This window comes from Fontibacter flavus (genome assembly GCF_042432905.1).
In the GTDB taxonomy this organism is placed as follows: domain Bacteria; phylum Bacteroidota; class Bacteroidia; order Cytophagales; family Cyclobacteriaceae; genus Fontibacter; species Fontibacter flavus.
Window position 1 is genome coordinate 1 of sequence record NZ_JBHLWI010000042.1, and the last position, 48,737, is coordinate 48,737.

The window sequence follows — 48,737 nt, forward strand, 5'->3', positions numbered from 1 at the left end:
CATTAGTCGACCAGTATTATACGTGTCAAGGAAAAAATCTAATCAAAAATCCCCAATCATGACTTTAGATTTTCAAAATCAAAAAATTGCAGCATAAAAAAGGCTGCCCTTTTCGGACAGCCCCCTGGATACCATGGATTTAAAATCCATTTTATCGCTTCTCGAAATTGAAAATTTCGAGAAGCGATAAAAAAAACATCAATTTCATCTTAACCTGTTCATGTCCCCCGGATGAAGGAAAGGATTAAGTTTAACCTTACAGACAAAGATTTCTCCCTTCAGTCGATATGACAAGGTTAAGCCTTTACCCATAGCAATCCGCTTGAGTGAGGATAACTTTATTTGAAACAATTAAAAGATGAAGCTGTCCATCAGAAAAAGGATAGATACTAATTACAGCTTTGCCTTGTCACTGCTATTAGATTTTTCTCAACTATTGCGGTTCCAAAGACAAATAAGTTTAATATATCATCTAATTCCGAAATCCACCTTTCGAAATTCCAACTTCTAATAAATACTTTTTTCCTTACCTACGAGCAAATTAAACCGCCACTTCCGCCTTGATATGCGGATGCGGATCGTAATTCAACAATTCAAAGTCTTCGTATTTGAATTCAAAAATATCCTTCACATTAGGATTGATTTTCATGGTCGGTAGAGGTCTCAAGTCCCGGCTTAATTGTAATCTTGCTTGCTCTAAGTGATTACTGTAAAGATGAGCATCACCAAAGGTGTGTACAAAATCACCCAATCCCAAACCACAAACCTGAGCTACCATCATAGTGAATAAAGCATAGGATGCAATGTTGAAGGGTACCCCTAGGAATACATCGGCACTTCTTTGATAGAGTTGACAGGAAAGTTTTCCGTCAGCCACATAAAACTGAAACAAGGTATGGCATGGAGGAAGGGCCATATTGTCCACATCCGCTACATTCCAGGCACTGACGATATGCCTTCTACTATCCGGCTTGGTTTTGATCTGGTGGATCAGGTTTTTGATCTGATCGATTTCTCCGCCCTTTCCGTCAGGCCAATGTCTCCACTGATATCCATAAACAGGTCCAAGATCTCCGTTTTCATCAGCCCATTCATTCCAAATACTGACTTTGTTTTCGTTGAGGTATTTGATGTTGCTATCCCCTTTCAAAAACCATAACAGTTCAATAATGATAGAGCGAAGATGCAATTTCTTGGTGGTGACCACTGGGAATCCCTCTTCCAGATTAAACCTCATCTGATAACCAAACACGCTGATGGTTCCAGTACCTGTTCTGTCTTCTTTCTTTACACCATTGTCCAGGATGTGCTGCATCAAATCGTGATATTGCTTCATGTTTTTAGGGGATTTTATTGATGGCAATTTAGAAATATATGTAAAATAAGGAAAGAGGTTTTATCAAATGCTCAAACATTTTGCAGTCTTTGCTGTATATTTTCATGTGCAAATGTTTGATAAAAGGAAGTCTTTGATAAATCTTGTGTTGGCTTTGTTGCTAACGCTTGCCATTATTGTTTTTCCACCTCCCATAATTTTTGATTATGATTTTGAGAGCTTCTTTCCTCAGGAAGATGAAGAATTGGCGTTTTATCAAAGTTTCAGGGAAGAATTCGGGAATGATAATGACTACTTGTTGATCGCTTTGGGGAATAATGGGAAAACAGTTTTTGAACGGGATTTTCTTCAAAAGGCTAATGGATTGCAGTCAGATCTTGAAAAGTTGGAAGGAGTTGAAAAGATCGCCTCATTGCTTGAGTTGGAATCGCCCATTATCAGCCCATTCGGTGTCAGATACAGGAGATTATTGGATTGGTCCGATGAAGAGATTTTAAGCAGATCCAAAGAGAATATCCTTGAAAGTCAAAAATTCAAAGCTAATCTCATAAGTGAAGATGGGGCATTTATCCTTTTGATCCTGCAACATCAGCAAAGAATCAGCAAAGTAGATGGAGACAGGCTTTTTGCACAAATTGAAACGCTTCTTTCTGCATCAGGTCTTCCTGTGGTTTATACTGCGGGTAAAATAAAAGCACAAGGGGAATTTGTACAGTTGATGCAAAATGAGTTTTCTTTTTTCCTGGGCATTTCTCTGATACTGATCGTGCTGTTATTGCTGGTTATCTTCAGAAATGTTTGGGGGGTAATCATTCCGGTTGTGGTGATTGGGATAGGAGTGATTTGGAGCATTGCGCTTTCACTCTATGTCGGCAAACCATTGGATGTGATGTCTGTGATGCAGCCGACAGTCTTATCAGTGGTTGGATTGGCTGGAATGGTTCATTTTTTCAACCATTATTTGAAGCATCTTAGAGAGGGATTCGATAAAACCGAGGCCATAAAAAAATCTTTTTCCGAACTCTTTATTGCTGTTCTGCTTACCTGCATGACAACTGCAATAGGGTTTATTTCGCTGTATTTGACATCGGTACCTAGCCTTAAGTATTTTGGTTTGTATACTGGTTTTGGCGTATTGTTGATGTTTTTATCGATAATCCTGATTACTCCGGGCCTATTGTATTTAGTGCCGGGATTTGAAAGTGATAAAATTGGGCGATTCACGGCATTTTGGCAGATATGGATGAGGAAGTTCTTGATTTTTGTTTTGAACAATAAAAAGAGGATTGTAATAGGGTTTGCGGTAGTTACAGTTTTGTCTGGGATATCGTTGGGAGGGTTAAAAGTAAACGGCTATATCCTGGATAATTTGCCCATAGATCATGAATTGAGCAAATCCTTCAGTTTTTTTGATCAAAATTTCGGAGGTTCAAAACCTCTGGAGATTGCCTTGGGAAATGGAAAAGCTGCGGAAGACCTTTTGCAGAGAGAAGTATTGTTGGAAATAGATAAATTGGAAAAGTTTGTTCAGGAAACTTTCTCGTCTGCGGCTATCATATCTCCTTTGACCATCGTCAAAGAAATGAATCAGGCCCAAAATTCAGGTAATGAAAAGGCATATAGGGTTCCTTCCCAAGGACAGTTCCCAAGGATGCGTCCTTCCTTGAACATGATCATGGATAAAATGCCATTGAAAGTAATTTCTGATGATCTTCAGTCGGGAAGACTTTCCACAAGGACGGAAGATATGGGGAGTTTGCTTGGGAAGGACTTAAAAATGAAGCTGGAAGATTTTGTGGGAAATCAGATACAGCAAGATTTATTGGAAGTGAGGATTACAGGAACATCCCATTTGATTGATATCAGTCATGAAAGCGTTACCCAACAGATGGTAAAAGGCCTGGGTTTGGCTTTTGCAATTGTGGCCGTCATTGCCGGATTTCTTTTTCGATCGTGGAGGATTTCATTTTTTGTGCTTTTACCCAATATCATACCTTTATTGTGGATGTGTGGGGTGATGTGGTTATTGGGGATTGAATTGAAACTGACCACAGCCATCCTTTTTACAGTTGCTTTTGGTATCGCAGTAGATGACAGCATTCACTTTATGTCCAAGTTTAGGCTAGAATTGGGGAAAGGGAAACCATGGCTATATGCCTTAAAGAGAACATTTCTTGAAACAGGAAAGGCTATTATCCTGAGTACGGTGATATTGGTTTCAGGATTTTCTATACTGATGCTTAGCGAATTCGGAGTAACCTATTATTCAGGTCTATTGATCAGCCTGGCACTCATCTTTGCACTAATGGCTGATTTGATGCTCTTACCTATTTTGTTGTTGTTTTTAGGGAATGTTTGGAAAAAGAAAAAAGCTAATCAATAGTCTCTTCAGGATTGATCTTTTGAAGTGGTTTTTCCCAACTGAAGGAGGCTGAGATAGGGTAGTGGTCTGAATAATCTACTTCCTTGTGGGTTTTGAATTGTAGGGCATTCAAGGGGTTTTCATAAAAAATATTGTCAATCCTCAGGAAGAAAAGTACTTTGTTGTACGTGAAACCAAAGCCTCTTCCGGCCTTTTCAAAAGCATTATTCATATACTTTTTCAAAGTGAAATAGGTATAACTGTAAGGCACATCATTGAAATCGCCAACCAAAATATTGACATATGGGCTGTTTTTCATATGCTCTTCCAGAATGCCCAATTGAGAGGCTCTGACTACTTGACCATTTTTCAGCTTTTTAAGCGTTTGTCTGTAATTTTCCTTAATACCGTCAAGGTTATTGAGGTTTTCTGATTCAATGCTCATGGATTCCAAATGCGCATTATAAATCCTTAGGGTATCTTTATCCACTTTGATGTCCGCAAAAATTACCCCATTATTTCTGCGGGTATCGAATACTTTTCCTTCATTGATGATGGGGTATTTGGAAAAAATGGCCAAGCCATAGGATTTCGCTCGGGGCTTTCCTTCTATAATTTGGTAAGAATATTCATATCCCTGGTCAGTCCCTAAAAGCTTAATGGCATTTCTGGAAGGCGTGGTTGGATCTTGGTAAAATTCCTGAAAACACTTGATATCTGAAGGATTGTCCTGCAGCCATTTGATAATGTTTTTATTGGTTTCCTTGCTGTCTCCGTTGTTTCGAGAATAGGAAAAAAGCGCAACATTATAACTTAAAATGGATAAACCATTTTCATCACTTTGTTCTTTGGGCATTTGAAAAGTAATTCCGACAAATTTCCATCCAGCCAATAGGACAATCAAGGGAAGAATGGCCAATTTTCTTTTCGCCAATACCAAGAGGAAAAAGACAAGAGCATTAATGATCAAGAGAACAGGAATGGTCAAGGTGATCAATCCCACGTAGGGAAAAAATTCAGGTGAAATATAGACACTGTAGAACAGCGCCAATGAAACCAAAAATATAAGGCTGGTAATGAATCTGACCATGTAATAGATTTTACAACACGAAATTAGAAGTTAAACGTCCCCTATGCAAATGAAGATATGGTCATGGGTAAAAATAGAATAAAAAATGAGAATTTATGATTGCTAAACCCAATGATTTGCCTTCGGCCATGATGACTTTTGGATAGTAACTACAAATGGAGAGGATTTTCATGAAAAATCCGAAGCTTTAGATCATTGCCTTTCTAAAGCTTCGGATATAAGACTTTTATTTGATCAGGATCAATTCTTCCTGTGGTTTGATCAGGTATCGAGCCCCATCTTTGGTGACAACAGCTGTTTCTTCCACGGACATGGTTTTGGTGCCGCCATTAGGAAGCTTCCAGGCATGGAATCCATCGAATGCGAAAAGCATACCCTCTTTCAGTGGCTTTACAGCAGTAGGCCTTACACTTGGATCAGGTAACAACCCACCTCCGAGGCTAGGTCCAATATCATGGGCTACATAGCCCACCGGGTGACCTGTACTCCACATGACGGGTTCTGAACCCCTTTCAGCCATCCAATCTCTTTGGGCTTTGTCGACTTGATAGCCTAGTACACCCGGCTTCATGGCAGCAAGGGCAATACGGTTTCCTCCAATTGAAGATTCGAAATAATATTGTACAGAATCAGGTGCTTGTGTTTCTCCTTCTCTCAATACATAAGCGAATCTTTGGATATCAGAAACCCACATATCCCATACCCTGATCCCGAAATCCGTTTGGATAACGTCACCTGGCATGATAACCTTTTCGGTAGCATGAGAGTGGCCTCTATCGGGACCTGAATTGATGTTTGGGTTTTGGTCAGGATGCCATGCATCTGTTACACCGTATTGTTCCATTTTCTTTTTCAGGAATTTGGCCACATCTGCATCTGTGCTTTTTCCAGGGACTACCTGGGCATATGCTTCCACTTGCCATTGGGCAGTCAGTTCTGCAGCTTTGGTCATGATGTCGACTTCAGCAGGAAGTTTGACAGAAAGCCATTCATAAATCAATTCATCAGCTGAGACCAATTTATTGGCCTGTGAACCAAGTGCTTTTTCCAAACTGATTTTCTGGGTAGAACTCAATCCATCTGCCAGTGCATTTTCCTCTGAGTAATTGACAGCTATTTTGGCGAAATTCTTAGATTGGATAAAAGCTGATGCATCTGCTATGGCCGAACTGCCCCTGTCAACAGGGATCACTTCATCATGGATCTTAAGGTCTGCCAGTGCAGTGGCCTCCCCAATCGGTGAGTAAACCACTGATTTTACCGCATTTTGCTCTAAATAGAATAAAAACAAAGCAGTGCCACCAGCATTTTCACCTCCAATGTGATGGGCGATTGGGTCATTGTTGTTTTCTCGGCATACGATAATCCATGCATCCACACCGGCAGCCCTCATGGCTTCAGGAAGCAGTTTTTGGATACGTTCTTTTCTGATTTCAGGCCATGGACTTGGGCCCTCAAAAGGATTTTCAAATGTTTTTTCCACTGCTGCTTGCTCCTGGCAGGAAAAAATTAAGGTTAAAGAAAGCAGGAAAACTAAGCCCGCCATAAAATTGAATTGTTTTCTTTTCATAGAATGTTGGAAATGGTATGTTATTTCAGATATGAAATGTAATGATTTCTGATTGAGAATTAAAAGGCTTTTTGATTCTTGAGAGTTGTTGGCAGGTCATTGTAACAAAATCTTATCTGAAGAAAGTATGCTGATTTGGAATGGCTTTTGTTTGAACAGACAATAAAATTTTATCGATATTGGGAAAATTCATATCTTCGAAATCCTAAAAACAACAACTCTATGAAAAAACCAAACTTGTTGATGTTAGCTGTTTTAACAGCTGGTACAATGTTTTTCTTTGGATGTGGCGGTGAAAAAGCTGCCGAAACCACGGAATCAGTGGAAGAAGTGGCGGAAGAAGTCCAAGCACAAGACCAAAGAACAAGTCCTTTGAGGTCTCTTGAAGGAAATATTGGAGAAACCAAACTGAGAGTTCAATATGGTGCTCCTTCAGTGAAAGGAAGAGTTATCTGGGGTGACCTGGTTCCATATAACGAAGTATGGAGGACGGGCGCTAATGAATCTACGTATGTGGATTTCAGTGCGGATGTGACTGTAGAAGGCCAACCATTGAAAGCAGGCAGATACTCTCTTTTTACCATCCCGAAAGCTTCCGGTAAGTGGACGGTGATTTTCAATTCAGAGTGGGATCTGGAGCATGGACATTTCCAGTATAAGCAGGAAAATGATGTGCTAAGAGTGGAATCTACCCCAGAGTGGGTTTCTGAAAGTCAGGAACAGTTAAGTATTGCCATTGAATCACCTGGAATTGTGGTGAGATGGGAAAAGCTAGTTTTGCCTATAGCAATACAATAATCAGGATTAAGATAAAATCAAGAGAGGCTGCTTTTTAAGGCAGCCTCTTTTTTTTGATTTAAAAAAATTAACCTCTCCATTCAATATTTTTTGATTTTGAGCCTAAAATATTTCAGGTTCAGTTACTGCAGGGAAAAATAGATCGTTTATGGATATCAAAATTACCTTGTGGAATCTTTGTTGAGAAATTCTAATCGGATAAGTGAAAAAATATAGAGAGGTGTTAAAAAAAAGCTGTTTTTATTAATGTTTTTTGAAAGATTTAAGGTGTGTATTGAAGAAATAAGAAAGGCTTGCTTTCTTAAATCCTTTTTTTCAAGCTAATTCCATAATTTGAAATTGGAGCAGAAACCTGGCAGGTTTATAATAATTTCGTGCAAAAAAAGCGATATTAGAGTTAAAACCTGCCAGGTTTTAGAGTGAATATACTTGAAAATTGAACAATTATAATAAGGCTTAAGTCAACTAATTTAGAGAAAAAAATCCTGTCTTTTAAAAATTCAAGTTGTCATCATGTATTTATTAACCAATTCCAAGTAAATTGTTGGTTCCTTAATTCACTCTGAAAAAACATGAGATACATTGCTTTTCTGATATCCTTGGTTATTAGTCTTGCCTTGGGGGTGGTCCTTTCACTCCAAATTGGATCAGTACCTCCTTTAGGCCATCTTCTTGATCCCAATCATGGTTTTTGGCAAAATGCCTATAGCGAAGATGCCCTTTCAAAAGACTATGTAGGATTAAAAAATCTCAGTGCACCTGTACAAGTTGTTTACGACGAACACTTGATACCACATATTTTTGCAGAAAATGACCTCGATCTGTATAGGTTACAGGGATATGTGACTGCGCAGCACAGATTATGGCAAATGGAATTTCAGACGATGGCTGCAGCAGGTAGGATTTCGGAGATTGTAGGTCCCGTGGCCATTGAGTTAGATAGAATGACAAGGAGAAAAGGTCTGGCTTTCAGTGCCGAACAATCGCTTCAGTATCTTCAGGAAAATGACCCCGAAACCATACAATTACTGGAAGCCTATGCAGATGGTGTCAACCAGTATATAGAGGGCCTGTCTAGGGCAAGGTTACCGTTGGAATATAAGATATTGGATTATAGGCCAGAAAAATGGAGTGCCTACAAGTCCTTATTATTACTCAAATACATGGCAGATATGCTGGTAGGGGATAAGGATCTGGAATTTACCAATATGAGGAAAATAATCGGTCAGACACTTTTGGATAAATTGTATCCGCTTTTTCCGGAAGAAAATGATCCTGTAATAGAGGAAGAAAAAGTTTGGGATTTCACCCCGATTACTGTTAACAAACCTGAGGGTTTGGCCTATCCAGATGATGACATCATAGTAGACAATCTTCCACAACCAGAACCCGGAGTAGGATCCAACAATTGGGCAGTTGCGCCTGAAAAGACCAAGAATGGCGCAGCAATTCTGGCAAATGACCCACACCTAAGTTTGAACCTCCCATCCCTTTGGTATGCCATGCAGCTCAGTACTCCTGAGCACAAAACCAAAGGAGCGACATTACCGGGAGCCTTAGGGATTATTTCAGGTTTTAATGAAAACATCGCTTGGGGTGTCACCAATGCGACCAGAGATACTAGAGATTGGTATGCCATTCAGTTCAAAAACGAGGACAGAAAAGAATACTTGTACAATGACCAGTGGATACAAAGCTCTTTTAGGATAGAGGAAATCAAAGTGAAGGGTGAGCCCACTTTCATAGATACAGTAGTTTACACTCATCATGGACCGGTTGTATTTGACCCAACATTTAGGGCTAACCGACAGGATGTGAACTTTGCTTTGAAGTGGACAGCACATTTACCATCTAATGAGCAGAAAACTTTTCTCTTACTCAACAAAGGTAAAAGCCACCAAGATTACCTGCAGGCTTTGAACCACTACACTTCACCTGCCCAAAATTTTGTGTTTGCTTCTAAAACCGGGGACATTGCCATGAAAGTTCAGGGACGTTTCCCTTTGAAATGGGAAGGGCAGGGCATGTTTTTGATGGATGGCAACAATCCTGCATTTGAGTGGCAGGGTTTTATTCCTTTTGAACAGAATCCTGCAACGCTGAATCCTTCAAGGGGATTTGTGTCTTCAGCCAATCAGCATTCTACAGGCCCATCATACCCTTATTTTATGTTTGACAATAGTTTTGAACATTATCGAAACAGAAGGCTTAACCGCCTATTGGGTGAAATGGAAAATATTACGGTCGACGATATGAAGCGTCTGCAATTTGATCAATTCCACCTTCATGCGGCGGAGGCTTTACCCATTATGTTGTCGCTTTTAGAAGAAGGTGAGGGATTTCCAAAAGACGGACAAGAAGAAAAGTATCTAGGTCAATTAAGGGCTTGGAATTACAATACATTCCCCAATCAGGAAGAGCCTGCACTTTTTCAGACCTGGTGGAAACACTTGTATAAATCAATTTGGGTAAAATGGGAAGAGGAAGGAAGGCCTGTAGTTTTACCCAACAAATATCAAACAGTCTTGCTCCTTAGAGATGAACCGGCAAGTGAATTGTTTGACTTTCCTGAAACTGAAAATGTAGAAACAGCTAAAGACTTGGTAAGGGCAGGATTCACGCAGATGGTTGCAGATATCCAAAAATGGGAGGAAGACCATGGCTCATATGAATGGTCTGAATACAAGGGTACCAGCATTATGCACCTAGTTCCCAACTTCAGATCTTTTAGTAGGGAAAAGATATATACTGGCGGCTATTCAGGGATCTTGAATGCCACATCGGAAAGACATGGCGCAAGCTGGAGGATGGTAGTGGAAATGGGAGACCAAATCAATGCCTTTGGAATTTATCCTGGAGGACAATCCGGCAATCCTGGCAGTAAGTTTTACGACAACTTCATCAAATCATGGGCAAACGGAGAGTATGTTGACTTTGGTTTGCGCACGCTTTCTGATCGCGAAAATGTCTTATTCACCACAATATTCAATCAAAAATAAATGGCCAGATTTCTTGTAATGTTATTTATCACTGCCTTGATGGTGTATTTGGTAGGTCAGTTTGTGCCATTTTGGGCATTGATGATTTTGACAGGTTTAATCTCTTTTATTTTGGGATTAAATCCGGGAATGGCTTTTTTTTCAGCAGGTATTGGTTTTGGTTTAACCTGGTTTTTGAAGTCCTTGATGATTGCCATACAGACAGGTTCCGACCTTCCTGTTCAGATGGCGGAATTGATGGGCATTAAGAATGACAACCTGTTGATGTTTGCTACTTTCTTTCTTGGTTTTTTTATCGGTGGCTTTTCAGCTTTGACAGGTTCTCTTTTCAAACGTTTATTTGAAAAGAAGTATGAAGGTGTTTACAGAAAGGGATAGAAGAATTCACTGAAAATTTTATCTTTTTCTTTTTGGTATTATCAAAGAGGTGAGTACTTTTGTTGCTCATTGTGGCATCGCCCTTTTTATGCTGGATTATTTAATTACATCTAAGACCAGGCTCAAGCTTTTGATCAAGTTTTTTAGCAATCCTAAAAACCAGGGACACCTGCGTGGATTGGCGGAGGAATTTGGTGAGTCTACTAATGCTATACGCAAGGAATTGAATCATCTTTCAGAGGCTGGTTTGTTACTAAAATCTGCAGAAAGCAACAAAATTGATTATAAAGCCAACACCGAGCATCCATTATTCACCAATTTGCATGACCTGATCCGAAAATATCTCGGTTTGGATAAACTTTTGGCAGCAGTTTTGGAGAGAATGGGAGATGTTAACCAGGTTGCCCTGGTTGGTGATTACGCCAAAGGCCTTAATTCCGGTAAATTAAACGTGCAGATAACCGGTGAGGACCTCAATGAAGAATATCTGGAAAGACTTTCCGTAAGGATCAAGGAGTTGATTGAAAAGGAGGTTAATTTTCAAATTCAGGAACAGATTTCTGATCCTGAGGCATTGATTTTATATCAAAAATCCAACTGATCCCTGAGGACCAAGTCGGATTCATCTCAATGGATTTTATGCCCGCTAAGCACATAGGAATGTGACTGAGAGGGCGAAGCTGTAACCACGAATTGTTAAAAAAACCGCTAATTACGAGAATTACACAAAATTAATTGAAAAAAGAACAAGAGCTCTTTAAGGAGTTTTTATATGATTTTTAAGAAAGAGACTTATGAAATTGTGGGGGTGGCAATGAATGTGCATAAAGAAATTGGAGGAGGTTTCTTCGAAAGCGTATACCAGGAAGCTTTTGGAATTGAATTGCTTGAGAATAATATACCTTTTGAAAAGGAAGTTAGGTTACAGATTCAGTATAAAGGAAATTTGCTTTCAAAATACTTTATAGCTGACTTTGTTTGTTATCGAAATATATTGGTTGAGTTAAAGTCGTCCACTGCAATAACGGATGAGTACTATGCTAAAGTCATTAATTACTTAAAAGCAACCAGAAAACCTCTAGGGCTACTACTAAACTTCGGTCCAAAGTCACTTGAATTTAAAAGAATAATTCTAGATACTAAAAGTGACGGTTGACACTTTGTGTAATTGCGAGCTCTGCGAGTTCAAATTTTATAATAATTAGCGTAATTAGCGGTTTTTTTCTAAGACGCTAGATACAAGAAATAAGATTCAAGACTTGATTGGTAATGAACTTATTTACTTGTCTTTCAGAGTAAGATAAACTTATTTGACAAAAATTAAATTAGGTGTTAAATCCATTCGCGTCAATCGCAAGCTTTGCGAGGTATAATTCAAAAAAATTAGTGTAATTCGTGTAATTCGCGGTTAAAACAACCTTTTAGAATTTCGCGGTTAAAAATTTCATCCACTCCATGAAAAAACTCCTAGTAGTATTAATTCTTTTTACCTCACATTTGGTGGTTCAAGCTCAATCGCTCTCAGACATTCAAAATATCAAAGTCGATAATTTATCCGACGCACAGATAGAGCAGTTGATCAAAAGGGCAGAGGCGCAAGGACTGAATGAGCAACAGATGCTCAGCATGGCAGCCGAAAGAGGAATGCCTGCAGGAGAAGTGGCCAAACTGCGACAAAGAATCGCGTCATTAAAAAGTGGTGGAGGTTCAGCTCAAAGGCAGCAAGCCACATCAGGAGCAAATCAATTAAGGCAAATTCAGGGTATGCGGTCACAGGATGATATTTTTGATTCCCTGAGAAAATCTGATCCTTATTATGACCTGACACCTAAACAAAAGAAAATTTTCGGTTATACCTTATTCCATAACAGAAACCTGAATTTCAATCCAAGTCTGAATGTTCCTACTCCTCAAGGGTACACTATTGGGGCAGGAGATCAGTTATTGATTGATGTTTATGGTGCATCTCAACAAACTTATGATGTTACCGTAAATCCCGATGGAAAAATTTTTATACCCAATGTGGGGCCGATTCAGGTAGGAGGTTCTACCATTGCAGCAGCTACCGGAAGGATACGGTCGGCCTTGACAAGGATTTATTCCGGAATCGGAGGTAGCAACCCTAATACCTTTATGGATATCCGATTGGGGAATATCAGAACAGTATCCATTTCCATGGTAGGGGAATTGAATAGACCGGGGACTTACACCTTACCTTCCTTTGCTTCCCCTTTCAATGCCTTATTTGCTGCAGGAGGACCAAACGAAAACGGTTCCTTCAGACATATCCAAGTCTACAGGGATAGCAAATTATTGACAGAAATAGATGTTTATGAATTTTTGGTCAAAGGAGAATTTACTTCCCCCATCAACCTAAGGGATAATGATGTGATCATTGTACCGCCTCTTCGCTCAAGAGTGGAAGTTCAGGGGCCTGTGAGAAGAGAAGGGCTTTTTGAAGTAAAAGCAGGAGAGACGGTAGAGCAGCTGATCCATTTTGCAGGAGGATTCAGCAGTCAGGCTTACAGAGAGCGGTTGACCGTAACCCGAAAGACAGGAGCAGAGATGCGGGTGGAAGATGTGGATGCCGGTAATTTTCAGGCCTTTTATCCGCAAGATGGAGATATATATAGAGTAGGGGAAATTCTGAACAGATTTGAAAATAGGGTTCAGGTTACCGGAGCCTTGATGAGGCCGGGGGTATTTGCGCTTACACCAGGTATGGGAATCAGAGATTTGGTGGCAAAAGCAGATGGCTTGAGAGAAGATGCTTTCCTAAACAGGGCCACTTTATATAGGACTAAAGGAGATTTTTCACTAGAAATTGTCCCTGTTGATATCAAGGCTGTCATTAATGGAGAAGCTGAAGACATTGCGCTGAGAAGGGAAGATGTGCTGAATGTCCCTAGTATCTATGACCTAAGAGAAGAATATTATGTGAAGATTTCAGGCGAAGTGAACAAGCCAGGGGCTTTTGCTTTTGGTGAAAACATGACGGTAGCGGATTTGGTGTTGAAAGCAGGTGGTTTTAAAGAATCTGCAACTGCCTCGAAAATTGAAATTGCCAGAAGGGTGAAAAATGACCTTTCAGGTAAATTGGCGGAGATCATCATTTTGGATGTTGATAGGGATTTGAAGGTCAGTGGCACCAGGGCTTTGGAGCCCTTGCAACCATTTGATCATGTAATGATCAGGAGAAGCCCTGGTTTTCAGCGGGAACAATTGGTGAGGGTAGAAGGAGAGGCACTTTATCCGGGCGAGTTTGCCATTGCCCATGCCAATGAGCGAATTTCTGATCTGATCAAAAGGGCTGGCGGTCTCAATCCTTATGCTTATCCTAAAGGGGCGACTTTGATCCGAAGAAATGAATTTTATAAAGTGCCATCAGAAGATGAAATTAAGGCGGAAAACTTGATCAAAGTCAAATCTAATATTAGCAGAGACAGTTTGGATAGGACCGAGTCTGATAAGATATTATTTGAGAGGATTGACCAAAAAATCCTAGAAAGCAGAGAAGAAGACAGAAAGAAAAAACAAAGTTTAGGTGCAGAAGATTTCAGACAGCAGTCTCTTGTGGAATTGGGAGAATCAACAGATGGAATTGGTAAAATAGAAATTAAGGATACTGAGTTGATCGGTATCAATTTGGAATCTATTCTGAGTAATCCTTATGGACCTTCAGATTTGATTTTAAGAGAAGGGGATGTCTTGAGTATTCCAAGGGAATTGCAGACTGTAAGGATGAGAGGAGAGGTATTGTATCCCACTTCGGCGAGGTATAGACCTAATTCCGGTTTCAAACAATATATCTCCAGAGCAGGAGGATTTACTGAAAAATCCAGAAGAGGAAGGTCTTATGTGATTTACGCAAATGGAGATGTGAAGCGAACAAGAAAAATTTTATTTGCAAATATTTACCCAAGTATTGAACCTGGCGCGGAGATAATTGTACCAACCAAACCTGAAAGAGAACCGATGAGTGTTCAGGGATGGGTGGGGTTGGCCTCTTCCTTGGCTACTTTAGCAATTCTAATTGACAGACTGTCTAATTAATTTCCTCAACACCTAATTTTTGATATCAATGACTGAATCAAAACCTTCAAATAATACTGCAGAAGACGAAATAGACTTATTGGCCCTAGCCAAAACAGTTTGGGAAAAGCGAAAGCTTCTTGTTTCCGTCACTGTTTCGTTTATGATTTTGGGATTGGCAGTAGCTATACTTTCGCCTAAAGAGTTCACAGCATCCTCTACATTTATACCCCAAACTTCTGAAGGAAGTAAAGGAGGAGGAAGTTTAGGTGGCTTGGCTTCCTTGGCAGGAATTAATTTGGGGAGTATGGGAGGAAGTTCAGAAATTCCGCCTTCTTTGTATCCAAAAATCGTCTCTTCTGCTTCTTTCAGAAAAGCCTTATTGGAATCCAAAATCAATGTTGAAGGATTAGAAGGAGCGGTCTCATATAAGGAGTATTTTGAAGAAATCTATTCTCCTGGTGTTTTGGGACTCTTAAAACAGTATACCATAGGATTACCTGGAGTAATTATCAAATTGATAAAAGGGGAAGGGACAGAATCTTCAATTGAGACTGAAAATGGGTTTATCAATGTTTCACAAGAAGAATTTGAACATTTCAAAAGGCTTGAACAACAATTAACTGTAACGCCTAATGATAAGGAAGGGTTTGTGTCTATCTCATTTGTTTTGCCAGAACCTTTGATGGCTGCGCAGATGACAAGAATAGCCCAGGAATTATTGCAAAAAGAACTGATTGCCTATAAGATTGGTAATGCTAGAGAGCAGTTAAAATTCACAGAAGAACGCTTTGAAGAGAAAAAAGCTGAATTTGAGCAGATTCAAGCAAGACTTTCAGGCTTTCGTGACCGAAACCAAAATATTGTATCGGCTTCAGCACAAAACCAATTGCAACGCTTAGAGGCAGAATATAATTTTTCATTTAATATCTATACAGAACTAGCCAAACAATTGGAGCAGGCCAAATTGCAGGTAGCCAAGGATACACCTATTTTTTCCATTATCCAACCGGTAACGGTACCCACTGAAAAATCAGCTCCAAAGCGGCCTTTGATCTTGGTGATCTTTACCATTTTAGGATTTATCATTGGCTTGGGCTATGTCTTTGGGTCTGAGTTCCTGAAGGGCGTAAAGGAGCAATGGAATCGGGTTTAGTGAAGATTTCACAAAGACACTCTAAGAAACACAAAACACACAAAGAAGACCTTCATTGCTCTTAGTGATTGCTTTGTGACTCAATTTTCACCAAGATGCTCAAAGAAGCACAAAATTCACAAAGAGATTGTTTTTTTGTTCTTCGTGCTTTCTTCCCCAATGGGAGGTCTTCTTGGTGCCTTTATGTGACAATAATTTTCACTAAGATGCTCAAAGTACCACAAAACTCACAAAGAAGACCTTTAGCGCTCTTAGTGATTCTTAGTGACCCAATTTTCACCAAGCTGCTCAAAGAAGCACAAAATTCACAAAGAGATTGTTTTTTTTGTTCTTCGTGCTTGCCTCCCTTTAGGGAGGATCGCTTTGTGCCTCTTTGTGAAATAATACTCTTGATCTAATAATGGATATTGAAGAAGTAGCTCATATAGTCATCGGTTGTGCCATTGAAGTTCACCGACATCTTGGTCCTGGACTACTTGAGTCCGCGTACCAGAAATGTTTGGCTTATGAAATCAATAAAGCAGGACTTTATGTGCAGGAAGAAATTCTACTCCCATTACGATACAAAGAAATAGATTTAGACAGGGCCTACAGAATAGATTTGATCATTGAAGGAAAATTGATTGTTGAAAACAAAACAGTCGAAACATTGACTGATGTACATATTGCCCAGCTGCTGACTTATTTAAAATTAACGGATAATAAACTTGGGTTACTGATCAACTGGAAGTCCAAAATCCTTAAAGGAAATATCAAAAGAGTAATACTTTGAAGGCTTCACAAAGCTGCTCTAAGGGCCACAAAGCTCACCAAGGATGCACAAAACTCACAAAGAACCTCAAAGCTCACAAAAAATAAAATTTAGTGATCTTCGTGATTCATAGTGCTCTTTGTGACCTAATTCCAAAACCCGCTCAATGACTCACAAAAATACTCAAAAACGATCTTAGTGTACCTTAGTGATTTCTTTGTGATTCTTAGTGACATTAAAAACATTGTAAACACAATAAAATGAAGATTACAGTAGTAGGAACCGGCTATGTCGGTTTAGTTTCCGGTGCCTGTTTTGCTGATGTGGGAATAGAAGTAGTCTGCGTGGATGTAGACCAACAAAAAATCGAAGGTTTGAAAAAAGGGATTATGCCCATATATGAACCTGGACTAGAAGAAATTGTCAAAAGAAATTATGCATCTGGAAGATTGAAATTCTCTACGGACTTAGGAGAAGCTATTCAGGGTTCGCAAGTCGCTTTTATTGCCGTAGGAACTCCTCCTGGAGAAGACGGGTCTGCAGATTTAAAATATGTATTGGCAGTGGCAGATGAGATCGGTCGAAAAATGACTGATTACATGGTGGTAGCTACCAAGAGTACTGTTCCGGTAACCACCGGAGAGAAGGTGAGGGCCAGTATTAAAGCAGCTTTAGATCAAAGGGGGGCGGATATTCCTTTTGCGGTTGCTTCCAATCCGGAATTTTTAAAAGAAGGAGCCGCAGTAGAAGATTTTATGAAGCCGGATAGGATTGTGATTGGAGTGGATGATGAAAGGGCAGAGGAAATTATGAAGCGTCTGTACAAACCTTTTCAGCTGAATGGAGATCGGATCATCTTTATGGACATCCCTTCTGCCGAAATGACCAAATACGCTGCTAATGCCATGTTGGCAACGAAGATTTCCTTTATGAACGACATTGCCAACCTCTGCGAGAAAGTTGGAGCGAATGTCAATATGGTACGTAAAGGTATCGGTTCAGACCCAAGGATTGGGACTAAGTTTATTTATCCAGGAGTAGGTTATGGCGGTTCTTGCTTTCCCAAGGATGTCAAAGCAATTATCAAAACGGGCAAGCAGTATGGCTATGATTTAAAGGTGCTTCAGGCTGTAGAAGATGTCAACGAAGCGCAAAAGCATGTGTTGGTTGAAAAAGTAAAGCAACATTTCGGAGAAGATCTTTCCGGTAAAACTTTTGCGCTATGGGGACTCAGTTTTAAACCCAATACAGACGATATGCGTGAAGCTCCTGCGATTGTGATTATCGATGAACTGATTGCTGCTGGAGCAAAGGTTAAGGGTTATGACCCAATCGCTATGAAAGAAGCCCAGCACATCTATATAGGGGACAAGATTACCTATGCCAAAGATGCTTATGATGCATGTGTGGATGCCGACGCCTTATTGTTGGTCACTGAATGGTCAGAGTTTAGGATTCCTTCTTGGGAAGCGATCGGAAAGCTTTTAAAGAATAAGGTGGTTTTCGATGGTAGGAATATCTATGACAAGAAATACCTCGTAGAACTAGGGTTTGAGCATTATGGTATAGGGATTTAATTACAGTTTTCGTGAAATATAATGCTTATAAAGATTAATTAAATTCAAATAACTATAAAATGTTGAAAAACAAAACGCTTTTAATTACAGGAGGAACTGGATCTCTTGGTAAGGCTTTAACAAGTCATATTTTGCAGTGTCATCCAGAAGTTAAAAAAGTAATAATTTTTTCTAGGGATGAACAGAAACAATTCCAAATGGCTCAGGAATATCCTTCAGATAAATATCCTCAGATTAGATTTTTCATAGGGGATGTAAGAGATAAGGAACGTCTATTGAGAGCTTTTAAAGAAGTGGATTACGTTATTCATGCTGCTGCAATGAAGCATGTGCATATAGCGGAATACAATCCTGAAGAATGTGTTAAAACAAACGTAGATGGTGCTAGAAATGTAATTGATGCCTGTCTTCAGACAAATGTAGAACGAGTGGTTGCACTTTCAACAGATAAGGCATGTGCACCAATAAATTTATATGGTGCTACAAAATTGGCCTCTGATAAACTCTTTGTAGCGGCAAATAATATCAAGGGGTGGAATCCGATAAGATTTAGTGTGGTCCGTTACGGGAATGTAATGGGGTCGAATGGTTCCGTAATCCCCTTTTTTATAAATAAGAAAAAGGAAGGTATCATACCGATCACAGACCCCAATATGACTCGATTCAATATTTCACTGGAAGGAGGAGTAGAAATGGTCATGCATGCCTTATTCCATGCTTGGGGAGGTGAAATTTTTGTCCCAAAGATTCCATCCTATAGAATTACCGATGTGGCAGAGGCTATTGCCCCAGGTTGTGAACAGAAAGTAGTAGGAATCAGGCCTGGGGAGAAAATCCATGAAGAAATGATTACTCCATCTGATTCATTTTATACTTATGACCTAGGTAAATATTATACTATTCTCCCAGCTGTTCCCAATTGGAATCTGGATAAATTTATACAAGAGTTTGATGCAGTTAAAGTTAAAGAAGGCTTTGCTTATAACTCTGGTGATAACACAGAATGGGAAAGTGTAGATTCACTAAGAGAACTTATCAAGCAACATGTTGATCCAAATTTTGAAGTTTAAAAAATGAAACCGATACCCTACGGAAGACAACATATTACAGACGAAGATATTCATGCTGTAGTGGAGACCTTGAAATCAGATTACCTGACACAAGGCCCTAAAATCAAGGAATTCGAAGATGCCTTTGCATCCTATGTCGGTTCCAAATATGCTGTGGCAGTAGCCAATGGTACAGCCGCTCTTCATTTGAATGCCCTAGCACTGGGAGTAAATCCAGGGGATAAAGTGATCACGACTCCGATAACTTTTGCCGCATCTGCCAATTGTGTCCGCTATTGTGGGGGAGAGGTTATATTTGCTGATATTGATCCAGAAACATATCTCTTAGATATTAAATCAGTTAGAAAACTATTGGAAGCTTCACCAAAAGGTACTTATCAAGGCATTATTCCAGTTGATTTTGCAGGTAGAGCGGTGGATTTGGAGGCATTTAGAATACTGGCTGATGAGTATGGCTTGTGGATTATCCAGGATTCATGTCATTCCCCAGGGGGATATTTTATAGATAGTAAGGGGCAAAAACAGCATTGCGGGAATGGTAAGTTTGCTGAATTGGCAATTTTTTCATTTCATCCTGTCAAACACATCGCTTCAGGCGAGGGAGGCATGATTACTACCAACGATGAGAACCTTTACAAAAAACTTTTGATGCTCCGAACCCACGGTATCACTAGAGATGAATCTTTATTTGAAAATTCAATTGAATTCGCTAGCGGAACCAACCATTCTTCATTCTCCATTCCACATTCCACATTCCCTTCCTGGTATATGGAAATGCAGGAATTGGGCTATAACTACCGATTGACTGATTTTCAGGCGGCTTTAGGTTTAAGCCAATTAAATAGAGCAGACGAAGGTTTGGAACGAAGAAGGGAAATAGCACAAAAATATCATGAGGCTTTTCAAGGTCAATCTTTTATCAAAGGTCAGTCAGGAGTGGTCGACGGCCATGTCTACCATCTGTATGTAATTGAGGTAGAAAACCGATTAGGTCTTTACCAACACCTTAGAGAACAAAATATTTTCGCCCAGATCCATTATATTCCTGTTCATCTAATGCCTTATTACAGACAGTTTGGATGGGAGGAAGGAGATATGCCCAATGCAGAGCAGTATTATAAAAACTGTATCAGTCTGCCTATGTATCCAACTTTAACCAACGAAGAACAGGAATTTGTCATAAATACCATACTTTCTTTTTTCAATGGCTGACATCTGTATCATACCGGCAAGGGGAGGGAGCAAGCGGATTCCAAGAAAGAATATCAAAGACTTTGCCGGTAAACCCATTATAGCTTACAGTATAGAGGCAGCATTATCTTCAGGACTTTTTGATGAGGTAATGGTGTCTACAGATGATGCTGAAATAGCCAGGATAGCTGAAAAGTTTGGGGCTAAGGTGCCTTTTTTTCGTTCGGAAAAAAATGCAGATGACCATTCCACTACTTCGGATGTTATTGAAGAGGTCTTAATGGAATACAGTAAACAAGGAAGGAAATTTATAAGTGCCTGCTGCATTTATCCGACAGCTCCTTTTGTTACTATAGATTCATTAGTACATGGTAAAAATTTACTGCGGGAGTCAGTTGCTGATGCTGTATTCCCAACTGTAAAGTTTGGATATCCTGTCTGGAGAGGCCTAAGAAAAGACAGAGAAGGTACTGTAGAAATGATTTGGAAAGAACACCTGAACAGCAGATCCCAGGATTTGGAAGAAGTGTTCCATGATGCCGGTCAATGGTATTGGTTTGATGTGGAAAGGTTTCTGTTGAACAAAAAACTTTTTACTGACAATACAAAGACTATCGAGCTTTCTCCCCTTGAAGTTCAGGATATTGATAATTTACATGATTGGCATTTGGCCGAACTGAAATATGGCTACTTACAAAGTCTTAAATAAGCAGGTCTTTTCCACTGGTAGTTATTCTATTGTGCCTATCAGAATGGAGGATAAATACGCCATTATGAAATGGCGAAATGAACAGATTTACCATTTGCGCCAGAATAGACCCTTGACAGAAGCAGATCAGGATGCTTATTTTGGGAGTGTGGTTGCTAAACTTTTTGAACAAGAATACCCCAATCAGATTTTGTTTTCCTATCTGGAGGATGGAAAATGCATCGGTTATGGAGGACTGGTCCATATCAACTGGATAGATAAAAATGCGGAGATTTCCTTTATCATGAATACTGCTTTGGAAAAGGATTTCTTTTCTTTTCACTGGCAGACCTATTTGGGCTTGATTGAAAAAGTAGCGTTTGAAGGTCTTAAGCTACATAAAATATTTGTATACGCATTTGATTTAAGGCCTCATTTATATGAAACGCTTGAAAAATACGGATTTTTTAAAGATGCTATTATAAATGAACATTGCCTTTATGATGGTAAGTTTATTGATGTAGTAATTCACTCCAAAATAAATAATACTTTATGAGGATTGGTTTGTTAGCTAGTGGACAATTGGGGCAAAATGTTGTAAAATATTTTCTTGCCAAATCGGGATTGACTTTTGTGATGACGGATAGAAAGTCTACTGATATTATACAATTAGCAAAAGAAAAAAAAGTACCTTATTTTATAGGTAACCCTAGAGATGGAAGAAGTCAAGACTTTATAAAAGACAAACAAATAGATGTTTTGATCTCGGTTAATTACCTTTTTATTATTGAGAAAGATTTGATCAGATTACCTTCAAAAATTGCGTTTAATATACATGGATCATTACTTCCAAAATATAGGGGGAGAACACCACATGTTTGGGCAATTATCAATAACGAAGTTGAAACAGGTATTACAGCCCATCTTATTGATAATGGCTGTGATACAGGTGATATTATTGAGCAGATAAAAATACCTATTGGATATTATGAAACAGGGGCCGAAATCCTTAGAAAATATAGTGAAAATTATATTCCATTAATCGAGCGGGTAATTTCAAAAATCGAAAGTAGCAAATTGATTTTATTACCACAAGACAACTTAAAAGCTACATATTTTGGAAAAAGAACACCAGAGGATGGAAGAATTGATTGGAACTGGCAAAAGGAAAGGATTAGAAATTGGGTTAGGGCCCAGGCATATCCATATCCAGGAGCATTCTCCTCCTTGGGTTCAAAGAAAATAGTAATTGATGAAGTAGTCTTTGATGAAAGAGGTTATGAGGATGATATACCAAATGGTTTAATCCTTTCTACTGAACCTTTTTTGGTCAAATCACCAAATGGAGTAATAAAAATAAAAAGGTATAGAGACATAGATTTTCAAATTCAATCCGGAAAAATACTTGAATAATAGACAATGAAAATAGATAATTTCGAAATTAATAAAGGTTCAAAAGTTTTTATAATTGCTGAATTATCAGCAAATCATAATGGAAGCCTGGAAACTGCCATTGAAACAATTAAAGCTGCGAAAAGAGCTGGAGCAGATGCTATAAAACTTCAGACGTATACAGCGGACACTTTGACAATTGACTGTGATAAAGAGGATTTTATTATTAAGTCAGGCTCAATTTGGGACGGGCAGACATATTATAAACTTTATCAATCTGCCTATACCCCTTGGGAATGGCATGAAACGCTTTTCGATGCAGCTAAAGAAGAGGGGCTCGTTTGTTTCAGTTCTCCTTTTGATAAAACAGCAGTGGACTTTCTTGAAAACTTAGATGCACCTGCCTACAAAATTGCTTCTTTTGAAATCACGGATATTCCATTGATAGAATATGTAGCCGCCAAAGGAAAGCCTGTTATTATTTCCACAGGAATAGCTACCCAAGATGATATTGAACTGGCCTTGGATGCCTGTTACCGTATGGGAAACAGAGAGGTTGCTTTGTTGAAATGTACTTCGAGTTATCCAGCTCCAATTGAGGAAGCCAATATGGTGATGGTAAAAGATATGGCAGAAAGGTATGGGGTAATAACTGGACTTTCAGACCATACCATGGGAAGTACTGTTCCTGTAGTTGCAACTTGTTTTGGGGCAAAAATCATTGAAAAGCATTTTATTCTTGACCGTTCCGTTGGAGGTCCTGACGCATCATTTTCCATGAATGAACAAGAATTTGGTGAGATGGTGAAAGCAGTGAGAGAAGCTGAAAAAGCTATTGGAGTAGTTGATTATAGCCTGACCGAAAAACAGGAAAAAGGAAGAGATTTCTGTAGGTCTCTTTATGTGGTTAAGGATATTAAAGCAGGAGAGATAATAACAGAGGAAAATGTGAAAAGCATTAGACCTGGTTTTGGGATGCATCCGAAATATTTAAAAAATATTTTGGGCATGCAGATAAATAAAGATTTAGAAAAAGGTGAATCTTTCAATGAAAAATATTTGTTAAAATAATTTTAATAAAAGCACAAAATTGAAGTTTAACTTAGATAAAATTAAGTGTTTTTTAAAAGGTAATAAAGTATATGTTACTAATTTTAAATACCTATCGTTATTAGAAATTTTCATTTTAGTAATGCCACTATTGACCTATCCTTATTTAGTAAGGGTATTAGGTAAAGAGTTATATGGTTGGGTTTTGATCTCTCAAATTGTTGCAAGTTACATTTCTATTTTCATAAGTTTTGGATTTAATGAGGTAACCACAAGATTTATTTCAATTCATAGGCATGATAGAAATAAACTAGCCGAAGTTGTCAATTCGGTATTAGTTGTTCGTATGGGTGTTTTTTTTATTTCCGGAGTAATTTTTTATACTCTACTTTATAAATTTAACATTTACTCTGATCACACCATTCTCTTTAGCTTTGCTTTTTTTCTAGTCGCTGATGAACTCTTATTTCCAAAGTATTATTTTCTTGGTTTGGAAAGAATGAAGTGGATAACCTTAATAAATGTAGTCACGAGAATATTTTCAGTAATATTAATATTTATTTTAGTTAATAAGCCAGACGACTACTACATAATTCCTATACTTACATCTACTGGTTTTATTATTGGAGGACTCTTTGCTCTATATATAGTTTATGTAAAGGATAGGATAGGTTTTTATTTGCCAAAATCAGAAATAATTTGGCTATATGTCAAGGATGCATTCCCTTTGTTCTCTACTAATTTATTTGCATCTATAAAAGATAAAGTAAGCTATTTGTTATTAGGTAACTTTGTGAGTGTTTCAGATGTTGTTTTATACGATTTAGGGATAAAGCTAATGAATCTAGTAGTAAAACCTGTGACAACTTTTAGTGTTGTTTTGTTTCCTAGAATTGCTATAGAGAGGAATTTAGGATTAATAAAAAAAATTATTTTTAAGGTATTTTATTTTCTTGTTTTACTCACTTTTGGCGTGAATGTTTTGTTACCTTTAATAGCAGATCTAATGCTTGGAACGGAAATTGACCTAATGGGGTTGAGAATTTTTCTATTCGCACCTATTTTCCTAGGTCTTAGTAGTTTTGTAGGATCAAACGTTCTTATAGCATTTGGTAAGAATAAATACATGTTTTATAGCATTATTTTTACTACAGTAGTTTATCTTTCTTTGACCGGATTTGCATATTTATTTAATATGTTAGATTCCTTAATGGTATTTATTCTTATAACAGTTACTACCTATTTTGCTGAATTGATTTATCGGTTGTACGTTTACTTTAATTTAACTAGGAGGTGATTTAATGATTAAAAAGTTGAATATTTTCATCATTGCAGAGGCCTATAATCGTAAAAATGGTGCAAATGGATCTTTAATAGACTTGCATGAGGTATTATTAAATTTGGGTATAAAATCAGTATTTCTAACTTCCAAAAGAAACCGTATTATTGGGTTGATTGAAGCAATTATAAATGAGCTTAAATTTAACTTAGCAATAAAATTGATAAGACCTTTAAGTTTTCTTTTTCAGGATGAAATTCAAAATCCAATTATCTTTTCAACAAATTTGGATTTGGCTTTATTCAAAAATATACGAGAATATCATCCTAACTCAACAATAATACTTTTTCAAACAGGTAATCTTCCTACCAATGAAAATCAACGAAATTTCTTCATTCAAAGATTGATGTTTGCAAATTTTTTAATTTTTGAGTCTCCGAAACATTTTCAGGATTTTAATAAAGAATATTTATATTTAAATGTAAAGCCGTATTTGTCTTATGCTACTACATCATTAGAGAAAAAATCATTTAAAATAACAGACAAAAAAACAAATAATCAAACCTTATTGTATTGTGCCGGATCTATACAACCACGAAAAAATCAGATTCTCCTAATTAAGGCATTTAATGAAGCTGTAACCTCTTGTGAGATTACTAATTGTAAACTTGTATTTTCCGGCCCTTTATTGAAAAATATATACCCTGATTATTGTAGTGATTTTCTCGCTTTGGTTGATTCAAATTCTCAAATTGATTTTCTTGGAAATAAAAGAGATTATCATAAAATCATGGATCAGGCGGATATAGTTATTTCAGTATCTAAAGAGGAAGGCCTTTCAACGATTATTAGAGAAGCAATGTTTATGAAAAAGTGTATTATTGCCTCCAATATTGATGGAAATATAGGGGTACTTCAGCATGAAATTAATTCGTTATTATTTGATGAATTGATTGATCCCAAAGAGCTTTCTCATTTAATTACTTCCGCTGTTAAATCTTTTGATTTAAGGAGAAAATTAGGAGAAAATGCCTACATTTTTTATTTAGAAAATCTATCAAATAAGGCGTATCAAGAAAAAATTAAGTTATTTCTAAATGATTTAGCTTGATTCTATTCGATTCTTTTACTTTTTGACCAGAGGTAAAATAATGTTTTATTAGTTAAATAACGGTTTTTAAACAAAGATGAAAGATTATTTTAAACAGATAATAATTAAAAACAGAGTAGTTAATGAATTATTTGTTAATTTGTTGAGATACAAAAATAAAGCTTCGATTTTTGAAATTTATCGAAGGAGTAAATTACCTCTTCTTGATTTTAAAGAAATTTCAAAGCCATTAAAAATTTATCCGATAGAAAGAATTATTGACAATAATTATTATGGATTATCCTTTTGGTTGAAAAAATATATAAATCGTGAAGAGAATATTGATTTTTATATAGAACATGGGTTGTTTTTGGGATCATTGGTTAAAAGAGATGAAATTATCTGGGATTCTAAAGGGATTATTACTTTTTCTAAGAATAGGGAGTTGTACATAAAAGAAAAGTGCAATAAAGAAGTAATAAAAATTGGCCCATATATTCATTATGCTGATGATTTTCTTACAGTTGATGAATTTAATGAAATCAAGGATAAACTCGGGAAAATACTTCTAGTTATTCCTTCTCATTCCATTAAAGGAGTTAATGTCTCTTTTGACTTAAACAATTTTAAAAGCAAAATAGATGAAATAAAAAGTGACTTTGATACAGTCGTAGTTTGTTTATATTGGATGGATGCGTTGAACATAGAATATGTTAAGTATTATAGCGATTTGGGATATAGAATAGTATCTGCCGGAAATATTAACGATTTTTATTTTTTATCTAGATTAAAATCAATAATAAAAATATCAGATTTTGTTATTTCAAATAATGTTGGAACTCAAATTGGATATGTAACTTATCTAGGAAAGCCTCAAATGATTTTTAATCAGGAAGTCAATTTTCAAGTGTTTGATGAAAGAGAGTTTAAACAAAGAGATTATAGAGATTATAAATCAATGGTAAAAGAAAAGAACGAAATATACAGGTGTTTTAATTGTTTTTCAATGGAAATAACTGAAATCCAAAAAGATTGTATTAATTTTTATTTTGGCCTAGATCAAATTAAAACAGGTGATCAATTAAAGAGTTTATTGATTTGAATATTTTGTATAATATTAGATGAAAAAATATTTTATTTTATTGTATATAATCCTTCCTCCAATTTTTTATATTATTCCATATTTTTTTGCTAATGAAAATAATGAAGTGACCTTACATTTTTTCAAAACATTTATTGTAAGTAAATACCTTTTTCTACAATTTTCTATTACCTATCTAGCTCTTGGTTTTTTTTTAATATGGTTTTTAAATGGGACAAATTTTAATCTTGAAAAAAGAAAACCAACATCGCTTCTTTTAGAAGTAATTTTAAGCATTTGTTTTTTTATTTATTTTTTTGTTTCAATTAGCTATTTAGCAATAATATTTTATGCCATAACCTACATAATAATTGGCTCATATAAACCGGGCAAATTAGTTTTTATTGCACTTTTTTTTATTTCATTTTACCAACTACTTTTTAATAATAGTAGATTTCCTATTATTTATACAGGATTAATTTATAGTTTGGGGTATATTCAGCTAATTAATTACAAAAGGCTATTTATCTACGGTTTGGCTTCATTGTTTTTTTTAATATACATACTTCAACCTCTGAGGAGCGGAATTCTTCCATTTTCTTCACAATCGGAAATTTCATCTTTTATTTATTTTTATCAACACATTAACCCGATCTACATAGGAGCTTATCTTTCCTATGATTTAAACTTTGGATTTACGGTACTTGTATCTGAAATTATTCCTTTTGCTAAAAGTGTATTAAATTATGAAAGTGTAATAGATCGGTTAGCAGAAGTTGGTTTACCTAAAGATATTATTGACCTAGGCATTAGGCATGGTTCGAATTCATCAATGTATTTCCACGTAACAGGAATTATAATTATTTCATTATCTTTTTTTTTAATTAAGAAACTTTTAATTTTTTTTAGATATAATTTAATCAATAATGCGCTATTATTTTATTTTATTGTACAAGCTCCATTTTTTATACGCAGAGCAATAGCTTCTTATTTATTAGACGTTATTGTTATAATTTTTATTTCGTTAATTTTTGTTTTTATAAAACAAAACAATAAAAAATATTTGAAAAATATGGTTCAAGTAAATGTAAAATCATAACTAATTTATTTCAGTGTACCCTTTTTCTGTTTTAATTTCAGTATATAGTAAAGAAAACCCCCAATTCTTTATTGAATCACTTAATAGTATTCTTTTACAAACTTTATCTCCAGAAGAGGTTGTTATAGTGAAAGATGGAAAGCTTACCCCGGAATTAGAGGCAGTAATATCTTTTTTTCAAACTAAACTCCCTATTAAGATCTTACCTAAAGATAAAAATGAAGGGTTAGGAAAAGCTTTAAGAGATGGATTATTATTTTGTAGTCATGAAATAGTAGCAAGAATGGATAGTGATGATATCTCTTTTGAGACAAGATTTGAAAAACAAATCAATTTTTTAATTAATAATCCTGAATATGATTTAGTTGGTTCTAATATCGAAGAGTTTAATGGTTTTCCTGGTGACTTAGGAATAATTAAAAGAGTTCCAGAAAAACATGAAGAAATTTTAAAATATTCAAAAAAAAGATCTCCTTTTAACCATCCTTCCGTTACTTTTAGAAAATCTGCTATTCTTAAGGCTGGATCCTATAAGTCTATGATTTTGTTTGAAGATTATTATTTATGGCTTAGACTAATAAAAAGTGGCAATAAATTTTATAATTTTCAGGAACCCTTACTTTATTTTAGAGTTGGCAATAATATGTTTAATCGAAGACGTGGTTATAAATATGCAAAACTAGAATATAGATTTTTAAAGGTTGCGTATAAAGAAAATTTAATTTCACGATTTGATTTTTTCCGATCAGTAATAATTAGGTTTCCATTAAGACTTCTGCCCCTTTCTTTATTAAAACCTTTATATTTTAAAATTCTTCGTAAATAATCCGTAAATGAACATATTAAAACTTAATTGTATTGCATTTTTAACTCTTGTGATATTTTTCACTCTACCTAATTATCTTTATAGCCAAAAAATTTCTACAAACAACTTAATTGTTCTTGAGCAAAATAGAAGAATGCAAATAACGAGCGATTCATCTTCTTTATTTTTTCAAAACAATGCCTACCAGTTACTTACTGAAAATATTGAAAAGATTATAATAAATAAAGGAAGCATTTTTAATTCAAAGTTACCATATAATTATGGAATACTCCCTTTAAACCTTCAAAGTCGATATTCTTCTCGAACAATTTACCCTGAGGTATCTACGCTGATCAATAATGTTGGTTTTCAATACTACGTGTCATCTGGTTTTTTTGCAAGTGTTGGACCCTTATCGGTTCAGATACAGCCTGAATATATTTATGCTCAAAATAGGGATTTTGAAATAGGTCCAATGAAATCTAATAATACCGAATATTTAGAAAGGTTTGGTGATGGTCATTTTTCAAAAATACTTCCAGGCCAAAGTAGTGTTCGGTTAAATTTTGGTGCCTTTTCGGTTGGCGCTTCCACAGAAAATATTTGGTGGGGGCCAGGTCAATTCAATTCACTCATTTTTTCAAATAATGCTTTTGGTTTCAGACACTTGACATTGAATACACGAAGACCAGCTAAAACTTTTTTAGGAAACTTTGAGGGGCAAGTTATTTTAGGCAGACTCGAGGGATCTGGTTTTGACTCTCCCATAAATCAGCTTTTAAAGGATGATTGGAGATATTTGAATGGAATATCTTTTATCTATCAGCCCAAATGGATTTCTGGATTTTTTGTAGGAGTTTCAAGGACTTTTCAGCAATACAATTCTATGAGAACAAAAAGTTTTGGAGATTTATTTCCAATTTTTGAGGGTTTTCAAAAAGAAAGGTTGGTTGAAGACCCATCTAATTCTCTAGAATTTGATCGAAGAGGGCAAGATCAACAGCTTTCAGGCTTTGCAAGATTCGTCAATCCAAAAGCTAAGTTTGAAGTTTATTTTGAATATGGTAGGAGAGACCATGCGCTAAATTGGAGAGAGGCAATATTAAATCCAGAACATGCTAGAGCTTATCTTTTTGGATTTAAAAAGTTAATCCCAATACTAAATGAAGCATTCATACAAGTAAGAGGAGAAGTTGTGCAGCAACAGGAGTCAATCAATATAATAATCAGATATCCAGGGACTGGCGGTGCACAGAACTGGGGAGGGCATATTCCAGTTCATCATGGTTTCACGAATCAAGGTCAAATGCTAGGTCCAGGAGTTGGACCAAGCAGCAATGTCCAAACTTTGGAAGCTTCTTGGGTGAAAGGATTCAAAAAATTAGGATTGAGATTAGAACGCTTGAATAGACATCAGGACATCTATCAAAAAAGATTTCCCGATCCTTCTGAACAAGGAAGGTGGGTAGATCTTTCGGCTAGGTTATTGGCTGATTGGCAATGGGATAATCTGATCATCAGTTCCAATATCAATTTTGTGAATTCCTTGAACTACCAATGGCAACTCTCCCCAAATAGTACACCAGACTTTCCTCAAGGTCAAAACTTGTTTTCTGTGCATAGCCAAGTTAGTTTGATCTATTTGTTCCAAAAACAGAAGGGTTTGAGTAAGCCTGTTAATTAATATTTACCAAATTCATTTAGTTAATTCAATAAGATTTAACCAAAGTTTATAAAAAAAATAACAGCTTAGATTTTCTTTCAATAAAAATAATTTATTGCGTTTTCAGCCTTTAATACCTTAAAAAATGTATGTTGAGCCTACGTTTTTACTTTATAGAATTTTATTGATTAAAATTTATATTTATTTCAGCCTAATTGGTATTTGTTTTGTTCATTGATTTAAAAATGAATTTAAAGTCGTAATTTGGTTTTTACTGAAAAACTGACTTCATTTGCCTAAATCTCTTTTTTATGGTTATTTTATTGACAATCTTAACGGCCTTTTTCATCGGTTTTTTATCCATGCCTGTGCTCATTGGTGCATTCAAGAAAATGCAGGTAGTGGACAAGCCTGGAGGAAGGAAAATCCACAAGAATGATACCCCTTCCATGGGTGGAATAGTAATCGTCCTCACTGTTTTGATCACCTCCTTTATTTGGTTAAACCTTCACGAACTGGTACAGATCCGTTATGTGGTAGCGGCCTTGGCCCTGATGTTTTTTGTAGGCTTAAGGGATGATTTGGTGGAGCTTTCCCCCATGCAGAAATTGGCAGGACAATTCGTCGCTACCTTCATGGTGGTATTTATGTCCGATATTAGAATATCCAGTTTTTATGGATTTCTGGGTATTTATGAAATCCCCATAGTAATAAGCTATCTATTGACATTTGTGGCCATTATCGGCCTGACCAATTCATTTAATTTAATCGATGGTTTGGATGGTCTTGCCGGTACCATTAGTATTCTGACTTTTGGATTTCTCGGTTGGTGGTTTATGGCAGTGGGCATGGAAAGCTACGGTACCTTCAGTATGATTTTGGTTGGTGCTGTATTGGCTTTTCTGGTATTTAATTGGCACCCCGCCAAAATATTTATGGGGGATACGGGTTCGCTCAGTTTGGGTTTTGTGCTATCTGTTCTCACGGTACTTTTCATCGATACCAATGGAACTTTGTATGCCAATCATCCCTGGAAATTCAATGCGCCCATTGCTTCAGGAATAGCCTTGATGATCGTTCCAGTTTATGATACTACCCGTATTTTTGCCAGAAGGATCAGAAGAGGTCGCTCTCCCTTTGCACCTGACAAAAACCATGTACACCATTTCTTGATGCGGATGGGTCTGACTCATGACAAGGTGGCCATAACACTTGGTGTAATCAAATTGTTTTTTATTGGCTTGATCTTTATAGGGGCGTCATATTCCGATTATTTGATGTTGCCGCTGATTATTTTTACAGCAGTAGTATTTGGTGCTAGGTTGGATGCACTTACGCTGAAGCGTGTGAAGACTATTGCGAAAAACTCACCTCCTGTTTTGAAAGGTAAATTCAAAAAAGCCCAACATAAATCCACTATTCACCATAGTGTAGCGGAACATATGCATATATCCGATAATTAATTATTATGAAAGGAATTGTCTTGGCCGGAGGGTCAGGAACTAGACTGTATCCCATTACCAAAGGAACATCCAAACAGCTGTTATCCATCTACGATAAACCCATGATTTATTATCCGCTGTCAGTTTTGATGCTGGCCGGGATAAAGGAGATTTTGGTAATCTCTACTCCTGAGGATCTGCCGAATTTTCAGAAACTCTTGGGTACAGGAGAGGAATTGGGTGTAGCTTTTTCCTATGCAGAACAACCTAGTCCTGATGGATTGGCGCAGGCTTTTATCATTGGAGAGGAATTTATAGGAGATGATGATGTTTGCCTGGTCTTGGGAGATAATATCTTCTATGGCCATGGATTGACCGAATTGCTGCGTAATTCCAGAGTGAATGTTGAAAAGCATCGGCAGGCTACCATTTTTGGTTATTATGTCAATGACCCGGACCGTTATGGCGTAGTTGAATTCAATGGTAACAATAGGGTTTTGAGTATTGAGGAAAAACCAAAAGAACCTAAGAGTAACTTTGCCGTGGTGGGTTTGTATTTTTATCCTAATTCTGTAGTGGAGATAGCTAAAAATGTAAAACCAAGCGCAAGAGGGGAGTTGGAAATTACTTCTGTAAATCAGGAATACCTCAGAAGAGAAGAGTTGAAAGTTGAATTGATGGGCAGGGGTTACGCGTGGCTGGATACAGGGACACATGAATCCATGTTGGAAGCTTCCAATTTTATCCATACCATAGAAAAAAGACAAGGTCTAAAGGTGGCCTGTCTAGAAGAGATTGCCTTCGACTTGGGATATATTGATGCCAATCAGTTATTGACCTTAGGGGAAGCCCTTCAGAAAAATGAGTATGGTCAGTATTTGATCAAGAGGGCGAAGGCTAAGAAGAAATAAGGGATTTTATCCAAAATGGATATTTGTTAATTAACCACTTACTGCATACTTCCATCTAACTTAAACTTAATTGGAATCTAAATATATAGTACAATTCAGCCTTGCCGAGTAGATTTTTTTCATTTTCTTTTTGTCACTTTTTTCCTTGATGAAAAAAGTAACCAAAAAAATCAAGCGCAATGATCCTTCCACACACAAGGCCTTCGCCGGCCCGGCATTGCGCTTCCTACCCACCCTACTTAGAGGATTTCGTTTTCAGTTAAATAAGATTTTTTCGTTTACAAATTTTATAACTTATCTCGAATTAGCTACTTAACGGTACTTTTTAAAAATGTCTTAGAATTAGTGGTTTTTAAAGATATTTCTTGATATGAGATCCCTCAGGGCGGACAGTTATTAACTATATATTTTATTAAAATAATCCTTAATTCCCTCTGAATTTTCTTATTGGTAAGATTACAGATAATTATAATATTCAAAATTATAGAAAGTCCGATGGCAAAAGCTGTCGGACTTTTTTTATGATTGAAATGCAGTTTGCAAAATCAAGTATAAAATCTTTTTATTTCCGTACCTTTGCGGCAAAGTAGGAATACAGTGAAAGCGAGAACATTAAAAAAAGACAAAGTCAATATCATCACCATGGGTTGTTCTAAAAACCTGGTGGATTCAGAAGTTTTACTGACCCAGCTAAAGGGAAATGGCATTGACGCCAACCATGAGTCCAATAGTCAGGATAACAACATCATCATCATCAATACCTGTGGTTTTATAGACAATGCAAAACAGGAGTCTATCGATACCATCCTTCAATATGTGGATGCCAAAGAAAGAGGTTTGGTGGATAAGGTGTATGTGACAGGTTGTCTTTCTCAGCGGTACAAAGATGATCTGGAGAAAGAAATCCCTCAGGTGGATGCCTATTTTGGAACCAGGGATTTGCCTGCTATTTTGAAAAAATTCAAAGCAGATTATAAGCATGAATTGGTGGGGGAACGATTGTTGACCCACAATGCGCATTATGCTTACATGAAAATATCGGAAGGATGTGACCGTCCTTGTTCATTCTGTGCCATTCCTTTGATGCGTGGAGGACATATTTCCAGGCCTATCGAAGAATTGGTGAAAGAAGCCCAACATAAGGCAGCTAATGGTACAAAAGAGTTATTGCTGATTGCTCAGGATTCGACTTACTATGGTTTGGATCTATACAAAAAGAGAAGGTTGGCAGACCTGATGCGGGCTTTATCTGATGTGGAAGGTATCGATTGGATCAGGTTGCATTATGCCTATCCGACCGGTTTCCCTATGGATGTGATCGAAGTGATGAAGGAAAGGCCGAATATCTGTAATTATTTGGATATTCCTTTGCAGCATGGTTCGACCTCAGTGTTGAAAACCATGAGGAGAGGGACAACCAGAGAAAAACAGGAGGAGTTGATCCACTCTATCCGTGATATGATTCCAGAAATTGCTATTAGGACTACGTTGATCACCGGACATCCGGGTGAAGGTGAGGCGGAATTCCATGAAATGGTAGATTTTGTGGAGAGGATGAAATTTGAGAGACTTGGTGTCTTTACCTATTCCCATGAGGAAAATACCCATGCTTTTTCCATGGAAGATAATATCCCAGAGGAGGTCAAACAAGAACGTGCCAATTACTTGATGGAAGTTCAGGAGCAGATTTCTTTTGACCTGAATCAGAAAAAGATCGGCAAGGAATTTAAAGTGTTGATTGATAAGAAAGAGAATGGATACTTTGTAGGACGTACAGAGTATGATTCCGTGGAAGTGGATAATGAAGTTTTGATTGATGCCAGTAAGCATTATTGCCGAATTGGCGATTTTGTTCAGGCAAAAATTACCGATGCTACTGAATTTGACCTTTACGGGGAAGTGGTGGGGGATTAAGAATCTTATTTGAACTGTTCAGCTGCTTCTCCAGAAGCAGCTTTATTATCATTTCATATAAGTAAGTCCTGCTTCGGGAGTAGCAGGACAGCAGAAGGAAAGCGGAGAACAAGGGGATTATTTCACAAAAGTTTAACGGAGGGATTTCCTTTTTTTTAATTCAGTTCTCTTAATTTAGTGAAAAATCTATCCCATGAAGCGAGTTTTTCTGATCATCTTTTTCTCCTACCTGAGCATGAACGTACAAGCGCAATTTTCCTATGACCTTCAAGGACACCGGGGGTCCAGGGGGATTATGCCTGAAAATACCATCCCTTCAATGATCAAAGCCTTGGATCTTGGGGCCACGACATTGGAACTGGACCTTGCCATAACCAAGGATGGAGAAGTGATTGTGTCCCATGAACCTTGGATGAATCCTGTAATTTGCCTTGATCCTCAAGGGAATGAAATTCCAGATCAAGATAAATCCCATAATATCTTTCAAATGTCTTTTGAGGAGGTCATCCAGTATGACTGTGGATCCAAATTTCATTCAGGTTTTCCCCAGCAAGTTAAATTCCATGTAACGAAACCCCGATTGTCCGATTTGATCGATGCGGTCGAAAAGTATGTAGAAGACTTTAACCTCCCTCGACCTAATTATAATATTGAGATCAAAAGTATGGCTGATGGTGATGGTATTTTTCATCCAAATCCAAAAGATTTTTCAGACAAAGTGCTGGCCTTATTGCTCAGCAAAATCAGTCCTGAAAGATTCAATGTACAATCTTTTGATTTCAGGGTGTTGCAATATATCCATGATGCTTATCCGGGAATAACATTGGCCATGTTGGTAGACAATGCTTCGAAATATGAAGAACAGTTGCAGGAACTTGGTTTCAAGCCTAGAATCTACTCCCCTTATTTCGTGGCACTGACCAAAGAAATTGTGGCAGCGTTGCATGAAAATGGCATGAAAGTGATTCCTTGGACGGTCAATACCTCCGAGCAAATGGGAAAGTTGCTCGATATGAAGGTGGATGGCATCATCACAGATTACCCAAACCTGGCCCCACGGCGCTGATCAATTGTTCAGCAGTTTATTTTTGCCGTATATATAAGGTAAGTTTTGCCTGAGATTTATTCCTTGGTAAGCAAGTCTAATCTCCCTATTTTTGGGCCTTCATAAATAGCATAGGCATGACTATATTGGAAGTTACGACTTCAGTACATGAAAAAGAATTTTTGGATATGGCCGTAAGGCTGTATAAAAATGAAAAAAACTGGATCAGACCTTTGGACAAGGATATTGAAGGTTTGTTTCATCCAGAGACCAATAAGCTTTTCAAGTTGGGGGGGTCAGCAAAAAGGTGGTTGCTACAGGATGAAAAGGGAAAGACCATAGGTAGGATAGCGGCATTTATCCACCCTAAATGGAAGGAAAAGCAACCTACGGGAGGCATTGGTTTTTTTGAATGTATCCATGATCAGGAGGCTGCATTTTTGCTATTTGATACCGCTAAAAGATGGCTGGAACAAGAAGGTATGGAAGCCATGGATGGGCCGGTGAATTTTGGAGAGCGCGACAAATGGTGGGGGCTATTGGTGGAAGGATTTTCTCCTCCTAATTATAACATGCCCTGGAATTTTGCTTACTATAAAGAATTCTTTGAAGCCTATGGATTTCAGATTTACTTCAAACAATACACTTATGCCCGTTCAGTTCAAGGTGTGAATTTTGATCCTAAATTGGTGGAAAGAGGAAAAAGGCTTTTAAAAAACCCTGATTTTCAATTTAGACATATTCAAGGAAAAGAACTGAAGGAAAAGGCGCCTCAATATTTTATGGTGGTGTATAACAAAGCTTGGGCGAGGCATTTGGGGAAAAGCCTTACTTTACGCGAGACCCAGGTTATCTTTTCAAAAATGAAACCCATCATGGATCCAAGATTGATTTATTTTGGGTTTTATAAAAACGAACCGGTTTCATTCTTTATCAACATTCCTGAAATCAATCAGATCTTCAAATATGTCAATGGGAAATTGGACCTGATAGGCAAATTGAAATTCCTTTGGCACAAAACATTCAATCCCCCTAACAAAATGTTGGGTTTGGTGTTTGGTGTAGTACCGGAGTTTCAGGGTAAAGGCGTGGACAGTGCTATGGTCATGTGCTATAATGAAACCTTTGCCAAGCATGACTCATTTCCTTACAAAACCATTGAGATGAACTGGATTGGGGATTTTAATCCTAAAATGATGCGTGTTTGTGAACAATTAAATGCTGAAATCTTCAAAACCCATCATACCTATCGCTATTTATTTGATAGGACGAAACCGTTTGAAAGGCATCCGATTTTTGATTGATAGTGCATTGTACCAAGTACAAAGTAACAGTGTCAGGTGCCATGTACCAAGAGTTAAGTATATGTGAGAAGGCGATGTGATTGAAAATCGATTTTGAACAAAAGTTTTTCTAAACAAATACAACAAATACAACAAATACAACAATTACAACTCCCCTATAAAGGGAAGAAACAGTAAACCAACTTGTAATAAAACATAGGATAAAATGAAAAAATACGATGTGACAGGCATAGGAAATGCCTTAGTAGATATAGAGTTTAAAGTGACAGATCAGTTTTTCTGGGATAATAAAGTAGAAAAGGGTTTGATGACCTTAGTAGATGAAGAGCGTCAAAACTCCCTGATGCAGGTAATCAATACAGAAGAGGCTAAAAAACAATGTGGTGGTTCTGCAGCGAATACCGTTATTGCAGTGAGTCAGTTTGGAGGCAACTCTTATTATTGCTGTAAAGTAGCCAATGATGAATTGGGGCACTTTTACCTTGAGGACCTTAAAAATTCGGGAGTGGACAACAGCTTGGAAGGGAAAGTCCCTGAAGATGGGATTACAGGGAAATGTTTGGTCATGGTGACTGAGGATTCAGAGAGAACCATGAATACTTTCCTGGGTATCACCCAAAATTTTTCTGTAAAAGACATCAATGAATGGGCTATAAAGGATTCCAAATACTTATTTATTGAAGGCTATCTGGTAACTTCTCCAAATGGAAAAGAGGCCATGATGCATGCTAAAAAAATTGCAGAAGAGGCAGGTACAAAAGTAGCTTTGACTTTTTCTGACCCTGCTATGGTCAAGTATTTCAAGGCTGGTTTTGATGATGTGATCGGGCCAAGTGTGGATTTGTTGTTTGCCAATGAGGAAGAAGCTATGCTGTTTACCGGAAAAGACAACCTGGCCGAAGCAAGGGAAGAAATGAAAAAGGCAGCCAAGCATTTTGTCATTACTCAAGGTAAAAACGGGGCAATGATCTATGATGGCGATACCTTTATAGATATTGAACCTTACAAGACAGTGGCGATAGATAGTAATGGGGCAGGGGATATGTTTGCCGGGGCATTTATGTATGGCATTACCAATGGACATAGCTATGCATCAAGTGGAAAGTTGGCATCTATGGCCAGTTCCAAAATTGTAAGTCAGTTCGGACCTAGACTGAAGTGGCATGAAGCAAAAGAAATCCTGGCAAGGCTAAATCCTTGATTGATTTATTAAAAAGTATAAATCCCCGTCTCTAGTGACGGGGATTTTTGTTTCTGTTTTTTCCAAATTCAAATCTAAAGGGTAACCATTGTTCAAAATTTCTTTGAATATGAATTTATCCGTTTAAGTTGAGGTCAAAATTTGACTTTTTGAGTCTATTGATATTAGATTGCTCACAGTTTTAGTTTTAACAATTTTATAAATAGTTAATCTATGAAATTTTTAAAAAACATGATTTTGATTGTTCTAACGGTTGGTGTTTTGGTAGTTGCTGTATCGCTGGCACTCAATTGGTCTGATTTTATGGAAGGGTGGAACAGTGTGGAGTGTGATTAATACTCATTACACAAATTTGAATTCATTTAATGGTTTGATTGGTATTAAATGTGCAACGTTTTATTGAAATATTATTGGATAATTGGATTTAAAAAGACTGAGTTATATTTTCAAAGCCTCATTTGATAAAAGAAGTGAAATCGGGTTCATCTTGTCAATAAAATCTAAAAGATTGAACAAAATTAAATGTAAAGAGTAAAAGTATAGAAAACTTAATTTAATCTAATATATGAGAAAGTTTACCTTTTCGCTGATAGTGGGGCTGTTCTTCGCAGCTTCAGTCTCTGCTCAAAACAAGATAGATTTTAAGGAATTTACCTTGGATAATGGCTTACATGTGATCATGCATCAGGACAACAGTACACCTATTGTGGCTGTTTCTGTACTTTATCATGTTGGCGCAAAAAATGAAAAGCCGGACAGAACAGGTTTTGCGCACTTTTTTGAACATTTATTGTTCGAAGGAACTGAAAATATTCCTAGAGGGGAATACATGAATAAAATTCAAGCCATTGGTGGTACGCTGAATGCCTTTACCTCAAATGATATCACCTATTACTATGAAATAGTCCCTTCCAATCAATTGGAAACTGCGCTTTATATGGAGTCTGAAAGGATGCTACATCCTAAAATTGACCAGATTGGTGTGGATACCCAGAGGGAGGTGATCAAGGAAGAAAAAAGACAGTCTTATGATAACAGGCCTTATGGCACCATCTTACCTGAGACCATGAAGCGTGCTTTTGCAAAGCATCCATACCAATGGCCTGTAATCGGTTCCATGGAGCATCTAGATGCAGCGCAGCTTCAGGAGTTTATGGATTTCCACAAAGCTTATTATGTACCTAACAATGCAACATTGACTATAGCAGGTGACATTGATTACGAGCAGGCCGAAAAATGGGCAAGGGCGTACTTTGAGGAAATACCTTCCGGCCCATCCGAGTTCTATAGACCAAATGTTCAGGAACCTAAAAAAACTGCAGAAATCAGGGATATTGTGTACGACAACATCCAGATTCCTGCTATCATACAAGCTTATAACCTGCCTCCAAAAACACACCCAGATTCCTATGCCATGTCCATGCTGTCTACTTATTTGACAGGGGGTAATTCATCCCTAATGACCAAAGAACTGGTAGACAAACAGCAAAAGGCATTAGGAATTGCAGCAATACCTTTGGATTTGGAAGATGGGGGTGTTTTCTTGATGTATGGCATTGCCAACATGGGAGTTGAACCACAGGCTTTGGAGAAGGAAATCGATCTGTTGATCCAAAAGGTTCAGGCGGAAGGAATTTCTGAAAAGGATTTTCAGAAACTTCAGAACATTATTGAGAATAACCTGGTAAGCAAGAACAGTTCCATGGCCGGTATTGCCCAGAATCTTTCACAATCAAAAGTATTCTTCGGAGACACTAATTATATCAACCAAGAACTGGAGTATTTCAGAAAAGTTACCAGAGAAGATCTTCAGCGTGTAGCCAATGATTACATGAACTTAGATGGTAGGGTAGTGCTTTATTATTTGCCAAAATCAGCCCAAACTACTGAGTGATTTTTCACCCCAAACTGATAATTGAAATGAGAAAGATATTAGTATACTTAATTTTGACCTTGTTTGTGCAAACAGGTTTTGCACAGATTGACCGTTCGACTTACCCTGCCCCAGCTCCTGCAAGGGAGATCAAACTTGGAAATGCAGATTCTTTTGTTTTACCCAATGGATTGAAAGTTTTCGTGGTGGAAAATAACAAGCTTCCCCGTGTTGCCTTTTCTTTGGTATTGGAAAGAGATCCGATTTTGGAAGGTGAAAAAGCAGGAATGTTGGGAATGGTAGGAGAGATGCTTAAAGGCGGTACAAAAAACCGAACAAAAGATCAGTTGGATGAAGAAATTGATTTCATTGGAGCTTCTTTGAGTGCTGGTTCTACATCTATTTTTGCATCCTCATTAAAGAAGCATCAGGACAAAGTGCTTGAACTGATGTCTGATGTTTTGTATAACCCTCTTTTCCCTCAGGAAGAGTTGGACAAACTGAAAAAGCAAGCTATTTCAGGTTTGGCAGCCAGCAAGGACGATCCTAATGCTATTTCTTCCAGATTGGCTTCTTCGCTGAATTTTGGTAAGGACCATCCATATGGGGAATCAGAGTCTGAGACTACTGTTAACAATATTACAGTAGAGGATATCAAAACCTATTATCAAACCTATTTTAAGCCAAATATTGCTTATTTGGCTATTGTAGGTGACATTACCAAAGCTGAGGCTGAAGCTTTGGTCAATAAATATTTCGCAAAATGGGAAAAGGGTGATGTGCCTTCTAAAATTTATTCAGTACCAGCTGCTCCACAAAAAAATGTGGTAGCCTTGGTAGACCGATCAGCTTCTGTACAGTCTGTTGTGAACATTACCTATCCGATGGAAATGAGTCTTGCAGATTCAGATTACTTGGCTAGCAGGCTTTTGAATTATATTCTAGGTGGAGGTTCCTCCTCCAGGTTATTTATGAACCTTAGAGAAGATAAAGGTTATACCTATGGCGCTTATTCTTCTATAGGAGCTGATAAACTGGTTACATCTTTTAGAGCCAACGCAAGCGTTAAGCAAACGGCAACAGATTCGGCTATTGCAGAAATGATCTATGAAATCCGAAATTTAAGGGATAATGGGATCACTGAGGCCGAATTGGAGTCCGCAAAAGCCAACTTGAGCGGATCATTCGGTAGATCATTGGAAAACCCCTCTACTATCGCAAATTTTGCGATCAATACAGAGCGATATCAATTGCCTGCCGATTTTTATGCTACCTACCTGCAGAGATTGAATGCCCTCACGGTAGCTGATATTAATGCAGCAGCAAAAAAATACTTGAAGCCTGACAACATGTATATCACAGTGGTTGGAAACGGTAGTGTGATCCAAGAAAATTTAATGGCTTTTGGTGAAGTACAGAGGTTTACCAATACTGGGGAACCAGAACGTCAAATAGCCATGGATGCTGATATGACTCCAGAGGCCGTGATTGAAAAGTATATTCAGGCAATCGGAGGAGAGGAAAAGGCAAGATCTATCAAGACATCAAAACTGGAATCTGTAGCAGAAGTACAGGGAATGAAGTTGAATATGATTTATGTCTATGATGAAACCAATCAGGCTTTTTCCAATAAAATTATGATGATGGGTAATGTGGCAGTCAATACCGTGGTAAAGGATGGTAAAGCATCTGTAACTTCAATGGGACAATCCCAAGAATTAACTGATGAGCAATTTGAAGCTATCAAAATGAGTATGTTTATTTTCCCAGAGTTACATTACGAAGGTCTTGGCTATAGTTTGGAGCTTGAAGGCATCAAAGATGTAGAAGGAGAAGATGCATATAAAGTAATAGTTTCCAACCCTACTGGTTCAAGTCAGGCCAATTATTATAGTGTATCTACTGGTCTTAAAATCAAAAGTGAAAGTGCAGAATCAGGGGATACTTTTTATGCCGAATATTCCGAAGTAGAAGGTGTAAAATATCCAATGCTGTTGACAGTGAAATCTCCGGCCATTCCCATGCCATTGGAGTCCAAAGTGGAGAAGATTGAATTCAATGTTACTATCCAAGAAGGGGATTTGAAATAAAACTGAATTGGGAAAAGGGGAGGGAATACTCCCCTTTTTTCGTACTTTTATCCATCTTAAACCAACAAAAAAATGAAAAATAATAAACTTTTAATTCCAGTTTTGGCCTTGTTAGTCTTTTGTGGTCAAGTAAATTTTGTCCATGCAGGAACTTTTGATTCCAATGAATCGGAAATTATTTTGGAAGAGAATGATCCTAATCAAGTCCTTGCCAGATATATTCAGGCTGTAGGGGGGAAAGAAAATGTGGCAAAAATCAAAAACGCTGTCATGACCATGGAGGCAGAACTTCAGGGAATGACTATCCTGATCAAGGGGATATCAGACCAGGAAAATGGGAGACTGGTTCAGGAGACTTCCGTCATGGGTAATGTTGCTTCCAAAACCATTTTAGCCAATGGTAAAGGCATAATGATTGCCATGGGGCAGGAACAAGAGCTTCCAGAGGAGATGATTACTTTGATGAAGGCCCAGACTTATGTGTTTCCAGAAGAACATTATGAAGCCTTGGGATATCAGCTGGAATTAAGGGGTACAGAAGAAGTAGATGGAGAAGAGGCCCACACGCTGATTATTACTGCACCAAATGGGATGAAGACAGTGGAATACTATTCTGTAAAATCCAATTTGAAATTAAGAACTAGCTCCGATGTCAGTGGAGAAGTTACTTACAGCAATTATCAGGAAATTGATGGCGTTAAAGTTCCGATGACCATGACCATTAAAAACCCTATGATGCCGATGGCATTGGAAGCTAAGGTTACATCGATGAAGTTCAATCAAGAATTGTCTGATGAAGATTTTAAATAAACAATTATCAAAAGAGGCCACCGATTTATGGCCTCTTTTTATTTCATCCATTTGGAGGTCTTCTCGTTATATTTTTCAAGAGCCAATTCAAATTTTGGATAAAATTTCCCGGGTTCGGGTGGAATGTTACAGTAAATCAGCCTTTCAAATCTGTTAATGAAAAATGCAGCATTTTCAACTGATCCGAGTTTATTTTTGTCAAAATCGGCTCCGTTTATTTTTAGGACTTTATCCCCAAGCATAAGCGTGTAATATGCCTTGCTTTCCGGATGGATCTGTTGGATGATGCCATCTTCATGGGTCCTGATACCAAAATCATGAAGCAAGACATCTTCCTTAACTTTCTCTTCAATAGTTACGCCGATGGTGTTCAGCAATATTTTAAGATATGGGTACAAGTCTTCATGACCAAAAACAATTCGGTGGAAAAAGGCATCAATTGCACTATTGTTTTTAAATTCTTGATAGACTATTTCTTTAAAGTCGGACAGGGAATACCCAATTCCAGTCATACCAAACTTTTCCCACATTTTTTTCATCACGATCGAAAGGGATGAACCTTCATCTAACAGCATTAAATCCAGGCAAAGTGAAATCAGAGCACCCCTGTTATAAATATTCACTTTTTTATCGGGTATTCCGGTTTTGTAACCGTCTAACCATAAATCATAGCTTGATTCCACAATCGATTGATTTTGCCAACCAAAATGATCAAGTTCTCTTTGGATCTGTTTTTCTAGGATTTTCAAATAATCCTCTATGGAGAAATATCCTGATTTGAGTAGGAATAGGTCTCCCATATAGGTGGTAACTCCCTCAAGCACAAGTCCTGATTCCAGGTAAGTTTCCTTCGATAAATCATAAGTTGTCAACGCTTTAGGTCTGATACGGCAAACATTCCAAAAATGGTAAAGTTCGTGGGAACTTACACCCATTAATTCATCCAAATCGGGTTTATTTAATAGCCTTGATGCTGGTCCAAAGGTGATGACTGTGGAATGCGCATGTTCAACTCCATGGTAATGTCTGTAAGGTAGCAGCTGGAAAATGAAGTGATACTCTTCGGAAGGGAAGTCACCAAAAGCCTTAATTTGGGCCGTGGTGAATCTTTTGAAATCCTGAATTAATCGGTTAACATCAAAGAATATTTCTCCATTGAACCACAAAAAGAAGTCGCTTCCATTTACTTCATATGTATACTTTGAAAGTTGATCAGACGCCAATAATGGACTATCCATAAGATGCTGATAGTTTTTTGCTTTCCAATGGTTGTTGCCTTTATTGGGCAAAGCGGTTGCAATCTGATAATCTTTTGGGAGATCAATCTGAATACTTATTTCTTGATTCTTTTTCTCTAAAATCTCAAAAATAAAATTGCTGAAATTGAGGTAAAGTTGTGTGTCATCTGACCAGCAACCTCCAGCATCCATTTGATTGCAATAAAAGGAGTAGGAAATCTCATAGCTACCAGGTTTTTCAGCCTCAAAGTACCAGAGATCTTTAGTGGTTTTATTCCATTTTACAGGTTTTTCTTGGAATAAAACCTGAAAACCTCTGATTTTTTGAGCATAATTAGCCAATTCATACCTTCCAGGTCTCCATGCAGCTAGTTGCAATGAAACCTTTTCTCTATTTTCGCACTTCAATATCAGAGTAACCTTGATAAATTGAGAACAAATCGAGTCTCTGCTGATCAAATACTGCATCTTGCTTATAATTGTCTTTAAACAAAAGTAATTCTCTGGTTTGTAAATAAAAAAAAGCTGTCTATCTTTGCAGTCCTTTTGTGGGAGAACCTATAGGGAAAGAACTGGTAAGCAAAAAATATTAAAAGCATAGCGTCATGAAAAGAACATTTCAGCCTTCTCGTAGAAAAAGAAGAAACAAGCATGGATTCAGACAAAGAATGTCTACTGCCAATGGTCAAAGAGTATTGAGATCAAGAAGAGCAAAAGGAAGACATAAACTTACTGTTTCTTCTGAGAAAACATTGAAGAAATAATTCTTTGGCATTTATTTCGTATTTTCATACGTCAAATTAAATGCGATGAATTATAAACTTCCAAAGAATGAACGAATACATTCTCAAAAGTCAATAAAGGAACTTTTTGATAAAGGTTCCTCTTTTTTTTTATATCCTTTCAAAGTGATGGTTCTGGATCAACCTGACAAAAATGAGGGAACCCATCAGGTACTTTTTTCCGTTTCTAAAAAGAAAATCAAAAAAGCAGTTGACAGAAATTTTGTCAAACGTAGGATGAAAGAGGCTTACCGTTTGAATAAATCTGTAATTTTGACATCAAACAGCCACAACAAATTAATTGGTCTGATTTATGTTTCTTCTGAAATTGCTACATTTCAGTTTATTCAAAAAAAGATTTGTAAGATCTTGTCAATGATAGCAGAGACACCACAATCCACAAATAAAAATTCATGAAGCTAAGCTTTAAAAAACCGCTCATCCTGATTCTTGCCTCTGTGCTTACCGCAGGCATGCTTTTTTCATTTGTCAACAAAAATGACAAGTTGTTCGCCATTGCAAAAAACCTTGACATCTTCGCTTCTCTGATAAGAGAATTGGATTCTTACTATGTGGATGATATTGATCCCGAAGAATTGGTTTCTGTCGGTATTAATGCCATGCTGGAGGAGTTGGATCCATATACTGAATTTATACCAGAAGAAAATTCTGATGAATTTAGGCTGTTGACCACAGGGGAGTATGGTGGAGTTGGTGCACTTATTGGCAATAGGACAGGGACAAATATGATTTTGATGCCTTATAGAGGTTTCCCTGCTCAAGCAGCTGGACTTCGGATTGGTGATCAATTTCTTAAAATAGATACTGTAGATGTCACCAAAAAAAGTACATCTGACATTTCCGGTCTTTTAAAAGGTCCTGCCAATACTTCGGTTTTTGTTCAAGTCAAAAGAGGAGAGGATACCGTTGAAGTTAATTTAACCAGAAGAAAAATTGTGATCAGCAATGTTCCTTACTATGGGAAAATTGATGATCAGACTGGATATATCAAATTAACCGACTTTACAACCAATGCTGCTTCAGATGTCAGGAAGGCATTTCTTGATCTAAAATCCCAAGGAATTACGAGACTTGTGCTTGATGTAAGGGACAATCCTGGAGGGATTTTGAAGGAGGCAGTTGAAATTGTCAATCTTTTTATCCCTAAAGGAAAAGAAGTGGTAAGGACAATTGGAAAACTTGAAAGCGTAAATGCTGTATACAAGACTACCAAATCGCCTATTGATAAGGATATTCCTATCGCAGTACTCATTAATGAAAGAAGTGCATCAGCTGCTGAAATTGTTGCCGGTGCGCTTCAAGATTATGACAGGGCGGTTTTGATAGGTCGAAAGACTTTTGGGAAAGGACTGGTGCAGACGACAGTACCGTTATCTTACAATTCCCAAGTAAAGGTTACCACCGCCAAATATTATATTCCAAGTGGAAGGTGTATTCAGGCTATTGATTATAGCAAGAAAGATGAAAACGGGAATTCTTCATCGGTACCTGATTCATTAAGAAATGAGTTCAAGACAAAAAATGGAAGAATTGTTTTGGACGGTGCAGGAATTGAGCCTGATAAAAAAGTAGACCCGAAGTTATTCGCGCCGATTACCTACAGCTTGGTTGCAAGGAATCTCATATTTGAATTTGGAAATGAGTTTTTCTGGCAAAATGAATCCATTGTAGCCCCCTCTGAATTTTCGGTAAGTGATGAACTTTATAATGAATTTGTAACCTGGTTGGAAGGGAAAGAATATGATTATACTACATACGTAGAGAAATCGCTGGATGACCTTGTGAAATATGCTGAGAGGGAAAAGTATTTTGATGAAATCAAGGAAACTATCGAAGATCTTAAGAAAAAAGTCAGCCACAGTAAAGAGCAAGATTTGATCACTTTCAAATCTGAAATAAAGGAGGCACTTAAAGAAGAACTTGTTTCCAGGTATTATTACCAGGAAGGTGTAGTGGAGGCTTCTTTGAAAAATGATACAGAAGTAAATACGGCACTATCTATTCTTTCCAATCAGCAGGAAATCAATCGTATATTGACAGCATCTGCCAAGAAGTGAGTTTATGGCATTGATATTATCATTAGAAACTGCTACATCGGTATGTTCTGTTGCACTACATGACAAAGGGAGTCTCGTAGCGCTTTTGGAATTGCATCAGGAAAATGTGCATTCTCAGAAATTGATGCTTTTGGTGGAAGATATCTTTCAAAAGACAGGGCTGAAATCTTCTGATTTGGCAGCTGTATCAGTTTCTTCCGGTCCGGGATCTTACACAGGACTTAGGATAGGAGTGTCGATAGCCAAAGGCTTAGCCTTTGCTCACGATATTCCATTAATAGGAGTAGAAACTTTGGAGGCATTGGCTTTTCAAGCGAAGCACAATTTGGTTAAAGGAGAGCATGTAGTTCCGATGATGGACGCTAGAAGGATGGAAGTATATATGGCCGTCTATAATTCAGATTTTATCCAAGAAGAGCCAATTCAGCCCAAGATTATCGAAACCAATCCATTTTTGGAGTATTTAAATCGGGGGAGAGTGTTTTTTCTTGGTGATGGTCTTACCAAATTGAAAGAAGTATTGAATCATCCAAACGCTGTGTTCCTGAAAAACCTCAACTCCGCAACATCAGTGGGTGAATTGGCCTATCTAAAGTTTGAAAATAAGGAATTTGTGGATATAGCGTATTTTGAACCGAACTACCTGAAAGATTTTAGGGTTATAGCATCCAAGAAAAATCCATTATTGCTATGAGTGAAATTATCAATAGGGTTGCCAATAGTCCAATTGTTACCATTGATTTGGAAGATTATTACAGGTCAGTGGAGAGGGTCGTTTTTGATCTAAAGGATTATTTGTTTCAGGAATTGATTTTGAAAGAAAAAGATTTCAGAGAAGCATTGAAAAATCTCGATTGGCAAATTTACAAAGGGAAACTCGTTGCCATAACTTGTTCAGCGGATGCCATTGTTCCTAATTGGGCTTATATTTTGGTTGGTACTTATCTTGGTAAATACGAAGTAGAATATGTTGTTGGTGATTTGGGTGTATTAGAACAGTATCTGTTTGAAAAATCTTTGTCCAAGATCAATCCGGAAATATTCAAAGATAAGCCTGTGGTGATAAAAGGATGTAGCAAACATCCGGTGCCCCTGTTTGCTTATGGAAGAATTGTATCCCTAGTTCAGCCATTTGCAAAATCAATTATGTATGGAGAGCCATGTAGTACAGTGCCGCTTTATAAAGCCTCTAAATAAAATATTTTTCTTGTTTACAGGCAGTTAATGAAAGTTGATGATTTTTTTAGATTTTGGGTTTGGTAAATATGGGAAAGTCCGCTAAGTTTGCATTCCCATTTGAGAGGAACACACCTGAAAAAGTCAGGTTGAATAGTTTGAAATTGACAGAATAAAAATCGATAAAAAATATTTAAAATTTTTTTCGATTGAGTTTTGGAAGTTAAAATTAAACCTCGATATTTGCACTCGCTTTTAGGGAAACGGTCCTAAACAAAACCCAATAAAAGGGTAAAAGTTCTTTGAAGTGATGGATACGAAACGACAAGAAACCATTGGTCTTAAGACCTGTGGGAATTAAAAACCTGTAGATACAGAATCAAGGTCAGCCAGTGATGGCTGGCCAGAAAAAACTT

The 48,737-nt window shown here is 37.3% G+C and carries 40 protein-coding genes; 36 read left to right on the forward strand and 4 right to left on the reverse strand.

Going from position 1 to position 48,737, the window contains the following annotated elements:
• Nucleotides 1–541: 541 nt before the first annotated feature.
• Entirely contained in the window at nucleotides 542–1,336 is a 795-nt protein-coding gene (locus ACFFIP_RS15305; protein ID WP_382388570.1) for a thymidylate synthase, read from the reverse strand.
• 67 nt (nucleotides 1,337–1,403) lie between these two features.
• On the opposite strand from ACFFIP_RS15305, the gene ACFFIP_RS15310 reads away from it, so the two are divergent.
• On the forward strand, nucleotides 1,404–3,719 hold the full coding sequence (locus ACFFIP_RS15310; RefSeq protein ID WP_382388571.1) for an efflux RND transporter permease subunit: 2,316 nt from the start codon (nucleotides 1,404–1,406) through the stop codon (nucleotides 3,717–3,719).
• On the opposite strand, the gene ACFFIP_RS15315 is transcribed toward ACFFIP_RS15310, so the two are convergent.
• Both ACFFIP_RS15315 and ACFFIP_RS15320 read right to left on the reverse strand, forming a co-directional pair.
• Nucleotides 3,709–4,788 (reverse strand): endonuclease/exonuclease/phosphatase family protein, encoded by a 1,080-nt coding sequence (locus ACFFIP_RS15315; protein WP_382388572.1) that lies wholly within the window; start codon nucleotides 4,786–4,788, stop codon nucleotides 3,709–3,711. The two genes, ACFFIP_RS15310 and ACFFIP_RS15315, sit on opposite strands and share 11 nt — an antisense overlap.
• A 226-nt stretch (nucleotides 4,789–5,014) precedes the next feature.
• Nucleotides 5,015–6,358, reverse strand: a complete 1,344-nt coding sequence (locus ACFFIP_RS15320; RefSeq protein ID WP_382388573.1) for a M24 family metallopeptidase — start codon at nucleotides 6,356–6,358, stop codon at nucleotides 5,015–5,017.
• Between the two features lie 222 nt (nucleotides 6,359–6,580).
• Between ACFFIP_RS15320 and ACFFIP_RS15325 the strand changes: the two genes are divergently transcribed.
• The 30 genes from ACFFIP_RS15325 (at nucleotide 6,581) to ACFFIP_RS15470 (ending at nucleotide 43,047) form a co-directional block, all read left to right on the forward strand.
• Nucleotides 6,581–7,156 (forward strand): DUF2911 domain-containing protein, encoded by a 576-nt coding sequence (locus ACFFIP_RS15325; protein WP_382388574.1) that lies wholly within the window; start codon nucleotides 6,581–6,583, stop codon nucleotides 7,154–7,156.
• Between the two features lie 572 nt (nucleotides 7,157–7,728).
• Nucleotides 7,729–10,155, forward strand: a complete 2,427-nt coding sequence (locus ACFFIP_RS15330) for a penicillin acylase family protein (RefSeq protein ID WP_382388575.1) — start codon at nucleotides 7,729–7,731, stop codon at nucleotides 10,153–10,155.
• The gene (locus ACFFIP_RS15335) at nucleotides 10,156–10,533 is read left to right on the forward strand and encodes a hypothetical protein (protein WP_382388576.1); all 378 of its coding nucleotides are present in this window, start codon (nucleotides 10,156–10,158) and stop codon (nucleotides 10,531–10,533) included.
• Between the two features lie 88 nt (nucleotides 10,534–10,621).
• Nucleotides 10,622–11,134: an ArsR family transcriptional regulator gene (locus tag ACFFIP_RS15340; RefSeq protein WP_382388577.1), complete on the forward strand. Its 513-nt coding sequence runs from the start codon at nucleotides 10,622–10,624 to the stop codon at nucleotides 11,132–11,134.
• A 171-nt stretch (nucleotides 11,135–11,305) separates the two neighbouring features.
• The gene (locus tag ACFFIP_RS15345; protein ID WP_382388578.1) at nucleotides 11,306–11,689 is read left to right on the forward strand and encodes a GxxExxY protein; all 384 of its coding nucleotides are present in this window, start codon (nucleotides 11,306–11,308) and stop codon (nucleotides 11,687–11,689) included.
• A 299-nt stretch (nucleotides 11,690–11,988) separates the two neighbouring features.
• Nucleotides 11,989–14,586, forward strand: coding sequence for an SLBB domain-containing protein (locus ACFFIP_RS15350; protein WP_382388579.1), 2,598 nt, complete (start codon nucleotides 11,989–11,991; stop codon nucleotides 14,584–14,586).
• A 28-nt stretch (nucleotides 14,587–14,614) separates the two neighbouring features.
• The gene (locus ACFFIP_RS15355; RefSeq protein ID WP_382388580.1) at nucleotides 14,615–15,721 is read left to right on the forward strand and encodes a Wzz/FepE/Etk N-terminal domain-containing protein; all 1,107 of its coding nucleotides are present in this window, start codon (nucleotides 14,615–14,617) and stop codon (nucleotides 15,719–15,721) included.
• 400 nt (nucleotides 15,722–16,121) lie between these two features.
• Nucleotides 16,122–16,493, forward strand: a complete 372-nt coding sequence (locus ACFFIP_RS15360) for a GxxExxY protein (RefSeq protein ID WP_382388581.1) — start codon at nucleotides 16,122–16,124, stop codon at nucleotides 16,491–16,493.
• Nucleotides 16,494–16,732: 239 nt separating this feature from the next.
• Nucleotides 16,733–18,049 carry a UDP-glucose dehydrogenase family protein gene (locus ACFFIP_RS15365; RefSeq protein ID WP_382388582.1) on the forward strand — a complete coding sequence of 439 codons (1,317 nt, stop codon included), beginning with the start codon at nucleotides 16,733–16,735 and terminating at the stop codon, nucleotides 18,047–18,049.
• 59 nt (nucleotides 18,050–18,108) lie between these two features.
• On the forward strand, nucleotides 18,109–19,119 hold the full coding sequence (pseB, locus tag ACFFIP_RS15370) for a UDP-N-acetylglucosamine 4,6-dehydratase (inverting) (protein ID WP_382388583.1): 1,011 nt from the start codon (nucleotides 18,109–18,111) through the stop codon (nucleotides 19,117–19,119).
• Between the two features lie 3 nt (nucleotides 19,120–19,122).
• A complete protein-coding gene (pseC, locus tag ACFFIP_RS15375; protein ID WP_382388584.1) occupies nucleotides 19,123–20,331 on the forward strand; it encodes a UDP-4-amino-4,6-dideoxy-N-acetyl-beta-L-altrosamine transaminase in 1,209 nt (402 codons plus the stop codon).
• Nucleotides 20,324–21,019 carry a pseudaminic acid cytidylyltransferase gene (gene pseF / locus ACFFIP_RS15380; protein WP_382388585.1) on the forward strand — a complete coding sequence of 232 codons (696 nt, stop codon included), beginning with the start codon at nucleotides 20,324–20,326 and terminating at the stop codon, nucleotides 21,017–21,019. The genes pseC and pseF overlap by 8 nt, the downstream gene beginning before the upstream one ends.
• Nucleotides 20,994–21,554: a GNAT family N-acetyltransferase gene (locus ACFFIP_RS15385; protein WP_382388586.1), complete on the forward strand. Its 561-nt coding sequence runs from the start codon at nucleotides 20,994–20,996 to the stop codon at nucleotides 21,552–21,554. The genes pseF and ACFFIP_RS15385 overlap by 26 nt, the downstream gene beginning before the upstream one ends.
• Nucleotides 21,551–22,411, forward strand: a complete 861-nt coding sequence (locus ACFFIP_RS15390) for a methionyl-tRNA formyltransferase (RefSeq protein WP_382388587.1) — start codon at nucleotides 21,551–21,553, stop codon at nucleotides 22,409–22,411. Before ACFFIP_RS15385 ends, ACFFIP_RS15390 begins: the two co-directional genes overlap by 4 nt.
• 6 nt (nucleotides 22,412–22,417) lie before the next feature.
• Nucleotides 22,418–23,461, forward strand: coding sequence for a pseudaminic acid synthase (gene pseI, locus ACFFIP_RS15395; protein ID WP_382388588.1), 1,044 nt, complete (start codon nucleotides 22,418–22,420; stop codon nucleotides 23,459–23,461).
• 19 nt (nucleotides 23,462–23,480) lie between these two features.
• The gene (locus tag ACFFIP_RS15400; protein ID WP_382388589.1) at nucleotides 23,481–24,737 is read left to right on the forward strand and encodes an oligosaccharide flippase family protein; all 1,257 of its coding nucleotides are present in this window, start codon (nucleotides 23,481–23,483) and stop codon (nucleotides 24,735–24,737) included.
• Between the two features lie 4 nt (nucleotides 24,738–24,741).
• Entirely contained in the window at nucleotides 24,742–25,830 is a 1,089-nt protein-coding gene (locus ACFFIP_RS15405) for a glycosyltransferase family 4 protein (protein WP_382388590.1), read from the forward strand.
• Between the two features lie 76 nt (nucleotides 25,831–25,906).
• Nucleotides 25,907–26,911, forward strand: a complete 1,005-nt coding sequence (locus tag ACFFIP_RS15410; protein WP_382388591.1) for a hypothetical protein — start codon at nucleotides 25,907–25,909, stop codon at nucleotides 26,909–26,911.
• A gap of 19 nt (nucleotides 26,912–26,930) precedes the next feature.
• A complete protein-coding gene (locus ACFFIP_RS15415; protein ID WP_382388592.1) occupies nucleotides 26,931–27,989 on the forward strand; it encodes an O-antigen polymerase in 1,059 nt (352 codons plus the stop codon).
• Nucleotides 27,990–28,002: 13 nt separating this feature from the next.
• Nucleotides 28,003–28,815 (forward strand): glycosyltransferase, encoded by an 813-nt coding sequence (locus ACFFIP_RS15420; protein ID WP_382388593.1) that lies wholly within the window; start codon nucleotides 28,003–28,005, stop codon nucleotides 28,813–28,815.
• Nucleotides 28,816–28,822: 7 nt separating this feature from the next.
• Nucleotides 28,823–30,478 carry a capsule assembly Wzi family protein gene (locus tag ACFFIP_RS15425; RefSeq protein WP_382388594.1) on the forward strand — a complete coding sequence of 552 codons (1,656 nt, stop codon included), beginning with the start codon at nucleotides 28,823–28,825 and terminating at the stop codon, nucleotides 30,476–30,478.
• A 290-nt stretch (nucleotides 30,479–30,768) separates the two neighbouring features.
• A complete protein-coding gene (locus ACFFIP_RS15430) occupies nucleotides 30,769–31,920 on the forward strand; it encodes a glycosyltransferase family 4 protein (RefSeq protein WP_382388595.1) in 1,152 nt (383 codons plus the stop codon).
• Between the two features lie 5 nt (nucleotides 31,921–31,925).
• Nucleotides 31,926–32,810, forward strand: coding sequence for a glucose-1-phosphate thymidylyltransferase RfbA (gene rfbA / locus ACFFIP_RS15435; protein WP_382388596.1), 885 nt, complete (start codon nucleotides 31,926–31,928; stop codon nucleotides 32,808–32,810).
• 597 nt (nucleotides 32,811–33,407) lie between these two features.
• Nucleotides 33,408–34,724, forward strand: coding sequence for a 30S ribosomal protein S12 methylthiotransferase RimO (gene rimO, locus ACFFIP_RS15440; RefSeq protein WP_382388597.1), 1,317 nt, complete (start codon nucleotides 33,408–33,410; stop codon nucleotides 34,722–34,724).
• A 193-nt stretch (nucleotides 34,725–34,917) separates the two neighbouring features.
• Nucleotides 34,918–35,790, forward strand: a complete 873-nt coding sequence (locus ACFFIP_RS15445; protein WP_382388598.1) for a glycerophosphodiester phosphodiesterase family protein — start codon at nucleotides 34,918–34,920, stop codon at nucleotides 35,788–35,790.
• 116 nt (nucleotides 35,791–35,906) lie between these two features.
• Nucleotides 35,907–37,073, forward strand: coding sequence for a hypothetical protein (locus ACFFIP_RS15450; protein ID WP_382388599.1), 1,167 nt, complete (start codon nucleotides 35,907–35,909; stop codon nucleotides 37,071–37,073).
• A 205-nt stretch (nucleotides 37,074–37,278) separates the two neighbouring features.
• Nucleotides 37,279–38,274 carry an adenosine kinase gene (locus tag ACFFIP_RS15455; RefSeq protein ID WP_382388600.1) on the forward strand — a complete coding sequence of 332 codons (996 nt, stop codon included), beginning with the start codon at nucleotides 37,279–37,281 and terminating at the stop codon, nucleotides 38,272–38,274.
• A 565-nt stretch (nucleotides 38,275–38,839) separates the two neighbouring features.
• Nucleotides 38,840–40,168 (forward strand): M16 family metallopeptidase, encoded by a 1,329-nt coding sequence (locus tag ACFFIP_RS15460; RefSeq protein ID WP_382388601.1) that lies wholly within the window; start codon nucleotides 38,840–38,842, stop codon nucleotides 40,166–40,168.
• Between the two features lie 26 nt (nucleotides 40,169–40,194).
• Nucleotides 40,195–42,237, forward strand: a complete 2,043-nt coding sequence (locus tag ACFFIP_RS15465) for a M16 family metallopeptidase (protein WP_382388602.1) — start codon at nucleotides 40,195–40,197, stop codon at nucleotides 42,235–42,237.
• A 72-nt stretch (nucleotides 42,238–42,309) separates the two neighbouring features.
• Nucleotides 42,310–43,047 (forward strand): LolA-like protein, encoded by a 738-nt coding sequence (locus tag ACFFIP_RS15470; protein ID WP_382388603.1) that lies wholly within the window; start codon nucleotides 42,310–42,312, stop codon nucleotides 43,045–43,047.
• Nucleotides 43,048–43,085: 38 nt separating this feature from the next.
• Here ACFFIP_RS15470 and ACFFIP_RS15475 read toward each other — a convergent pair whose 3' ends face one another.
• A complete protein-coding gene (locus tag ACFFIP_RS15475; RefSeq protein WP_382388604.1) occupies nucleotides 43,086–44,753 on the reverse strand; it encodes a M61 family metallopeptidase in 1,668 nt (555 codons plus the stop codon).
• Nucleotides 44,754–44,890: 137 nt separating this feature from the next.
• Between ACFFIP_RS15475 and rpmH the strand changes: the two genes are divergently transcribed.
• From rpmH to ACFFIP_RS15500, 5 genes are read left to right on the forward strand one after another with little or no spacing between them, the layout of a single operon-like run.
• Complete coding sequence (rpmH, locus tag ACFFIP_RS15480; RefSeq protein ID WP_123953957.1) at nucleotides 44,891–45,049, forward strand: 50S ribosomal protein L34; 159 nt, start codon at nucleotides 44,891–44,893, stop codon at nucleotides 45,047–45,049.
• 45 nt (nucleotides 45,050–45,094) lie between these two features.
• Nucleotides 45,095–45,484 carry a ribonuclease P protein component gene (gene rnpA / locus ACFFIP_RS15485; protein WP_382388605.1) on the forward strand — a complete coding sequence of 130 codons (390 nt, stop codon included), beginning with the start codon at nucleotides 45,095–45,097 and terminating at the stop codon, nucleotides 45,482–45,484.
• The gene (locus ACFFIP_RS15490; RefSeq protein ID WP_382388606.1) at nucleotides 45,481–47,145 is read left to right on the forward strand and encodes a S41 family peptidase; all 1,665 of its coding nucleotides are present in this window, start codon (nucleotides 45,481–45,483) and stop codon (nucleotides 47,143–47,145) included. The genes rnpA and ACFFIP_RS15490 overlap by 4 nt, the downstream gene beginning before the upstream one ends.
• A gap of 4 nt (nucleotides 47,146–47,149) precedes the next feature.
• Nucleotides 47,150–47,839 carry a tRNA (adenosine(37)-N6)-threonylcarbamoyltransferase complex dimerization subunit type 1 TsaB gene (tsaB, locus tag ACFFIP_RS15495; protein WP_382388607.1) on the forward strand — a complete coding sequence of 230 codons (690 nt, stop codon included), beginning with the start codon at nucleotides 47,150–47,152 and terminating at the stop codon, nucleotides 47,837–47,839.
• The gene (locus ACFFIP_RS15500; RefSeq protein ID WP_382388608.1) at nucleotides 47,836–48,342 is read left to right on the forward strand and encodes a DUF2480 family protein; all 507 of its coding nucleotides are present in this window, start codon (nucleotides 47,836–47,838) and stop codon (nucleotides 48,340–48,342) included. Before tsaB ends, ACFFIP_RS15500 begins: the two co-directional genes overlap by 4 nt.
• Nucleotides 48,343–48,737: the final 395 nt, after the last annotated feature.

Excerpts from the sequence above, each read along its gene's own strand:
- ACFFIP_RS15325 (WP_382388574.1), top strand. The coding sequence starts at position 6,581 with ATGAAAAAACCAAACTTGTTGATGTTAGCTGTTTTAACAGCTGGTACA.
- ACFFIP_RS15425 (WP_382388594.1), top strand. The coding sequence starts at position 28,823 with ATGAACATATTAAAACTTAATTGTATTGCATTTTTAACTCTTGTGATA.
- ACFFIP_RS15360 (WP_382388581.1), top strand. The coding sequence starts at position 16,122 with ATGGATATTGAAGAAGTAGCTCATATAGTCATCGGTTGTGCCATTGAA.
- pseF (WP_382388585.1), top strand. The coding sequence starts at position 20,324 with ATGGCTGACATCTGTATCATACCGGCAAGGGGAGGGAGCAAGCGGATT.
- ACFFIP_RS15470 (WP_382388603.1), top strand. The coding sequence starts at position 42,310 with ATGAAAAATAATAAACTTTTAATTCCAGTTTTGGCCTTGTTAGTCTTT.
- rnpA (WP_382388605.1), top strand. The coding sequence starts at position 45,095 with ATGAATTATAAACTTCCAAAGAATGAACGAATACATTCTCAAAAGTCA.
- ACFFIP_RS15465 (WP_382388602.1), top strand. The coding sequence starts at position 40,195 with ATGAGAAAGATATTAGTATACTTAATTTTGACCTTGTTTGTGCAAACA.
- rfbA (WP_382388596.1), top strand. The coding sequence starts at position 31,926 with ATGAAAGGAATTGTCTTGGCCGGAGGGTCAGGAACTAGACTGTATCCC.
- pseC (WP_382388584.1), top strand. The coding sequence starts at position 19,123 with ATGAAACCGATACCCTACGGAAGACAACATATTACAGACGAAGATATT.
- pseI (WP_382388588.1), top strand. The coding sequence starts at position 22,418 with ATGAAAATAGATAATTTCGAAATTAATAAAGGTTCAAAAGTTTTTATA.
- ACFFIP_RS15345 (WP_382388578.1), top strand. The coding sequence starts at position 11,306 with ATGATTTTTAAGAAAGAGACTTATGAAATTGTGGGGGTGGCAATGAAT.
- ACFFIP_RS15500 (WP_382388608.1), top strand. The coding sequence starts at position 47,836 with ATGAGTGAAATTATCAATAGGGTTGCCAATAGTCCAATTGTTACCATT.
- ACFFIP_RS15490 (WP_382388606.1), top strand. The coding sequence starts at position 45,481 with ATGAAGCTAAGCTTTAAAAAACCGCTCATCCTGATTCTTGCCTCTGTG.
- rpmH (WP_123953957.1), top strand. The coding sequence starts at position 44,891 with ATGAAAAGAACATTTCAGCCTTCTCGTAGAAAAAGAAGAAACAAGCAT.
- ACFFIP_RS15445 (WP_382388598.1), top strand. The coding sequence starts at position 34,918 with ATGAAGCGAGTTTTTCTGATCATCTTTTTCTCCTACCTGAGCATGAAC.
- ACFFIP_RS15390 (WP_382388587.1), top strand. The coding sequence starts at position 21,551 with ATGAGGATTGGTTTGTTAGCTAGTGGACAATTGGGGCAAAATGTTGTA.
- ACFFIP_RS15410 (WP_382388591.1), top strand. The coding sequence starts at position 25,907 with ATGAAAGATTATTTTAAACAGATAATAATTAAAAACAGAGTAGTTAAT.
- pseB (WP_382388583.1), top strand. The coding sequence starts at position 18,109 with ATGTTGAAAAACAAAACGCTTTTAATTACAGGAGGAACTGGATCTCTT.
- ACFFIP_RS15355 (WP_382388580.1), top strand. The coding sequence starts at position 14,615 with ATGACTGAATCAAAACCTTCAAATAATACTGCAGAAGACGAAATAGAC.
- ACFFIP_RS15385 (WP_382388586.1), top strand. The coding sequence starts at position 20,994 with ATGGCTACTTACAAAGTCTTAAATAAGCAGGTCTTTTCCACTGGTAGT.
- ACFFIP_RS15365 (WP_382388582.1), top strand. The coding sequence starts at position 16,733 with ATGAAGATTACAGTAGTAGGAACCGGCTATGTCGGTTTAGTTTCCGGT.
- tsaB (WP_382388607.1), top strand. The coding sequence starts at position 47,150 with ATGGCATTGATATTATCATTAGAAACTGCTACATCGGTATGTTCTGTT.
- ACFFIP_RS15455 (WP_382388600.1), top strand. The coding sequence starts at position 37,279 with ATGAAAAAATACGATGTGACAGGCATAGGAAATGCCTTAGTAGATATA.
- ACFFIP_RS15450 (WP_382388599.1), top strand. The coding sequence starts at position 35,907 with ATGACTATATTGGAAGTTACGACTTCAGTACATGAAAAAGAATTTTTG.
- ACFFIP_RS15430 (WP_382388595.1), top strand. The coding sequence starts at position 30,769 with ATGGTTATTTTATTGACAATCTTAACGGCCTTTTTCATCGGTTTTTTA.
- ACFFIP_RS15335 (WP_382388576.1), top strand. The coding sequence starts at position 10,156 with ATGGCCAGATTTCTTGTAATGTTATTTATCACTGCCTTGATGGTGTAT.
- ACFFIP_RS15350 (WP_382388579.1), top strand. The coding sequence starts at position 11,989 with ATGAAAAAACTCCTAGTAGTATTAATTCTTTTTACCTCACATTTGGTG.
- ACFFIP_RS15460 (WP_382388601.1), top strand. The coding sequence starts at position 38,840 with ATGAGAAAGTTTACCTTTTCGCTGATAGTGGGGCTGTTCTTCGCAGCT.
- ACFFIP_RS15305 (WP_382388570.1), bottom strand. The coding sequence starts at position 1,336 with ATGAAGCAATATCACGATTTGATGCAGCACATCCTGGACAATGGTGTA.
- ACFFIP_RS15340 (WP_382388577.1), top strand. The coding sequence starts at position 10,622 with ATGCTGGATTATTTAATTACATCTAAGACCAGGCTCAAGCTTTTGATC.
- ACFFIP_RS15315 (WP_382388572.1), bottom strand. The coding sequence starts at position 4,788 with ATGGTCAGATTCATTACCAGCCTTATATTTTTGGTTTCATTGGCGCTG.
- ACFFIP_RS15475 (WP_382388604.1), bottom strand. The coding sequence starts at position 44,753 with ATGCAGTATTTGATCAGCAGAGACTCGATTTGTTCTCAATTTATCAAG.
- ACFFIP_RS15415 (WP_382388592.1), top strand. The coding sequence starts at position 26,931 with ATGAAAAAATATTTTATTTTATTGTATATAATCCTTCCTCCAATTTTT.
- ACFFIP_RS15330 (WP_382388575.1), top strand. The coding sequence starts at position 7,729 with ATGAGATACATTGCTTTTCTGATATCCTTGGTTATTAGTCTTGCCTTG.
- ACFFIP_RS15405 (WP_382388590.1), top strand. The coding sequence starts at position 24,742 with ATGATTAAAAAGTTGAATATTTTCATCATTGCAGAGGCCTATAATCGT.
- ACFFIP_RS15320 (WP_382388573.1), bottom strand. The coding sequence starts at position 6,358 with ATGAAAAGAAAACAATTCAATTTTATGGCGGGCTTAGTTTTCCTGCTT.
- ACFFIP_RS15310 (WP_382388571.1), top strand. The coding sequence starts at position 1,404 with ATGCTCAAACATTTTGCAGTCTTTGCTGTATATTTTCATGTGCAAATG.